This is a genomic window from Paraburkholderia sp. BR13444 (assembly GCF_040948755.1).
In the GTDB taxonomy this organism is placed as follows: domain Bacteria; phylum Pseudomonadota; class Gammaproteobacteria; order Burkholderiales; family Burkholderiaceae; genus Paraburkholderia; species Paraburkholderia youngii.
The window spans coordinates 1-46885 of sequence record NZ_JBFPKM010000028.1; the positions used below are offsets into that span (position 1 = coordinate 1).

Here is a 46885-nt window from a genome sequence, read left to right on the forward strand (position 1 = left end):
TTTGCGTCGCTGCGTCTGCAGCAGAGAAACGAGATTATGGAGAACTTTCACCGGATCGTCAACAGGTTTTTATCACTTGCTTAACCTGCCCACGCCGCTGAAGCCCTCGCCAACAAAGGCTTCCCGCTTCCCCGCGCCCCGGCGTCCGGAGCACGAAAGAGCGGAATTCTAGTCGCCGCCATCGTGACTTGCAAGCGATATTTTGACGCTCCAAGTGCAACCTGCCGCGCCCCAAAAACACCTCGACTCACGCAGTCGCATGCGCGCGCATCGCCCGTTCGACGACGGCCAAAAAGCGGTCGATCCCCGGCGTCGCGCGATCCCTCTCTTTCGCGCGATCGTCCCATCGGCGCAAACGCATCGCGTCTTCCGCGTACGGCTTCTGCGTAAATGCCTGCGCCTCTTCCCTGCTAAAGATCCCGCCCTGCAACTGCAAGCTTCGCACCGAATCGGCGGAAAGCTGGCCGAAATACGTGGCGTCGATCGCGCATAGGCAGCGCTTTGCGTCGACGTGCAGACGAATCGGCTCCAGCACCGCATCCGACAACACCGGTCGCAAAAACGGCAAGGCGAAATACTGATGCAGATCGTCGACACCCCGTTCCGTCGGCGTCTCCCCTTGCAGGTTCAGCAGATGTCCGAGGTCGTGCAAAAACGCCGCGGCGACGAGTTCGTCGCTCGCGCCTTCCGCCTCCGCCAGCGCGCCGCTCTGCAACGCGTGCTCGAGCTGCGTCACCGGCTCGCCGCTATACGCGAGGCTGCCGTGCCGCTCGAAAAGCACACGGATATCGTCGAGACTCAATGCCACGGGTCACTCCCAAGGTAATGAAAACGTCTTCAGATTGGTAAAGCTCTTCATCGCTTCCTGAACGCCTTCCTTGTAACCAAGCCCGGAATCCTTGATGCCGCCGAATGGCGTCAGCTCGATCCGGTAGCCCGGCACTTCCCACACGTTGACGGTCCCCACGCGCAGCTCGTTAATGAAACGCGTGATCGCGTCCTGCCGGTTCGTACACACGCCCGAGGACAGCCCGAACGGCGTCCCATTGCTGATGCGGATCGCGTCGTCGAGCGTGTCGAACGCGATGATCGGCGACACCGGCCCGAAGGTTTCCTCGCGCACGAGCGTCATCGACGGATCGACGTTGTCGAGCACGGTCGGCGCATACAGGGCGCCGCTGCGCTCGTTGCCAATGCGCAGGCGCGCGCCCGCGGCCACCGCCTCGTTCACGCGCGCCTCGAACAGCTGTGCGGCGGCGGCGTCGATCACGGTGCCCATCTGCTTCGACGCATCGAACGGATCACCGAAGGTCCACGCGCGCGTCTTCTCGACGACCCGCTCCGTGAACTCCGCCGCGACGCGCTGTTGCACGAGCATCCGCTTGACCGCCGTGCAGCGCTGCCCCGAGTTCTTGTACGAGCCTTGCACCGCGAGCGTCGCCGCACGCTCGAGATCGGCGTCGTCGAGCACGATCAGCGGGTCGTTGCCGCCCAGCTCCAGCACGAGGCGCCGATACCCGGCCTTCGCCGCGATGTATTTGCCGATCGCGACACCGCCGGTAAACGTAACGAGTTCGACCGACACGTGCGTAATCAACTCCTCGGCGATTTCGCGCGGATCGCCGGTCAGCACCTGCAGCATCGGCGCGGGCAGCCCCGCCTCATACAGCAGATCGGCCAGATAAAGCGCCGACAGCGGCACCTTCTCCGACGGCTTCACCACCACGCGATTATTCGTCGCGATGGCCGGCGCGACCTTGTGCGCGACCTGGTTCATCGGATGATTGAACGGCGTGATCGCGACGATCACGCCCGCGAGCGGTTCGCGCTGCGTGAACACCCGACGCTTTTTGCCATGCGGCGTCAGATCGCACGAGAAACTCTGACCGTCGTCGCGCAACGCCTCGAATGACGCAAAGCGGAACACGTCGGCGACGCGACCGATCTCGTAGCGCGAATCCTGCTTCGACAGCCCCGACTCCAGCGAGATCAGATCCGACGCCTGTTCGATGCGCTCGCGCAGCAGCACCGCCGTGCGCTCCAGAATCTGCGAACGCTCGTAGCGCGACAGCGTCGGCCGATACGCGAGCGCATAGTCGAGTGCGGCGCGCACATCGTCGATGCTGGCGAGCGGCACGGTGCCGACACGCATGCCGGTATAGGGATCGAATACGTCGAGCGTGCGGGCGCGCGTCGCGCGCTCGCCCCGCAGCCGCAGCGCTTCTACGCGGAACGCCGGATGGTCCCGCAGCACCGGGCTCATGATGTCGACACGCGATTGAGCGCGACGTCAAAGATATCGAAGTTGCGCAGCCGCTTGCCTTCGCTGCCACTGGCCGTTGGCTGAACGCGCCGGTTGAACAGCAGCGGCACTTCCTGCTCGGAAATCCCGCCATGCGAGCGCAGCGGCACGGTGAGGCCGGACAGGTCGTGCTCGTCGCGCCGCGTGCCGAGCACGACATGCTTCGTGCCGATCACGACCAGATCGCCGATGCGATCCTCGGGTAACCCGAAGCGCGCGCACGCTGCGTTGCGGTCGAGCACGACTTCGATTCCCGGCAGGCGGCCGATCCGCGCAATCACCGACGCGGCATCGAGCTCGCGCGGCAGATAGACGGTCGCGAACGAACCCAGCGCGCCGTGATGCACGACGTACGGATCGGTGATCGGCAGAATCACGCGCGTCGTCGATGCGCCGAGCCAGTCGTCGAGCAAGTCCTGCAGATAGATCACGTTCGGCTCGCCGGTTCGCGGATCATGCTTCGCGTTCATGCCGTGGTCGGCGGTAAGGCCGATCACCCAGCCGAGCGCGTCGAGCTTCGCGAGATAGCCGTCCATCATCGCGTAGAACGCGTTCGCGCCTTCGGTGCCGGGCGCGCATTTGTGCTGGATATAGTCGGTCGTCGACAGATACATCAGGTCGAGCTTGCGCGTCTGCGCGAGCCGCACGCCGGCCGCGAACACGAATTCCGACAATCCCGCGCTATACACGTCCGGCAACGGCAGACCAACCAGTCCGAGCACACCGTCGATGCCGTTTTCCTCGACCGTCACCTTGTCGGCTTTCTCCGCCGAAAAGCAGATGCCCTTCAACTGCCAGCCGAGCAGTCCGCGCAGTTTGTCCTTCGCGGTGACGACGGCGACCGCGGCGCCCGCGTCGGCGGCGGCCGCGAGCAGCGTGGGCGCGCGCAGGTAGGCGGGGTCGTTCATCATCACCGCCGCGCCCGCGCCGTTGTTCGCGTCGGTGTCCCAGAAGTAGTTGCCGCAGATGCCGTGCACGGACGGCAGCACGCCGGTCACGATCGACAGGTTGTTCGGGTTCGTGAACGACGGGATCACGCAGTCGCCGCGAAACGCCGCGCCGCCCTCGAGCATCGAGCCGATGAAAGGCGCGACACCGGCCGCGACCGCCGCGTCCAGATAAGCAAACTCGCAGCCGTCGACACAGACGACGACCGTCGGTTGCGAAGGGAGGCGATAGCTCCGGCCGTTGACTTCGATCGTGCGTTGCTCGGCGTGTGTCATCGCGTGGTCGTCCATTACAGGGGTTGTCATTGCCAAGGCCTCATCGCCCGCGCGAGCCGGCCGCGCCCGCGGTTGCCGGGATGCGCCGCTCATGCGCCGCATCACCCGCCGCGTCGCACGCCGCATGGGCGCGCTGCAAGCCGCCCTGCACATGCGCGCGCATCAATTGCGCGGCCTGCTCCGCATCGCGTGATGCGAGCGCGGTCAGAATTGCGCGGTGCTCGGCGAGCGAGCGCGCCATCGCATCGCCTTCTACGACCAGCGCCGCTCGCCGAAACAGGCTCAACTCGCTGACGAGCCTGCGATACGTGTCGTACAACTTCGTGTTACCCGCCGCCGCGACCAGCCCATCGTGAAACGCGACGTTCGCGCGCGCATACGCATCGGGATCGTGCGACGCGAGCGCGGCGCGCATCGCATCGACGCAATCGCGCAGCACCGCGAGCTTGCCCGCATCGATGCTGGCCGCGAGCATCCGGCACGCCGCCTCTTCGAGCACCGCGCGCACCGCGTAAATCTCGTCCGCTTCCGCGAGCGACACCGTCCGCACGAACACGCCGCGATTCTTCTCGGTCCGCACCAGCCCCGCCTGCTCCAGCGCGCGAAACGCCTCGCGCACCGGCCCGCGCGACACCTGCAAGCGCGCCGCCCAATCGGCTTCGTTGAGCTTATCGCCCGGCGCCAGCGTGCCGTCGACGATATACCGCTCGATCTCGTCGCGCACCAGCGTCGTCAGCGAATGGCGGCGCACGACCTCGATCGGATCGACGGAAGCAGAGTGCATATATTCGGTCATTTTGACAAATTTCGCCACATCGCATCGGATGTCCACTGTTCGGCGTGCGCGCTTCAGATCAAGGAAACCGCCCGCCGATCAGCCGGGTCAGCCCGGTCAGTCGATCCGGCGACGCGGAGCACGCGCCGCGATCAGCAGCAGCGCGACCAGCGAGACCAGCAGCAGAATCAGCGACAGCGCGGAAGCCGGCAGGTAATAGCCGCGCTCCACCTGCCCGACGACGACGATCGGCACCGTCGCGAAGCCCGGCGGATACACGGTCAGCGTCGCACCGAGTTCGCCGAGCGACAGCGCAAAACCGAGCGCGAGACTCGCGCGGATCGCCGGCACCAGTTGCGGCAACACGACACGGCGCAGCACCATCGACGGCGGCGCTCCGAGGCTCGCGGCCGCTTCGCGCAGCACGGTCAGCTCCGGACGCAGCGCGGCGGCCGCACAGCGATAGCAGAACGGCAGCACCAGCGCGAGCTGCACGAACACGACGATCGCCGCCGAGCTCGACAGATCGAGCGGCCGTTTGTGATACGCGATCAGCACCGCGAGGCCGAGCACCACACTCGGCACGCCGTTGGGCATCATCGCGATCGTGTCGACGATGGCGCCGAGGCCGCGCCGGTCGCGCCCTTCGAGCGCGAGCGCGAGCCACAAACCGAGGATCGTGCCGAGCACCGCGACGCCCATGCCGACTTCGAGGCTGGTGGTCAGCGCGTCGAAGTCGCTCGAACCGAGGCGCTCGAACCAGCGCGTGCTGAAGCCGTCGGGCAGGATCGTGCCGGACCAGTGCGACGCGACGCTCGATAGCGCGACGACCAGCACCGGCAGCACGAACAGCCAGAAGCACAACAGCGCGGCGAAACCGAGAAAGAGACCGCCGAGCAGTCGCACGACGAGGCTGTGCCGCACGGGCCGGCCCTTCTTGTGCATGACCGGCAGCACGGTCGGATCGAGTTCAACGGCCATGACCGGCTCCTTTCGCCTTGCGACTATTGACGCGCCGGTACAACGCGTACAGCGACAACGACATCAGCAGCATCACGACCGCGCCGGCGGCGGCGGTCGGCAGATCGAGATCGACGGTCGCGGCGCTATAGATCGCGACCGGCAGCGTGATCAGATGGGCGCTGCCGAGCACCAGCAGAATGCCGAACTCGTTCAACGTCAGCAGAAAACACAGGATCGTTCCCGCTGCGATACCCGGCCACGCGAGCGGCAGGATCACCTTGAACGCGACCATCAGGCCGTCCGCGCCGAGGCTGCGCGCGGCTTCGATCAGCCGCTGGTCGAGCAGCGCGAACGATGCCAGCGTCGGACGCACGACGAACGGCGTATAGAACACCACTTCCGCGAGAATTACGCCGCCGATGCCGAACAGAAAGTCGAGCGGCGGCGCCTGCAGATTGAACAGCCGCTGCAGCCCGATGCTGACCGAGCCCTGCGAGCCGTACAGAAAGATCAGCGTGAAGGCGACCAGAAACGACGGGAACGCGACGAACAGCTCGAGGAAGCGCGTGACCATGCGCGCGCCCGGAAACGGCTTGAAGAACAGCAGCGACGCGAGCGCCACGCCGAGCAGCGACGCCAGGCTCGCGCTCGCGAACAGGATGCCGAGCGTGGTGCCGATCACGCCGCGCGTTTCGGGGTTGCCGAAGAACGTCACGTACGCGTGGCCCGACAGGCCGTGCGCGCCGGTCAGACTCAGCGTCACGAGCCGCACCAGCGGATAGATGACAAGCGGTCCGAGCACCACGACCGCAATGAACAGCAGATGCCATTGCGCGAGACGCTCGCGCCGCTTCACCGCGGCCGCATGCGCCGCGGCGCTCGCCAGACGGCGTGCGGCGGCTTCGAGCTCGGCTTGCGCGGCAAGGTCGAGCGGATTGGACGTATCAGGGCTTGATAAGGACGACATCGCCAGCCTCGTAGCGCAGGGAAATACGCGCGCCCTTCTCCGGCGTCATGCCGAGGCTGCGCTGCATCGTGACGAGCACGGGATCGTTCGGCAGCGCATCGAGCACGACCGATACCGACAAGGCCGCGCCATACCACTCGACCGACGCGATCGCGCCATGCAACTGCCCCTCGCCGAGCGGCACGATGCGCAGCGCCTCCGGACGCAGACACGCGACACGTTCGCGCTCGTTGTAGCGCGCGTCGTCCATGCTGAACGCGACCTGCGGCGGCAGCAGATTAGCCGCGCCGAGGTAGCGCGCGACGAAGCCGTCGACCGGCGTGTCGTACAGCTGCTGCGGCGTGCCGAGCTGCGCGATGTGGCCGTCGCGCATCAGCAGCGTGCGGTCGGACAGCACGAGCGCGTCGTCCTGATCGTGCGTCACGCAGACGATCGTGAGATTCGGCAGGCGCTCATGCAGCGCCTTCAGTTCGGAACGCACCGACGCTCGCAGATTGGCGTCGAGCGCGGACAGCGGTTCGTCGAGCAGCAGCACGTCGGGTTCGATCACGAGCGCGCGCGCGAGCGCCACGCGCTGCTGCATGCCGCCCGACAGTTGCGCGGGCATCACGTGACCGGCGTCGCCGAGCTGCACGAGCTTCAGCGCCTCGGCGACGCGGCGCGCGACGTCGCGCGCCGGAATGCGCCGTGCGCGCAAACCGAACGCGACGTTCTCGAATACCGTCAGATGCGGAAACAGCGCGTAGCTCTGGAACAGCAGTCCGAGGTTGCGCTTGTGCGGCGGCACATGCGTCAGATCGCGGCCGGCCACTGTCAGCGTGCCGGCCAGACCGTCGGCCTCGATGAAGCCCGCGATGAAGCGCAGCAAGGTCGTCTTGCCGCAGCCGCTGCGGCCGAGCACGGTGAGCAACTCGCCGCGCTGGATGGTCAACGACAGATCGTCGAGCACCGTGCGCGCGCCGAAGCGCACCGTCAGGTGATCGATCTGCACGCCGCCCGGCGCGGCGGCGCCCGGCGCGTCCAATCGCGCGGCGTCGAGCGCATCCAGCGGCGCGCCAGGCGCGGTGGGGTGAGCGAGACTGGCCGTATTCACCGGGGTCTTCCTCCAACAGAATTAATGCTGATGCGGCGCCGCGCAGCAGCTGCGAAGCGCCGCCTGAATCGACAACGTCAAACGTTGCTTATCTGAGTCACTTACTTCGGCTTGACCACTTCGGTCTCTTTGCCCGACGAACCGATCACGTCGCTCTTCCAGCGCGCGGTCCAGTCGGCCTTCTTCGCCATCACGTGATTCCAGTCGACCGGAATCAGCTTGACGCCGCTGATCGCCTGCTTGACCGTTTCGCCGTTCTTGCCGGCGAGCGGCACGTCGCTGCGACCCGGAATGCCGAAGATGTCAGGCACCTTCGACTGCACTTCCGTCGACATCAGATAGTCGATCAGCTTCTTGCCCTTGTCCTGGTTCGGACCGTTCTTGATCAGCCCGATCGCGTACGGCAGCTGGAACGTGGTCGGCTGACCGCCGGGCGTCACGGCGAGGAACACCGGCTTCAGAGACAGGCCGCCGTTGGCCGCGTCGTCGAGATCCATCTGCAGATCGCCGTTGGCGACCGCGATCTCGTTACGCGATAGCAGCACGTCGAGATAGCCCGTGCCCTTGGTGTGGAACTTGGCGCTCTGCTCGAGCTTCTTCAGATAGTCGAACGCCTGGTCTTCGCCCATCAGCGACGAGGTCAGGATGATCACCGCCATGCCGTCGCCGGCGGTCGCCGGATTGGAATAGGCGACCTTGCCGGTGAAGTCCGGGTGCAGCAGGTCCGCGAACGTCTTTGGCTGATTTTTCGTGACTTCGGGGTTGATCGCGAACGAGAAGTAGTTGTTCACGAAGGTCGCCCATGCGCCGTTCGGCGCCTTCGCGATGGCCGGCACGTTCTTGTAGTTGGCGCTCTGGTACGCCTGCAGCAGACCGTTCTGGTCGGCCTGCTGGATGAACGGCGGCAGCGTGACGAGCACGTCGGCCTTCGGCTGGTCCTTCTCGATGGTCGCGCGGTTCACGACTTCGCCGCTGCCCGCCGTGACGATATTGACCTTCACGCCTTCCTTCTTTTCGAAGGCCGGCAGCACATCCTTGTACAGATTTTCGAGGCCGTCGGCCGTGTACAGCACGACGGCGTCGGCCGCATGAGCCTGCATCGCGGCACCGCCGAACGCTGCGGCGGCGACCAGCACCGGCAGCAGCTTGCGCGCGAGACCGGCCGCGGCGTGAAGGGAATTCGTCTTTTTCATGTCGCTCTCTCCGAAAGGCTAAAAACCAGACGGTCGGGATAACCCATACCTGTAGTGATTGAACGGCGGCACGCGCCGCTTGGCGTTGCCCGCTGCGGTTGCCGCGCCGGTCTGTCGTGGATTGCAGATTGCCGACAACTTTGCCGCTTCTCGCCCAGCCTGACTGACAGCCCGCCTCCGACACCCGCGCTGCCTGCCGCGCCTGAGCGGGCACGGGAAGAATCACAGGTTTCGATGACACGGCCGTGACGATTTTGCCGAATTCCAAAAAAAGACACAAATTGCCAATTCAAGCCAACCGATGGAATTCGTCGCGCCGCCCAAAAATGGAACTCCGCGCGCCGACCCCGTGTGGATCGTACATGGCGAAAATGACGATGTATGCACGCTGCATCGACGAAATTGCGAAGGCGCGGCGCTGCTCGCGGACGCGGCGCTCGCGCGGCGCGCTGGCCGCGTTCGCGGCGTTCGCGACAGTTGCCTCTGCTGCGGTGTACGCGGCCCTGATAACGGCGCGTATTGTGCCCGGCCCTTCCAATATCTGGAGCGAAACCCGCGGCTTTTTTTAGTTAGATTTTGGCGGGTGCGGAATGGCGTTCAGCGAATGAGCCGTCTCACGCGATCAGAATCTCCGGACCATGCGCGGTGATCGCCTTGCCCAGCGCGCGCTCGGGCGCCAGTTCGGTGACTAGATACCGCGCCGACTCGATACCGTTGATGCGCACCGGCGTCACGCGTCCGAACTTCGAATGATCGGCGACGACCACCACCAGGTCGGCCGCGGCGATCATGCGGCTGCGCACTTCGGCCGCCATGCGGCTGTAGTCGGTCAGATAGCCGTCCGGGGAGATCCCCCCCGCGCCGATGAACGCGAAATCGGCGTGGTACTGCGCGATCTGGTGGACCGTGTCGAGTCCAAAGGTCGCGTCCTCGATATCGGACAGCTCGCCGCCGAGCAGCGTCACGCGATTGTCGTTGCGTCGGCCGAGCAGCAGCGCGATGCGCCAGTCGTTGGTGTAGACCGTCAGCCGATGCCGGTCGAGCAGCGCGCGCGCGACGGCCTGCGTGGTACTGCCCGAATCGATGATCAGCGACGCGCCGTCCGGCACGAACTCGGCCGCGCGCTCGCCGATCGCACGCTTCGCGCCCGCGTTCTCGGCTTCGCGCGTATCGAGATCTGGCTCGCGCCGATCGCTCGACAGCGCGCCGCCGTGGGTCGTCACGAGCAGGCCGCGGCCGGCCAGTGCGTTGAGGTCGCGACGGATCGTTTCGCGCGATACGTTCAGTTCGCGCACCAGTTCAGCGACCGACAGCGCGCCGTTCTTTGCGACTTGCGCGAGGATGTATTGATGACGTTGTTCTGCGAGCATCTGTGCGCCGTGATTGAGGAAGGCCGCCGTATTGTATTACGCGTATTGCGCGCTGTTGGCGCGGGCGCGCAGGTTGCGCTCATGGCGGGCTCATCGCGCGCTAAGGTTGCTGCGCGCCGCCCCTTGCGCGCGAACCCGCCCGCCACCGCGCCGACCTGCTAACCTTGACGGCTGGACTCTTTGGGCCATGCGGCGAACGCCACGCCGCCGCCCGGCCGAGTCCCGCGCACAACGCCTCGCCCGTCAACCGAACCGCCGATGCCGCCACTGTTTCGCCGTCTACTGCTGCTGTTCCATGCGCTGCGTTACGGCGCGCGCCTGATCTGGCTCGCCGCCCCGCCCGACCACAAGCTGCATTGGATGATCGAACTGATCGGCCGCGTGCATGCGTCCGAGCGCAGCGGCGCGCAGTTGCATGGCCTGCTGCCGGCGCTCGGTCCGCTCGCGAGCCGCTTCGCACAGACGCTGGCCGCTCGCCCAGAGCTCGCGAGCGGCACGCTGCATGACGCGCTGGACGCCATCGATCACATGGAAGCACCACTGTCGCCGGACGACTCCGCGCTGGCCTTGACGCGCGCGTTCGGCCGGCCGCTCGGCGAGCTGTTCAGCGCGGTCGACCTCGTGCCGGTGCGCAGCGGCTTCGCCGAGCAGACGCATTTCGCGCGGCTCGCGGTGCCGCTCAAAGGTCACCACGAGGTCGCCGTCAAGCTCGTGCGCGCGCAGCAGTTGCAACAGATTGGCGATGAGCTCGCGCTGTTGCGCTGGGTCGCGCGCTGGCTCGAAAAGCTGTCGCGCGTCGCGCGCCGGCTGAAGTTGCGCTCGCTCGCGCAAACCTTCACCGACGACATCCTGCGCCGCTTCGACCTGCGCGCCGAAGCCGCGAACCTGAGCCAGACCGGCCATCATTTCGACGGCGACAAGCGCATCGTCGTGCCGGACGTGATCTGGGAGCTGTGCACCGATCACACGCTGACGATGCAGCGCATCAATACGCTGCCCGCGAGCGACCTGCCCGGCCTGCACGCGCACGGCATCAAGCTGGCGCCGCTCGCCGCGCATATCGTCGAGGTGGTCACCGAGCAGGCCTTCGAGCATGGCTTTTTCCACGCGACGCTCGATGCGCGCCGCGTGCGCGTCAGCATCGAGCCGGACACGCTCGGACGCCTCGTGCTCGCGGAGTTCTCGATCATGGCGACGCTGTCGAGCGGCGAGCGCGAGTTCTTCGTGCACGGCGCGACCGCGTTGTTCGACCAGGACTACGGGCGGCTCGCCGACATGCATCGCGAGGCCGGCCATGTGCCGGACGACACACGCCCCGAGATGCTCGAAGCCGAACTGCGCACGCGCGCTGAAGCGCACTTCGCGGCGGCGCCCGAGGATCGCTCGGCGGGTTCGCTGTTTCATCATCTGCTGCACGGCGTGCAACCGTTCGACGGTCAGGTGTCGGGCCAGCTCGCGACCGCGCAGCGCTCGTTCCAGCAGGCGGAGATGCTCGCGCGGACGCTGCATCCCGGCGTCGATACATGGAACATCGCACGCGGCGTGCTTGCCGATATCGCGCGACGCGATCTCGATCATCGCGGCTGGCTCAAGCGGCTGTCATACGAACTGCCGCATCTCGCGCATATGCTGCCGCGCGTGCCGCAACTGGCGGTGCGCTATCTGCAGCAGCACGATCGCGCGGGTACGCCGCAGCAGAACGCGCAACTGCTCGCGGATCTCGCGCGCGAATACCGGCGCACGCGTTGGCTATTGTGGGCGTGCGTGGTCTGTGGCGGCGCGCTCGGAGCGGGGATGACGCTGCTCGCGTGGTGACGGTCCCGCGCGCATTGTGCAGCTTTGAACAAGACGCGCGCCGCCCGTGCGGTCAACATGGCGGCTTTTTCGCACCCTCTGCCCCGATGCTCGCCACCTTTGCTGCCGCCGTGTTCGTCGTGCTGTGGTCGACCGGTTTCGTGGTCGCCCGCGCGATCACCCCTTACGCCGATCCCAATCTGTTTCTGCTGGCCCGTTTCGGCGGCACCGCGCTGATCTTCGCGCTGGCCGCGCTCGTCGCGCGCTCGGCCTGGCCGACCGGACGCAACTTCGGCAAGCACCTGAGCGCCGGCGCACTGCTGCAAGGGGTCTATCTCGGCGCCGGCTACTGGGCTGTCGCGCAAGGTCTGAGCGCGGGCGTGATGGCTTTGCTCGGCGCGCTGCAGCCGCTCGCGACGGCCGCCGTTGCCGCGCCGCTGTTCGGCGAGCGCTTGTCGCGGCGCGGCTGGAGCGGCATGGCGGTCGGCCTCGCCGGCGTCGTGCTGGTGCTCGCGCCGAAGCTCGCGGCCGCGACGCCGCCCACGCACGGCAACGCGCCGGCGTGGCTGGTCGTGCTGATATCGATCGTCGCGGTGGGGGCGATCACGGCGGGCACGCTGTTCCAGAAGACCTCACTCGCCAAGGCCGATATTCGCAGCGCGAGCGCGGTGCAGAACGTCGGAGCGGCTGTCGTCGCGGGGGTGCTGGCGCTCGCGCTCGGCGAGCATCGCTGGATCGCGTCGCCGACGCTGTGGGCATCGCTCGCGTGGGGCATCGTGATGCTGTCCGGCATCAGCGTCACGTTGCTCGTCTGGATGGTCCGGCGCGGGGATGCTTCGCGCGCGACCGCGCTGTTGTTTCTCGCGCCGCCGCTCGCCGCGCTCGAAGGCTATCTGGGGTTCGGCGAGACGCTGCTGCCCGTGCAGATTGCCGGGTTTGCGGTCGCCCTGGCTGGCGTGTTGTTGGCGAGGTCGTGAGGGGCGCCCCGCGCTGGTATTGCGAAAGGCCAGCGCGCCCGTCAATCGGCCGTATCCGCGTGCGCGGGCATTTTTGCGCGCGCGACCGCACCGGGCACTGGCGACCAAGCTGGCCGGCTCTTGCGCTGCGAATCGACGACGACGATAAAACGCCCCGCCCACGGCATGATCTGCCGATCGCTTTTCAGCACCCACAAAGACTGGCCGGAATCGACGAGCTGCTGGTATTCCGCGTCGAGAATCCCGTAGTGATCGAGAAACGTGTTCAGCGACGCGGGAATCCGCACGCAGCCCTTCGAATGGCGAATACCGAGCAGCGGTTCTAGCCGATCGGGGTCGGTCGCGTGCATCTGGAAACGCATCTGCGACATGCCGCCCTTGCCCCAGCCGCGTTCGCCCTGCGCCCAGCCGAGGTCGAAAATGCGCATATCGCGCCGGCCATAACCGCGAATGTGATTTTCGTTCTCCGTGCCCTCGGAGCGGAAATCCATGTTGTCGGGCGTATGTTCAAACACGCCGAGCGGCGTGATGAAGTGGTCGTACTCGCCAGGCCGTCCGGTGGATACCGGCGATGCGCCGATCATCTGCCAGTTGTCGGCGGGCGCTGGGCGGAAGTAAATCAGCAGCGCCTGCACGTTCGCATTGCGATCGACGAGCACCACATACTCGCCCGACAGATTGCCAAGCTCGTTCCCGTTGAGCGCCGTCTCCAGACGGTCGGCGTACGCACGCTGCTCCGCGACGGGCAGTCTGAGCCGGCGCGTCACGTCCTGCGCGAATACGTCGCGCAGCAGAAACGCGCGGCGCGGATCGACGATGCCGGCCGCGTCGGGCGCGGCGACGGTGGCGGCGTCGATCGTGCCCAATGGTTGGCTCGCGCCATTCCACGCTTTGGCCGAAGTGGTCGGATTCACAGTGTGCGCCGCCGATGTTGCGGATGCAGGCGACTGAGCGGTACCGGGCATCGCTGCATGAACCTGCGCCGCCATCGCGCCCGCACCTGCCGATATGACGATTGCGCACATCCACGCGCAAATCCTCAGGCGGTTAAATCCAGGCTGGCCAGGCCGATCTGGGTATCTCATCGCGTCCTGAAACAAACATGATTATTATTGATTGACACGCCGGATCCCGGTGGCGTTCGCTACAGGCGATGTTACGCAGCGAATTGACGCGTGTCGATGAATATACCCTCTAACTTAGGACCTATTCAAAAACGATTGACTATTTCCCCGCAATCGACATATCAGTGAAATGCAATTAATTCGCAATTAAGCTTGATCATCGGAAAATCAGGCCACAAAAGCGAAGGACGATTTCATTCGACGAAAGATCGCCCGAATACGGCGGCACATCCCGATACTCGAGCCCTTTCAAGCGCTTTTTCTCTCGCGAGGACAACAACGATCATGGCTCCATCCGATCCCGCCGCCCGCCAGGCCCGCATCGCGGCCGAAATGCACGTCACCGCTAAATTCGACGCAAGCCGCGAAATCGAGCGCCGGGTCGATTTTCTGGCGAACTATCTGCGCAACAGCCACCTGAGAACTTATGTGCTCGGCATTAGCGGCGGCGTCGATTCGACGACGGCCGGGCGTCTCGCCCAACTCGCGGTCGAGCGTTTGCGGACTAACCATTACGACGCGCGTTTCGTCGCCGTGCGTCTGCCTTACGGAAAACAGCGCGATGAAGCGGATGCACTGGAGGCATTACGTTTCATTCGCGCCGACGAAAATCTGACTATCGATATCAAACCCGCCGCCGATGCAATGCTCGAATCGCTCGATAAAAGCGGTGTGTCGTTCAAGGACGAATCACAGCGGGATTTCGTGCATGGCAATATCAAGGCGCGCCAGCGGATGATCGCGCAATACGCGGTGGCGGGTGCGCGCTCCGGTGTCGTGATCGGCACGGACCACGCGGCTGAATCGGTGATGGGCTTCTTTACGAAGTTCGGCGACGGCGGCGCCGACGTGCTGCCGCTCGCCGGGCTCAGCAAGCGCCGCGTGCGCGCGCTCGCGCATACGCTCGGCGCGCCCGACGCGTTGGCGCACAAGGTGCCGACCGCCGACCTCGAGATGCTGCGGCCGCTTCGTCCCGACGAAGACGCGTACGGCATCCCGTACGACGCGATCGACGATTTTCTCGAAGGCAAGCCGGTCAGCGATACCGTGCGTGACGTGGTCCTGCAGTTTTACAACGCGACGCGTCACAAGCGGGCGCTGCCGTACACCCCGTTCGACTGGCAGGCGTCACCTGATGGGCAATGACGAGGCAGCAAAGCGGCTCTCAAACGAATAAAGGCGGTGGACCTGCGCGCGACGCCGCGCAGGTCCACCGCCTTCGAAAGGAATCGACGTTACTGAGCCGCCTACACTTACGGCGCTCGCTGCTCCGGCGGCGGTTCGTCGCTGAACAGATCGGCGCTCGCTTCGAGCGGCTGGCCGCCCAGATGCTTGCCGTGAATCTGCCGCGCGATCACGTCGCCGACATACGGCACGCTCGCGTCGAGTTCCACCGTCGCGTAGGCGTTGGGCTTGCCGGCGTCCACCACCTCGACGTGTTTAGCGTAGTGGCCGAGTTCGCGCTTCAAAAAATCCCGCACGTCCTGCTCGCTGCACGATTCGGCGATATTGCGCACGGTCAGGTTCATGCGGACTACCCTCGCCGTGCCCGGCGCTCAGTCAGTCGGTCAGAGCTGGAGACACGCACCGGTCGCAGCGCGACACGCTGCTTCGTCTGAGCCGCGGCCAGTGCGCGAAGTGCGACGACGCCGGTCGCGCCGGCCAATCCCAAAGCGAGCAATGACAAAAAGAAGGCCATCGTTCCAATCTCCTGTGCAAATTTCATCCTGTTCTCAGGATAGCCCGCTTCGACAGCGAATACACTGTGACGCAGTGTCCTAGGCAACGGCGAAACACCCCCGTCGATGCACTGTACCTGAATCAGTCGCGCCAATCCTGGAAAACATCGGCTGCTTCAGCACCTTGCATGCCTGGCACGCAGACGCATCGTCAAAGGGATCCTGCGGAGGATGTGAGCAAGGCGGGCTGATCGCGCCGATCAGTTGGCCGCTTGCACGTTCGCCGCGCTCACCCACCAGGCATTTTTACCGTGCGGCAGGCGGACCAGCACCGCGGAAGGATCGTCGACGCCGTCGTCGGAGATCTGGCAAACCGGCAGGCCGTCGGGCAGACGCTTCACTTCGCCGGCGGCCTCGAACAGCGCGATTCGCCGCGCATCCAGCGGGCGCAGCTGCCGATACACGTCGAAGCTGAGCGCCGCGGGCACATCGCCGCGAATCTCGAGCTCGTTGGCGCGCGCGCAATGCGCGGGCGCGGCGGCAACCGCTGCTGCGCTGCCGCTCAGGCAGCCGATCGTCAGCGCAACGGCGGCGAGGCGGGATTGGATCATCGTGTTTCTCCGAAAAAAATGAGGGGCAGCGAACCGTGGTTCCGCGACGACTGCGGCAGCGCGCGGATGCGCTCAACGCTCGCGCTCATGCGCGTCGCCGCGCCGGTTGTCTTCGCTGTCGACGCCGTCGTCGTCGCCAGTCGAGACGTCTAGCCGGCTCACGTCGCACGACGCCTGGCCAAAGCCCGCGTACACCGCCGACCAGTTGCCGACGATCGCCGCTTGCGCCTGCGCGAGACTCAGCTTGCCTTCGCAGACGCAGCGCTTGAGCATCGCCGCCGCGCGTGCCTTGCGGCGCTCGCCCTGCGGGCCGGCCCACGGCAACAGATCGAGATTGCCCGGCGCATCGGGCGATCCGCCGAGCATGATCGGCACGTGCCGGTCGAGCGCAAACGCGGCGCTGTCATCCACATCGATGCCGCGCGCGGCAAGCATGCGGTCCTTGCGCGCCATCAGTTCGTCGAACGGCGGCGCGACGGTTTCCGCATAACCGGGGCGGCAAATCGTCCGGCCGATCGATTGCTGGGTGACGCGGTCGTCGAGGACGTCGCTCGGCTGCGCGGCGGCGTCCCCGATGCGCAGCGCGATCAGTGCGCCGACGGTTACGAACAGCGCACGATGTGTGATGTGCGCGCGCGGTCGAACCACGCTCTCGCGCCCTAGCCGCGGCGCGTTGGCCGCGTCATTGCTGCTGGTGATGTCGCGGGAAAGACCCCGCCGATGCGTGTCTGCGATGCCTGCGTTCATTCGTCTGCGCGCCGGCGGCACGCGGTAGTTCAATTCGCAAGGCAATTAAAACACATTCAATCTGGATGAGTACAAAAGCCCGACATGGCAGCGCACCGTTTGCCGGCTCGCGGCGACCGCCGCGAGCCAGAGCAGACCGGCACGACGCGACGTCGCGATGTGTCCCGACGCCCCGCCACCGCCGCTACTTCGCCACCCGCGCCTGCAATGCGCGGATCCGCCCGAGCGCCTGCGCGTCCGACACCGTCTCTTCGTACATCTTTGCGAGGTCGGCTTTCAGCGCGGTGCGCGAACCGCCGTCGAGATACACCATATGACCCGATGGATAGAACCGCGCCGACAGGTTCTGCCGCACCTGCTGACTGACCAGCGGCATCTGCTGCAGGTCGAGCACGGTTTGATAGAACGGCGTGACGAAATCGAAGAACCCGTTCGCCGACAGCACCTTCAGGTCGGGATTGAGCGCCATCACGGCCGCAAGGTCGCCGGCCGTGTACAGAATGATGTTGCCTGTCGAGTCGACGCCCTTCTGCGCGCCGGTCGGATCGATATGGCTGAAATCCCAGTACTTGAAGGCCTGATCGTTGAGGTCGGTGAACGACGAGTTCGACGTGTACTTCAACTGCTCGTTCAGATACACGTTCCACATCGTCGTGTAGACGCCGGTGACCGCGGTCATCGTCGGATCGTTGCCGCCGGAGTTCGGGTCGATCTTGCCGGCGATGCCGGTGTCGATCGCGGTCACGCGGCCGTCGTAGGCGCCGAGCGCGAGGCCTTGCGACTTCAGCAAGGTGGTCAGGAACAGCGAATTGCCGCGGCTGTCGTAGCCGGCGATGTCGAGGCTCCACGCGAGCAGTGTCGTTTTGTCGATACCGGTGTATTCGCTGAGTTTTTCGACGGTCGCGGTGTCGGTGGTCGGGAACTTGCGCAGCGCGGCCAGGTAGTCGGTGCGCGCGAACTGCGCGACCTCTTCGGCGAACGTGCCGAGATCGGTGGGCCGCGGCGCGACGCCGAGTTTCTTGTGATACCACGCGTCCGCGGCCGCCGTGGGCAGCGCGCCGACCGGGTTGCCCGACTGCGTGTAATCGAGAATCGAAGACTGCAGCGTCACCCCGTTCAGATCGACGCCATCCTCGTGCAGCCGGTACGCGAGCACGCAGCTGCGCGCCGTGCCGTAGGACTCGCCGAACAGATACTTCGGCGAATTCCAGCGGTTGTTTTTGGTCAGAAACCGCTTGATGAACTGCTTGATCGAGTCCGCGTCCTGATCGACGCCCCAGAAATCGCGATTCTTCTTCGGCGCGATCGCCGCCGAATAGCCGGTGCCGACCGGGTTGATGAATACGAGGTCGCTTTTGTCGAGCAGACTGTCCGGATTGTCTTCGAGCGAATACGGCGCGGGCGGCGTGAAGCCCGGCATCGACGTCTTGATGCGGCGCGGCGCGAACGAGCCGAGCAGCACGAATACCGACGACGATCCGGGCCCGCCGTTATAGAAGAACGTGACCGGCCGCGTCTCTTCCTTCTGGTTGTCCTGCGTGAAAGCGACGTAGAACATCCTCGCCGACGGCTGCGAGCTGCTCGGATCGACGATCACCAGGTGGCCCGCGGTCGCCGTGTAGTTGATGTTGTGCCCGCCGATGGTCACCGAATGATGCGTGATCGCGGCCGTCTCGACCGTATCGGTAACCGAATCGTCCGGGCCGTTGCCGTAGGCGACCGGGTCGAAGAACGGCTGGTCGCCGGCTTTGTGCGGGGTGCTCGTGGCGGTGGACGCGCCGGCCGAGGCCGTGGCGTGCGTGTTGTGCGGCGAATGCTGGCTACCAGAAGCCGATTCTGTATTCGTCATGATCGCTCCAAGGGTTGTTTTATTGCCGTGCGTCCTCGTTCTTACGTCTTGTTGTTGTGTGATGCGCTGTGTTGCAGACTATAGTGCGCCCGCCACCTTCCCGCCATTGGGACTGCCCAGGCCCGTGCAGGCGTCCCACCCCTTCGACGCCGCAAAGCTGCCGTTGTTGCCCTCGGTGATGTCGTTGCACACGCCCGTCGCCTTGTACAGTTTCGCGTTGACGAAGCCGACCGGTTGCCCCTTCGCCGCGTTGATGCGCGCGATCAGCGCCGCCCACAGTGGCGCTACCGCGCTGGTGCCTCCCACCACCGTTTGCGTTCCGTCGACCAGCACGTCGTAGCCGGTCAACGGGGAGGCATCGCCCGCGACGTCCGGCACGCCGCGCCCATTGAGCGGCTGGCTGCCGCCGCCCGTCGTCGCGGCCGACAAACCCTGCTGCCATGCCGGCACCGGAAACGCGGTGCTGATGCCGCCGCCGCTCGCGCCGCCCTGCGCGCCGTCGTTCCACACGACCTCGCGCGTGATCGCCGAACCGGACGCGCTCAGTTGCGTGCCGCCGCAGGCGAGCACGTACGGGCTCGACGCCGGGAAGTCGACCTGGTCGCCCCCGCCCGAGCCGTCGCTCGACCCGCTGTCGCCCGACGCCGCGCAAATCGTCACGCCGAGCGCCGCCGCCGATTGCAGCACGCTGTTGAGCGCATTCATCGACTGGCCGGTCCAGACCGACTCCGGCGCGCCCCAACTGATCGAAATGACCGACGGCTTGTGGGTCGTGTCGTGCACCGCGCGGCTCACCGCGTCGATGAAGCCGGCGTCGCTGTTCTGCGTGAAGTACACGGCGATGGTCGCGCGCGGCACGAGCGCACCGACGATCTCGATGTCGAGCGTAACCTCGCCGTCCGGCCCGTTCGGGTCGCCGCTCGGGTTGTTGCCGGCCTGATCGACACCGACCGCGGTCACGGTCGGCTCGCTGACGCCGAGGCTCGAGAAATAGGTCTTCAGGTCCGACGTGTTGTAGCCGCCGCCGAGCTCGATGATGCCGACGCACTGGCCGCCGCCGTCGCCCTGCGGAAACTGGTAGAGCGACGCGAGCTGCGGCGGCGTGAACGACTCCTGCTGCGCGCGCGCCGCGACGAACGGCGGCCGGATACGGAAGTGCGGTCGCGCCTGTGGCCGGTTGTCGAGCCCTAGCACCGCCTCGACGACGCCACGCAGATCGTCCGGCACGCTGATCGTGCCGGTGCGGCCACGGAACTGGCCAGCCGTGTGGTGCTGGTAGCGTTCGAGCTTCACCTCGAACGCGCTCTGGAATTGCGCGATCGTGCCGCTCAGCAGCACCGAGCGCGCCGCCGGGTCCTCGCGCACGACGGCGAGCCCATGCGCGGCCGCAAACGCGCGGACCTTCGCGATGTCATCGGGCGCGGCGCCGTAGTCCTGGGCGAGCGCCTCGCGCGACAACGGCTTCACGCTCGCGTCGCCGGCTTCGATGCGTTTCATCAACGCGTCGAACTGCGCCTGCTGCTGGCGGCGCAGCATCACGAAGACCTCGATCCGCTCGGCGGGATCGCATTGCCCGATGACCGTGGTGCCCTGCGCGACCTTACGCTCGCTGCCTGGCAATGGATGCTTGGTGACCATGGTGTCGACTCTCCTGTTAGCGTGGCTTCGCAGACGGTCAGCCACGCGCCTGCACGAAGCGCATCGTTTGCGCGATACGCGGCAGGGGTTGTTCAAGAACTTCGTCCAAGCGTCCGACCAAGGCATTCGAACACAGTTCCGACGCGTGCGGCAGTCGTCCGAATGGCTACTGCGCGGCGCGGATGCGACACGCTATGATGCTGGAGCGGCATTCCCGCCGTTTCAGTGCCGCGCGCGCCGCCCGCGCGCACGATCGAGAAATCAGAGGAACCCATGTCAATTTCGATGTATCAAGCATCACTGCCTGTGCTGATTCGCGGCCTCACCAACCTGCAGGCCATCCTCGGCAAGGCCGAGGCGCATGCCGCCGCGAAGCAGATCGAACCGTCGGTGTTCACCAATGCCCGGCTCGCGCCGGACATGCTGCCGCTCGTGCGCCAGGTGTATATCGCGAGCGATACCGCCAAGGGTTGCGCGGCGCGCCTCGCCGGCGTCGAGCCGCCGAAGTTCGAGGACGTCGAGCAGACTTTCGATGAACTGCGGGCCCGTATCCAGAAGACGATCGATTACCTGAAGGAATTCAACGAGGCGCAGATCGACGGCTCGGAGAGCCGCACGATCACGCTGAAATTGCGGCCGGGGCCGATCGAGTTCACGGGAGCGTCGTATCTGTTCGGTTTCGTGCTGCCGAACTTCTTTTTCCACGTGACGACCGCGTACGACATCCTGCGTCATAACGGTGTCGAGCTCGGTAAGCTCGACTATCTGGGCGGGATGCAGCAGTAATGGCAGCGGGCGGGTCGTCGAAAGCGGCGCCCCGTTCACACGTGCAGGCGCGGCTGGAATGCGATCACCGCCATGCCAGCCAGCGTCAGCGCGGCGCCTGCGGCGTCCCACAGCGTGGGCCGCACCTCGTCCACGACCCACAGCCATGCAATCGCCACCGCCACGTACACGCCGCCATAGGCCGCATACACGCGGCCCGCGGCGGTGCCATGCAGCGTCAGCAGCCAGGCGAACAGCGCGAGGCTTGCCGCGCCCGGCAGCAACAGCCACGCCGAGCCGCCCTCCTTTAGCCAACGCCAAGGCAGGTAACAGCCGAGGATCTCGGCAATAGCGGTCACGACATACAGCAGGAAAGTTTTCATCGACGCACGTGAGAAGGTGGTTGTGTCGCCGCGCGTGCGCGCGGCCGCTGCGCTATCGGCTTTATTAACACAATCACCTGGCATCGCGCGCGCTGCACGTGCGACAGTCGCGCTACTTCAACTCCAACGGCCACCGGTCATGAGCATTGCGTCACCCTGTGTCGATATCTGAGCATCGCAAGAAAATTATCGAGGACCGGCCGCGGCGCGAGCGCAAGCTGAAGAAGTGAGCGGCGGGCGGCGCCGGTCGGCCGCTCACGCAGTCTCACGCCAGCCTCGAGTTTCAATCCAGCGAAAGTCGCAGCGCGAAGCCGATCAACGCAGCCGAAAACGTCCAACGTTGCAGCGTTTGCGCGAAAGGATGGGCGCGCATCCAGTTGGCGATGCGGGCGGCGCCGATCGCATACAACGCGTCGAAGCATGCGCCGATCGCGAGCAGCACAACACCGAGTTCGATCATCTGCCACGCCACCGGCCCCGCTTCCGGCCGCACGAATTGCGGCAACAGCACCGAGCAGAACAGTAGCGCCTTCGGGTTGAGCAGATTCGTCAGCAGACCTTTGACGAACGCGGTCCGCAACGGCCGCGCGCCTCTATCCGCATCGCTCGAAGGAGTGGATTCCACTCGCGACGCGCCGGCCGCTTGCCTGTCGCGTGCACCGGCGGGCAATGCGAACCCGGGCGAGCGGAAAATCTGAATCCCGATCCACGCGAGATAGACCGCGCCGGCATAACGCACCGCGTCGTACAGCCACGGCGCGTTGCGCAGCAGCGCCGCCATGCCGCACGCCGATAGCGTCACGTGCGTCGCGCGCGACACGCCGAGCCCCGCGGCGGCAGCGAAGCCGCTGCGCACGCCGCGCGCGATGCTGGTTTGCAGGATCAGCGCCATGTCCGGCCCGGGCACCGCATAAACGACGATCAATGCCGCCACGTAGACGGCCAGCAGGTGAGCGGAAATCATCGGAGCCTCCTTGTTGTTCGAGGCTCCATCTTGCTATCGGAAGCGGAGCGTTTGCTGGCGATTTTCGGCCCAGACCAATCCGAAACTAGCGGAATACGCTAAGATTTCAAAATCTAATGGCGTCTTCCGCCAACCCGCAGCAAGCACCTTCCGATTATGTCCGCCGACGATCTCGACAAAACCGACCGCGCGATTCTCGCCGCGCTGCAAAACGACGGCCGCATGTCGATCGCGCGTCTCGCCGACATGGTCGGCCTCAGCGAAACGCCGTGCGCGCGGCGTCTGAAACGTCTGGAGAACGATGGTTACATCGACCGTTATCGCGCGGTGCTGTCGCGCGCCGGGCTCGGTCTGGGCGTGGTCGCATTCGTGCTGGTGCGCTTCGCGGTGCACGACCGCGTGGTATCGACGCGCTTCGAGCGCGAGGTGCAGGCCATCCCGCGTATCCTGTCGTGCCACAACGTGTCGGGCAGCGCCGACTACATCCTGCAGATCGTCGCGCGCGACCTCGACGACTACGGCACCTTCATGCGCGATGAACTGCGCAGCCTGCCGGGCGTGACGTCGGTGGAATCGGCCTTGTCGTTGCGCGAAGTGAAAGCGTTTGGCGGTCTGCCGCTGTCCTGAACGCGAACGTGGCATAGTCACCCCTTTAGTCCCCTTTAGGAGCGGCGCGAGCCGTCCCGACGCAACCCGACGACCCCGGAGTTCTCATGGATCACGACAAGGCGCGAGCCGAAGAAACCGCCGCAATGGAACGCGTGGTGACCGCCACCAAGCGTGTGCAGACGGCGTTCGCGTCGCTGCAATCGCAATTCCCGCCCGCCGGCAGCGGCAAACCCTCGCAATTTGCGTTGCAGACTTTCGACGCCGCGCTGCAGGAACTCGAAGACGCGCAAGCCGCGTTCGACGAACTGCTCGGCGATCTGCTCGACGGCAATCGTTGAGTGTTAGCGAGCGGCTGGCCGGCGCCCCGCCCGGCGGCTCGCATGCCTGGCGCCGCCGCCCGCGCCTCAACGCGCTTCCGTCTCCACGACCGCCTCGCAGAGAATCGGAAAGTTGATCGAGTTCGCGATGTAGCACTTCTGATGCGCGACGTGATGCAGATGCATGGCCTGCTCGACGTCGCCGCCCGCGCGGATCGTCACGCGCGGGCGCAGCACGATCTGCGAAAAGCGGCCTTCGTGACCGGAATCGAGCATCGTGCCTTCGGCGTCGTCGCGATAGTCGAGCACCACGATGCCCGCGTCCGAGCACAGATGCAGGTACCACAGCTTGTGACACGCGCTCGCCGACGCGACCAGCAGGTCTTCGGGATTCCAGCGCGTCGCGTCGCCGAGAAACGCCGGGTCCGACGAGCCCGGAATGTCGGGCTTGCCGCTGGAAGAAATCACGTGGTCGCGGCCGTAGTCGCGGTAGCCGGAGGTGCCGCTGCCGCGGTTGCCGGTCCATTGCACCGATACGCGGTACTTGTGCTCGCCGTGTGCCATTCCCTTCCCCTGTGGTCGGATCGGATCTGCATTCTATCCGCCGCCCTAGCGCGGCGGCGCCGCGCGCCCGGTCACGTTCGGCGCGCGCGGGTCGGGACTCATGTAGAGCGCCGTGCCGTTCGCGCGCATGTTGTTGAGTGCGCCGCCCGAGCCGGTCGCGCCACCGGCGCCGAGCCCATACGAGCCACCCGCCGACATGCCCGGCCCCGGCATCGCACTCGGACTGACGCCGGTACCGATGCCCATTGCGCCGCCGGCAGCCGCATTGCCGCTGTCCGCGCTGGTGCCCGCGCCGGCGCCCGCACGAGTTCCGGCCTGGCTGCCGCCAGGACTGCCCAGTTGCTGAGCCTCGACCGTCCCCGTGCCCCCCACCGTCAACAGCGTCACGAGCAACGCCGACCATACGATCCCACCGGTTGCTGTCTTCATAGCTCCCCCAAGCGCACCGATCCGCCGAGCCACGATATCTATTCTGAGCCGATCGCCCGACCGCTGCAGAAGCGCCGCCCCCGCCCGCGCCCACCGTTTGCCCGTGCGCGTTATGATCGATCGTCACGCCCGAGAACCGCCGATCGCGCACGATGGAGCACGCCTACAGCCACCTTTTGCATCTGCTCGCCGGCCACTCTACGTGGATGCTCGCGGTCGTGTTTCTCGCCGCATTTTTCGAATCCATCGCGGTCATCGGCACCTTCGTTCCCGGCAGCACCGCGATGTTCCTCGCCGGCGCGCTGACCGGCACCGGCTCGCTGAGTCTTGCCTGGGTTTTCGTGTGGGCGATTGTCGGCGCGGTCGCCGGCGACGGCGCCAGCTTCTGGCTCGGCGATCGCTACAAGGAGCGCATCGTCACGCTGTGGCCGTTCCGCGCACACCCCGGCGTACTCGACGCGGGCCAGCGCTTCTTTCTAAAGCATGGCGCGAAGAGCGTCGTGCTCGCCCGCTTCATCGGCCCATTGCGGGCGATCGTGCCGGTCGTCGCGGGCATGATGGGCATGCGGCCGCTGCGCTTCCTCGCGATCAACGTGCTGTCCGCGCTGTTGTGGGCGCCCGCGCATATCCTGCCCGGTGTCGTGTTCGGCGCATCGGTGCTGCTCGCGGGCGCGGTGTCGTTCCGGCTCGTCGTGATCATCGCGATGCTGGTGTGCATCGTGTGGCTGAGCTTTCGCGGCGCGGAGTTCCTCGTATCGCACGCGAACGCGTGGTCGAGCGCGGCGGGCCGTCATCTCGGCAGCTGGGCCTGCCGACATCCGGGTCCGCTCGGCCGCATCGCGCGCCGCATGCTCGACCCCGACACGCCCGATGCGACCCATCTGCTCGCGACGTCGCTGATCGTGCTGGTGGCCGGCGCGCTTTTCTTCGGGGTCCTTGAAGACGTCGTCAGCGGCGATCCGTTGACCACCATCGATCTGTCCGTCTATCACTTCCTGCAATCGGTGCGCACGCCGTGGAGCGACACGGTACTCGCGGCGCTCGGGACGCTCGGCAGCGGCATCACGCTGCTCGCGCTGGTCGTCACGGTTGCGCTGTGGATGGTATGGGAGCGGCGCTGGCGCACGATCACCTACTGGCTCGCCGCGGTCGTGTTTTCGCAGCTGCTGATTCTCGGCCTGCAACTCGCGATGCGCCGCGAGCCGCCCAATGAGTTGATGACAGGCCACTTCGTGTTTCCGAGCAATCACGTCGCCGCGACGGTGATCGTCTACGGCTTTCTCGCGTTTCTGCTCGCGCGTCGGGTCGACAAGCTCGAAGGCGTGCTGGTTGCCGGAGCGAGCATCATCGTCGTGATCGTGGTGGCGCTCGCGGGCGTGTACTTCGGCCGCTACTGGGTGTCCGACGCGATCGGCGGCGCTGCGCTCGCATATGTGTGGGTCGCGCTGATTGCGCTGACGGCGATCTGGCGGCATCCGCGGCCGCCGCCGCCGCGCCGTTTCATGCCGCTCGTGGTGCTCGCGGTGGTCGTGCTCAGCGTCGGGCTGCAGCTCGGCGTCGCCATGCCGGCGCCGCCGAACAGCGCGCCGCAACCACCACCCGTGCAGTTCACGCAGGCACAGTGGAAACACTCCGAGTGGCAGCGGCTGCCGTGCTATCGCTCCGACATGGGCGGCGATCGCAAGGAGCCGCTGACACTGCAATGGGTCTCCGAACCCGCTTCGATCCGCGAGCTACTGCGCGCGCGGGGCTGGATCGAGGGCACCGACGTGTCCGCGCACAGCCTGCTGTCGCTCGCTTCGCCCGACGTCGCGGCGGTGTCGCTGCCGGTGCTGCCGAAGCTGAACAATGGCGTGCCGTCGTCGCTGGTCTTCGTGCGGCCGGGCGAATCGCGCGAGGAACGTTACGTGCTTCGTTTCTGGCCGAGCGCCTACGCGGTCGGCAACGGCACCGCCGCGGCGCCGCTGTGGGTCGGCGCGTTTGCGCACGAGAGGCTGACGCGGCCGTCGTGGCCGCTGAACATTCTGCGCATCGACCGCAATGGAACTCCGATCGACGCGCGCACCAGCTTGGGCGAAGAACTCGGCGCGACGGTCCTCGCGGAAGTCGATTGTCACGGCGTGCCGGTGTCGCTGCTGGTCTCGCCGATGGAATGAGCGTCACATGCAGGCTAGTTAGGCAAGCCCCGACTCAACGACTCGATAAAGGAGACAACCGTGGGCCGCTTTTCGACCGAACAACTCGATGATTGCGCAGCGACGTTCGAACGCGACGGCATGGTCGTTCTGCGCCAGCACTTCCCGAAGGCGACGCTGCTCGCATGGCGCGACGCGTTCGCGCCATTGCTGCAACAGCAGATCGCCGCGCCGGCGACCGCCGTGCGCGGCGAAAACCGGCACTACGTCACGCTGCCGTTCACGGGGGTCTTCGCCGATCAGTCGATCTTCTGTGATCCGGACGTGCTCGGCATCGTCGAGCGCGTGGCCGGCGACGATCCCGTGATGTGCCAGCTGGCCACCGACACGCCGTTGAATGGCTCGACGTATCAGGAGATTCATCGCGACACACCCGCGCTGTTCGACGGCGAAGCGGAAACCCCGTCGTTCCAGCTCGCGGTCAACTTTCCGTTATGTGACGTCACGCTCGAGAACGGCCCATTCGAAACGACGCTCGGCACGCATCGGATGCGCTCCGACGACGCGCTGAACGCGTGGCGCGACGGCCGCCTGCCGTTGCATGCGATCACGATGGAACTCGGCGACGTGATGATTCGCGACGTGCGCGCGCTCCATCGCGGCACGCCGAACCGGACCGACCTGCCGCGTCCGATGGTCGTGATCGGCTATAGCCGCAGCTGGTATTTCCGACCGGAAGTCCGCATCGACGTACCCGAAGCCGTCGATGCGCAATTGACGTCACGCGCGAATCGACTACTGCGCCATATGCCGCGCGTGAGCGAACTCGACAAGGCGGGCGCGCCGGAGCAATACCGGAAATTCGCCTATTAAAGCGGGCTTTCAACTGTCGCATTGATTGGGCAACGATTTGCCGGGCAATCGAATCGCGAATCGCCACGCAATGGTCATAAGCGAAAAGTGCGCCCCGCCCAACGGATATATCAACGCGCGAATCACCCGCGATTTAACATTTAAAACTCCGTTGCGCAAATGCAACGACACGACGCTATTCCGACCTTATTCCGACGCTGTTCCCGTCGCTATTCGCATCGATAGCGCGGCAGGTCTTTTTCCACTCGCGCAATTCCTAATAGCACTGGCAAAATGAGCGAAAAAACGGATAGCGGGAACCGGCGTGGATGGCGGTTTCGGCAATCAAAACTCGGACCCTGATTTTCTATCGAACTGCATGCTTTGACGCTATCGTCTCATTGCGACCTGAACTCGTAGACCAATAGGAGCTCCGCGTGCGGAATCGATTGATGTCTCGCGTGAAGAAAAACCGCCAGTCTGGCGTTCGCAGCCATCGCTCGCGCGTTTTCCGATTGTCGTCGAGTCCGCTTTCCGGCTCATTTTCCAAACTGCTCCCCAGCCTATCGGTTTGCATCAGTGCGCTGGTGCTCGGCAGCTACTCTGCGTATAGCGTCGCCGGGGTTTCCATATTGCGTCCGCCGCGCGAAGCGAGGTCCGACGAACCGCTTGTCGTGACGATCGTCTACACCGGCGACGCACCCTCCGGCACGTCGGTCGACGTGCCTCGCACCTTGAGCGTCACGCTGACCAACGGCGAGGCCCTGCCAAGGGCCGTACTGCTCACCCGCGCATCCGGCGCACCCGAGCATGTCCGGCTAGCGGCCGGCGAGATGAAGGCGGTCAGCTATAGCGCGCCATGGCCCGATTGGGCGCGCGGTGCGCTTCGCATCGACGTGCCTGGCGTCGACGTATCACCTTCGGTGGTCCTGCTCACGCGCATGCCTCGCAACGCGGCGACGGCCAGCGCCGCAACAGCGGCGCCCGCGTCTGCGGCGGCGGTTGCGTCCGCATCCGCACCGGTCGTGATCGCGCCAGCCGAAGGGCCGATGGCCGGCAACGAGTCGATCGCCGCGCAAGTGCCACCTTCGACCGTGAAGCCCTCGAATTCCTTGGTGCCGGACCTCGGCACCTTTCTCGTAGGGCGATTTTCGTTCTACCAGCCCACCTACTTCGCCGACGGCTGGGACTCGTCGGAAAACGGTCTCGCCAAATTCCAGGTCAGCTTCAAATTCCGCTTCGTACTGCCCGATGATCCGCGTTCACGCGGTTTTCTCGACAACCTTTACTTCGCCTACACGCAGACTTCTCTGTGGGATATCCGCGGGCATATGAACCCGTTCTACGATACGAGCTACATGCCCGCTCTTTTCTACTACCTGGAGGACACCGGGTGGAGGACCAGCTGGTTCACCCGGATGGGCATCGAGTCGGGCTACGAGCACGAGTCGAACGGGACCGCCGGTCCCGGGTCGCGGGGCATCGACTATGTCTACATCAAGCCGATCTGGGATTTTGGCGACCTCAACGCCAACCACCTGACCATCGAGCCGAAAATCTACGCCTACACGCACAAACAGGACACGAATTCGGATATAGCCAACTATCGCGGCTATGTCGACCTGCTCGTCAAATACGGCAGCCCGGATGGCTGGCAGCTCGCGACCACGTTGAGAAAGGGCACGAAATCGACCTATGGAAGCGTCGACGTACAATTTACCTACCCGCTTGCCAAGATGTTCGGCAGTGCATGGGGCGGGTATCTGTTTCTAAACTATTTCAACGGCTACGCGGAAGATCTTCTCTCTTACAACCAGCACCGCTGGGCCGCGCGCATTGGCTTCGCCGTGTCGCGCTGACACATGACGTTGTCCTCTGTAGGCACCGGGCCAGATGTACTCGGCGCCTTTGCGCGACACGGGTTATATGCAGGACAGCGGTTACGTATGGCTCGGCTTCTTTAGCGGTTATGGCGAGAACATTCTCGACTACAACCAGCATCGCTGGATTACGCGAATCGGCTATAGCATCACACGCTAATCCGGTATTCGCCGGAGATGCAAGCAAAGGGCCGCCGAGCGGCCCTTTTGCCATTCGAGGACGGCGCACGACGTGCCGTAATACATCGAAAGTCCTGCCGTAATTTTTTCAAAAGATTGCCCAAAGCCGATTCCCACCCGGCGGGCAACCCGTCTTGAACCCGCTCGTGAATGCTGTGTGCACGAACAGACGGGCATATCGGTGCGGATTTCTCTAGAGTTGAAGGGTCGCCGGTCCAACCGGCTGGCCACGCCGCGCGCTGACTTTTCCAGCGTCTAATCAAAACCAAGGAAAAACCAATGAAGACCGCTCTCCTTAAAGACCTGTCAACCGTTTCAAACGAGCCAACCGGACTTCTTTTGCATCGGAATAGTGCACCGCTTGCGCTCAAGCACGAAATTCACCCGGAACAGATCCGCGATAGCCTGCCGGCACGTCAGGGGGGAGTCGGCTTTCTGTTTCACGCGACCGATTGGGAGACCCTTTCATTTTCTTTTCACAACGTTCGCGAACGCAGCGAGTCGTTCGAAGAAGAGTTGTGGAAGACCAAGCCTTTCATCGCATCGCCGATCTATTCGGGCTCGCAGGTGATCGGCGCGAATATCGCCTGCCCGGTGCCGCTCGAAATGTGGCTCGGCAGCCCGCGCGGCATCAAGCGCTTTCGGGCGACGCAATTCTTTCCGGCGCTGGAGCTCGCCAGAAAGGCGGGCTTGAACATGGTCGCGATGGGCGCGTCGACGCCGTACGCATGCAACTACGGGGCGCTGCCCCGGCCTGTCAAGCCGCCTCACATCACGACCGGCCACGCGGCGACCGCGGCGATGCTGAAGGACTGGGCGATGCATTGCTGCGAACAGCTCGGCCTCGAATTCGGCAACACGAAGCTCGCGCTGTTCGGCGCGGCCGGCCGGCTCGGCACGACGGTCGCGAAGTATCTGTTGTACAAGGATGCGCCGAAGGAACTGGTGCTGATCGATCTGCCGGACAAGATCAACCTGCTGACCGATCAGGCGAACGAGCTGCTCGCGTCGGACCTGCTCGGCAAATCGAAAGTCTCGGTGCATACGTTCAGCCCGGACACGCCGCTCCCTGACTTCGACGGCGCGATCCTCGCGAGCAGCACGAGCGTGCCCTACCTGAGCGCCGCGGATCTCAAACGCGCGCAATTCTGGATCGACGATTCGCATCCGCGCGCGGCCAGCGTCGAAGCGGAACTCGCTTCTCGCGGTCATACGCTCTATATTGAATGCTTCGCGCGTGGGCCCGCTGGACTCGACACCGCTTTCCCGTTCAGGCTGCCGTCCACCCGCGACTGCTATACCTGCTTTGCCGAAGGTTATTCCGCGTGGCAAGAAGGCATCGCATCCGATTTCATCATCGGTAGCCCGCCCGTGTGGTCGGTCTCTTATACTCATGGTCTTCTGAAGAGGTACGGCTTTTCGGTCGGACCGTTTCACGGCAAGAACGGCGATTCGCTCGCCGAAGGCGTCGAAGCACAGCAATTCAATACGCATGAAATGATGGGTTCCTGATGAACTCGGAGGCCTGATGGCGAGACCGCGCGAAAGCATGCGGGATATGCTGGAAAGAAGCAGGTTCGCGATTCGATGGGGAGGCGCACTCGGCCTCCTGTGTCACCCCATCTATTACATCGTCTGGACCTACCTCCTTCCGCAGCCTTACGACAACCTGCTGCTGCGGCTCAGCGCGGCGGCCGTCTGCGTCCCGCTGCTGTTCCAGGCGCGCTGGCCGAGGCGCTACAACCCCGCTCTGCTGATCTACTGGCATTGCTGCCTGATTTACGTGCTGCCGTTCGTCTGCACGTTCCTGACCGTCAGAAACGGCTTCTCCACGATGTGGATGATGACCGAGGTCATGATGATCTTCATTCTGGCGCTGTGTATCGACAACCCGCTGCTGCTGATAACGTGCATCGGTATCGGCGTGTTTTCCGGCGGCCTTGCCGGCGTGTTGAGCTCGCCGACGCCGATCGTTCTCAGCGCCGACGACAAGTCCAATCTCGCGCTGCTGCCGGTGGTCGTGCTGTGCAGCATGGCGTTCAGCCACGCGATCAGCAAGGGACGCATCTTCGTCGAAAAGAACCGCGCGTTGCAGGCGCTCGCGGGTTCCATCGCGCACGAGATGCGCAATCCGCTGAGCCAGTTGCGGCACGTGCTCGACCGCGTCGAGGAAGCGTTGCCCTCGGCGAACAAGGCGGGCGCGGCGCCGACGCTCACCGACGGCACGGCCTCGCTGATGTACAACCATCTCGCGCAGGGCCAATTGTCGATCGAGCGCGGCCTGCGCATCATCGCGATGACGCTCGACGAAGTCGCCGCGAAATCGATCCGCCCGGATAGTCTCAGCTACCTGCATGCCGGCGCGACCACGCGCAAGGCGCTCGCCGAATATGGCTTCGACAACGACAAGGAACGCGCGAAGGTGAGCGTCGTCGTCAACCGCGACTTCGTGTTCAAGGTCGACGAGACGGTCTATCTGTTCACGCTGTTCAACCTGATCAAGAACGCGCTGCATCACATCGTCGCGTATCCGCAGGCGACGCTGACATTGACCGTCGATAGCGACTCGGTGATCGTGCGCGACACCGGCCCCGGCATCGCGGCGGAGATCCTGCAGCATCTGTTCGAGCCGTTTCGCACGGCCGGCAACTCGGGCGGCACCGGGCTCGGGCTCGCGTACTGCCAGCGCGCGATGCGCGCGTTCGGCGGCAGCATCGACTGCGAATCGGAACTCGGCAAGTTCACCGCATTCACGCTGCGCTTTCCGCCGGTGGCGGCCGACGAGGTCGCCGAGCACGAGCGGCGCCTGTTCGAACGCGCGATGCCGGCGTTCAAGGGCAAGCGCGTGCTCGTCGTCGACGACGACGCTACGCTGCGCGCCCGCACCCGCCGCGTGTTGACGAAGGCAGGCGCCTATGTCAGCGAGGCGTCGGGCGGCGAGCTTGCGCTCGCCACGCTGCGGCGCGCGCCGCTCTACGACCTCGTGCTGATGGACATCAGCATGCCCGATCTGGACGGCTATGCGACGACCGAGCGCATCCGGGCCGACCGGGACTGCCCGAACCGCAACGTGCTGATCGCCGCCTACACCGCCGAACCGGGCAACGCGGTGCGGCTGCGCGCGCGGCGCGCCGGCATGGACGAGATCATCGGCAAGACGTCGAGTGTGCAGGAGCTGATCACCGCGGTGCAGGCCCTGTTCGACAACGGCGTGCGGCATCAGCCGGGCGAGCTGCCCGACGGCTTCGCCGGCAGAACCTTCGTGATCGCCGACGACGACACCTACAGCCGGCTCGTCGCAAAGGCTTATCTGGAGCGCTGCGGCGCGAGCGTCATCGAGGCCGATCACGGTCAGGCGGTGCTGACCAACCTGCACGAAGACGGCTTCATCGACGCGATCCTGATGGACGTGAACATGCCGGGCATGAACGGCATCGAGACGACGAAGTCGATTCGCGCGCGCACCGATGCGTACGCGACGCTGCCTGTCATCGCGCTCACCAGTCACACCGATCCCGCAGCGGTGCAGGCCTGCCTTGCCGCCGGGATGAACGAGGTGTTGATCAAGCCGGTGCAAGCCGGCTCGCTGTACGCATGTCTCGCACGGCAGTTCGGCACACGCGGCGCGCCGATTGCGGACGCTCCGTCTTCACAACGAATCACGAAAACCGCGGGCGAAAGCGCGCAAACGGATTTTGCGGCGACGCCGGTGGCTTTGGCCCCCACTGCGAGCGCGCACGCGGCCACCCCTATCGCTGAAGAAAGCCTGCTTGACGAACCGCACCTGGAAGAACTGGTCTCGCTCGATCTGCTCGACGAATCGTTCCTGAACGGCATCGAACAGATCCGCTCGCTCGTCGCGCGGCTCGCGGCAAACAGCGCGGCTGTCGATATCAAGGCGACGCACGCGAGCTTGCATGCGCTGCTTGGCGTAAGCGGCAACATCGGCGCGAAGGCACTGCATCGCTACGCACGACATATCTATCCACGCGTGATCGGCGGTGAGTGGCCGGTGGAAACCGACTGGCTCGTCCAGGTCCGCACGCTGGGCGCGCGCTCGACCGACGCGTTGCAGCGATATTACGCGTCGGCGAAAGGCCCGCGCGATCATCGCGATGCACTGAGCGATTGAGCGCGCGCGCCGCCGCCGTCAGAACTTGTGCAGCACGCCGATCGCAACCGCCAGCTGGTTCGCGCCGGTCTTCACGGTCGTCGTCGCGACCGAAGTCGCCCATCCGGTCGCACTCAGCGCGGCCTTCGAGCTGTTGATCACATAGGTGATGTCGGTGTACAGCGCCGTGCGCTTCGACAGCCAGTAGTCCGCGTTGACGCCGGTGCTCAATGCGTGCGCGTCGACGTGGCGATAAGCGTGGTAGTAAGTCGCGGCTGCGAGGTCCAGCGCCGGCGTCGCCTTGTAGCGCACGCCCGCGAACGCCATCGACTGCGGCGGCGATGCGGTGAGCGTCGACGGGACATCGTTCAGCAGCAATTCGTAGCCGCCGTACAGCGTCGCCTTGCCGATCGCATACGAACCGCCGGCCACGTAGCGCCGCTCGCTATCGCCCGATGTCGCGATCACCGAGCCTTGGCGCTGCTCGTACACGAACGTCAGATTGAGCGGCCCCTGCACGTAGCGTCCACCGATGTCGTACTGCTTGCCGACGCGGAACGAGCCCGCCGCCGGCACGTTGGAGGCGACTGCGTCATAGCCGAAGCTGTAGAGCGCGTTCAGCTCGAACGGTCCCACATGGCCGAGATACGACACCGCGTTATCCGCGCGACCGACGAACTGCGCGTCCTGCGCGGAAAGGCCGTAACTGGAATAACCGAGCGGGTCGAGCGCGAGGAAGTAGCGGTACATCGGCGTCATCTGCCGGCCGAGCATCATCGCGCCGTAGCGGTCTGATTCGAGTCCGACGAACGCTTGCCGGCCGAACAGCCGCCCGCCTTGCTGCAGCGCGCCGGTGTTCATCGCCATGCCCGATTCGAGCGTGAAAATCGCCCGCAGTCCGTTGCCGAGATCTTCCTTGCCGGTGAAACCCCAACGCGAATTCTGCCGGTTGCCGGTGCCGAGCGCGACCTGGGTGCCAGACGATCCCTGCGGCGTGACAGCGTGAGTCACGTAAGTCACCCCCGAGTCGACGATGCCGTACAGCGTGACCGACGACTGCGCATGCGCCGCGCCGCTGATGCCGATACCAATACCACATGCAAAAAGGACCTTCGACGGCCTGGCGAGAGGCTTGTGCTTCACCATGTGTCTCCTGCTGGAAATTGAGTTGTTTTGTGCTGCGAAAGCGTGATTGTTCGATCTGTGTGGTCGCGGTAGCCGGCGCGTGGCCGCGGCGGCTACCGGAGAGAGTCGGTCATTCGCGTGCGATGTGCGGATTGACGAAGAACATCGCGACCACCGCGATAGCGGGTCCGATCGCGAGCGTGATGAGCGCGAGCATGAATGAATGACTCGCGCCATACAGCGAGCCGACCACCATCGGCGACACCGCGCTGCCGGACTGCCAGATCGCATTGGTCCAGCCGGCGCTCGCGCCGGCGAGGCGCTTGCCGGATGCGTCGCTCACCTGTGCCATCAGCACCGGCAGATAGCCGAACGAGAACGCCCCGAGGATCGGCGCGACCAGATAAAACTGATGCGCGGTCGAGCAGTAGCCGAATACCAGCAGCGCGATCGTGAACGCGATCAGGCAGCCGATCGACATCATCCGCCGCGACACGCCGGGCAGATCGGAGATCCAGCCGAGCGTCGGCTTCGCGATCACCGCGCCGATGCCGAACGACGCGACGATCGATCCGGCGACGATCGGCGCAATGCCGTATTGGCGCGTCATCAGCGCGTTGCCCCATGCAGCGAAGCCGACGGTCGCCCATAAGCCGCCGCAGCCCGCGATCGACAGCGCGATCAGGTTCCGGTTGCGCAACAGGCCGAGCATGTCCTGCAGGCTGTTGCGCGCGGGCTTCGCTTCGTTCGACGGCCGGTTCTTCAGCAGCAGCAACGTGACGATGCCCCACGCGAACGTGACGATGCCGAGCATATGAAATGCGTTCGACCAGCCGTGCCGCGCTGAGAACGACGGCACGACCGCGTTCGCGATCACGACGGCGAGCGACGTCGCGGTCGTGTAGAGGCCCATTGCGCGGCCCCGGTCGCGCGTGAACCATGCGGGAATGATCTTCATGCCGGCCGAGTAGTCGGCGCCCGCCGCGAAACCCATCGCCGCCTGAATCACGATGCCGAAGGCGAGCGAATGCGTATAGCCGAACGTGAAGGTGAGCACGCCGAGCGGCAGCAGCGCGAGCGTGAGCATCGCGCGACCGCCGAGCAGATCGGTCAACATGCCGCCGACCACGTTCGCAAGCACATAGCCCGCGTAGAACGCGGTCACGAACGCACCGAGCATCGACACGCTGATGCCGAGCGACGCGCCGACCGGCGCGGCCACCGTGCTCCACGCCACACGGACCACATAGCTGAGCAGAAATGCGGCCCAGACGATGAACAGCGCGACCCAGCGATACGGGTTCGTGTCGGCGCTGCTCGCCTCCCGTGCGCCGTTCGTGGGCCAGACGTTCGCGGACAGGCCCTCCGAAGACGCCAGATTCTTCTCCATGACTCCTCCAATGCCGGGCGTGCCAGCGGCCGCCCGTTTTCTTTCTGATGGATAGGGCGCCGGCCGCCTGCTGTGACCGACGCCGGCGATTGCCGTTACAGATCGAGCACCAGCACCCTCGACTTCGCACGTGAACAGCACGGCAGGAAGTGATCGTTGCGGGCCTGCTCCTCGGGCGACAGGTACAGATCCCGGTGGTCGGGTTCGCCTTCGAGCACCCGCGTGATGCAGGTGCCGCAGATGCCCTGCTCGCACGACACCGGCACGTCGACGCCCGCCGCCGCGAGCGCCTGCGTGACCGTGCAATCAGCCGCAATCGGCACGACGCGGCCCGAGCGCGCGAGCCGCACGTCGAACGAGCCGCCGTCGCCGGCAGGCGGCGCTGCCGCGAAGTATTCGTAATGCAGACGATCGTCGCTCCAGCCGAGCGAGCGCGCCGTATCGAGCACCGCGTTCATGAAGCCCTGCGGACCACACACGTACAGATGCCGCCGGTCCGCGTCGCCCGTCAGCAGTGCTTTCAGATCGAGCATGCCGTGCTCGTCGTCGAAGTGGTATTGCACGTTGTCCGCCCACCACGACGCGGCGATTCGCTCGACGAACGCCGCACGGCTCTTCGAGCGCGCGCAGTAATGCATGTCGAACGCCGCGCCCATCGCTGCCAACTGCTCCGCCATGCAGAGAATCGGCGTGACGCCGATGCCGCCCGCGAGCAATAGTGGCTTCGCGTCATGGCGGGCGAGCGGGAAATGATTGCGCGGTACGCCGATGCGGAGCGCGTCGCCTTCGTTCACCGCGTCGTGCATGCGCAGCGAGCCGCCGCGCGAATCGGCGTCGCGCAACACCGCGATCTGATACCGGTGACGCTCGTGAGGAGCGTTGCACAGCGAGTACTGCCGCACCGGCCCGCCGGGCACGTAGACGTCGATGTGCGCGCCCGCCTCGAACGGCGGCAGCTCGCGGCCGTCGACATCGACGAACTCGAAGCCGGCGATCCCGTCGGCTTCGTCGCGCCGTGCGGCGACCCGCACCATCAGCGTGGAATCGGTCATGTTCATGCCACCTCTCCTCCGCTCACATCGCCGACAGGCCGCCGTCGACCATCAGCGTCGTGCCGGTGATGTACGACGCCTCGTCGCTCGCGAACCACAGGATCGGCCACGCGATCTCTTCGGGCGACGCCCAGCGGCCGATCAGCGACGTGTCCTGGCGCTGCGTCTTCAGCACTTCGACGCTCTTGCCCGCTGCAATGGCGCGGTTCACGTGGAATCCGGTCAGCGTCGAACCGGGGCATATCGCGTTCACGCGCACGCCGTTCGCGGTCTCCTCGAACGCGAGCGTGCGGGTCATCGCCAGCATGCCGGCCTTGGTCGCGTCGTACAGGCCCATGCCCTTGCGGCCGGTCACCGCATAGCACGACGATACGTTGACGATACTCGCGCGGCCCGCGCGACGCAGGAACGGCAGCGCCGCCCTGCAATAATTCGACGTACCGACCAGATTGACCGACACCATCGCCTGCCACTCGGCCGGCGTCGCGTCGGCGAGCGCGCTGTAGTTGCGCATCGCCGCGTTGTTCACCAGCACGTCGAGCCGGCCGAACGAAGCGGCGGCGAACTGCACCGCGCGCACCGCATCGGCGTCATCCGACACGTCGGCAGGGAACGTCTCGACACGCGCCGACGTGTCAGCCTCCTTCAGTTCTTCAGCGACGCGCGCGAGCGCCTCCGGATTCGCGTCGACGAGCACTACCGCAGCGCCCTGGGCGCAGAACACGCGCGCGGTCGCGGCGCCGATGCCGCCTCCGCCACCAGTGATCAGCGCGACCTTGTCTTCGAGTCTTTTACGTTGCTGCATTGCTTGCCGGCGCGCAGCCGGCCTCCTTTTGCGGAATGGGCAGAAGGTCCAGTCGGACCAGACGACGACACGCGGGGGCGGAGAGAAGCCCGGCCCCGCCGTGCATCAGATCGTGTAGATCGGTTGGTCCTTGCCGTCGTGCAGATGGATCACCGCCCATTCCTGTGGCTTCTGATCGCGCGGCAGCAAGACGCCGGCAGCGCGCACGCGCTGCTGGTCGGCGTCGATCGCGGGCGGATCGGTGTCGGGCACCAGCGCCGTGGCCGCCTCGTACATCATGCGGCGCGCCATCACGATCGCGCGGTCGGTCGGCAACAGCTTTTCCTTGCTGTGGTCCTGGATCGGACCCATGCTTTCCTGCAGCGACGCGTCCTGCATCGCGAAGCCGAACACGCCCGAGTACGCGCGCTTCTCCTTCTGCGCCTTGCGGTCGATCAGGTAGTCGTTGTCCTTGTTCGCCTTCGGACGGAACGAGCCACCCTCCTCGTACTCGCAGTGAATGCCCTTGCCGGCGTTCAGGTCGGCGAGTTCCTGCTCGTCGAGCGGACGGTCGGGGCGGAAGTTGATGCTCCACGCCCAGCAGTTGTGATCGTCGATCGGCACCCACACGTGGCCCGCGAGCGAGTGGTCACCGAACGGCGGGATCAGCGTGTACCACGGGAACAGCCACTGCGTGACGCGCCAGTAGTACGAATCCGGCTCGCCGTTGCGGCGGCCGAACAGCGTGAGGCCGAACGGCTGCTTCTCGATCTCGAAGATCACGTTGCCGTCCGCCTTGATGTAGTCGAGCGCCTTCGTGCCCTGGTGCATCGGGTCATCGTCGACTTCGTAGCGGTGCACATACGACACGTGGCTCGTGTCGATGCCGCCTTCCATCGCCTGCAGGTAGTTCGATTCCTGCAGCCGCTTCGACACGAACACGTGGCTGTCCGGCAGGTTGCACCACTCGAGATCCGGCGGCGCCGGCTGACGGTCCTTCGGCCCCATGTACGCCCACACGATGCCCGCGCGTTCGATGCACGGATACGCGGTGATGCCCATGTGCTTGCACGCCTGCGGTGCGGACGGCACCTCGACGCAGTTGCCGTTGCGGTCGAATTTGAGGCCGTGATACGAGCAGCGAATGCCGTTCTCTTCATTGCGGCCGAAGTACAGCGACACGCCGCGGTGCGAGCAGAACTCGTCGATCAGCGCGGGCTGGCCTTCGGAATCGCGAAAGGCCAGCAGCTTTTCGCCGAGGATCTGCACGCGCACCGGCGGGCAATCGGGCTCCGCGATTTCGCTCGCGAGCAGCACCGGCACCCAGTAGCGGCGCATCAGATTGCCCATCGCCGTGCCCGGGCCAGTGCGAACCAGCGTCTCCGACATGTTCTTGTCCATAATTCCTCCGAATCCGGTTGTCCGTTGTGTGAGAATGTGGTCTCATTGTACGGACAGATTGATGTGAGTCAAGTTCGTGCCGATAGGGACTTTCACTACAATGTGCAATCGACGCGGACCGTCGCGGAAAGGAAATTTCAAATGGAAGAAAAAAAGCCGCACGAAAATGTGCGCGCAGTCGAACGAGCGCTAGAAATTCTTCTGGCGTTCCGACCCGGGGACAAGGAATTGACCGTCGCGGAGTTGCTGACCCGCGTGGACCTGAGCCGACCGACGCTGTACCGGCTGCTGAATACGCTCGAACAGAACGGCTTTCTCGCGTCGTCGGGCGAGCCGCAGCGCTTCAGGCTCGGCAGTTCGGTCGCGCAAGTCGCGCACGCGTGGATGGCGAACAATACGATCGCGCAGCTCGCGCAGCCGATGCTGCGCGAGCTTTGGGAAGCGACCTCGGAGACGGTCGCGTTGTTCGTGCCGGAGGGGACCTACCGGATTTGCGTGGCCGAACTGGAAAGTCCGCAGCCGCTCAGTTTCCGGCGCGGAGTCGGCTATCGCGAGAAGCTCGTGCTCGGCGCGAGCGGCCGCACGATTCTTTCGCAGATGCCGCTGTCAGAGGACGATCTGCGGCGCTATCTGACCGATCCGAATCAGGACGTCGCGGCGCTCGCCGCCGATCTCGATGCGGTCCGCGCAAAGGGCTTCGGCACCAGCCATCACGAGCTGATCGCCGGCGCAGTAGCGGTGGCCGCGCCGTTCTTCAACGGTGCGAACCAGGTGGCGGGTTCGGTGTGCATCTTCGGGCCGAGCGTGCGCGTAACCGACGAGCGCGTCGAGCACTTCGCGGCGTTGCTCAAGCGAGAGGTGGGCAATCTGTCGCGCGCGCTGGGGCATCAAGGGGAAATGGGACGGGTGCCGAGTGTGGCGCGTCGGTGAAATCGGCATCGAAGATGCTGGCCGACGTCGGGAGTGGCGGCGGAGAAGTCGACGCTCTGTTCAGCCGCCGGCTGACTCAGCGCTGACGCCGAAACTCATGCGTCCGACTGCACGCCAATGACGCGCCGCGCGAGCGCCGAATATGCAAGTGGCTCGAAACGTTCGAGCCCATCCTTGACGGCAGCGATGTCGTTATTTCTGGCTTGCTGCTCCATCTGTGCGCAAGCAGTCGCTACTTCGGTTTCCTGAATCATCGCGAAAGATCCGCGTACCGCATGAAGCTGGGCGAGCACCGTTTTCATATCCCCAAGCTCAATGGCGGCATGCAATTCCCGAAGCGAATCCTTCAGCGCCTGAGTCATCGCGGCGTGGATGTGCTCGGGCAATGGCCCTTGCGAGATATCGCGCCTCGCCACGGTGTCGTTCGCGGGACGCCTGGCTGCCTCGTTGACCAGCCGCCGCACCGTCGCTTCCATCGTGTCGAGCAGGACAGGTTTGAGCAGGACCTCGTCGATTCCCGCTTGCGTGCATTGCGCGCGCACTTCTGCCGCGACGTGCGCAGTAATCGCGATGATCGGCACCGGCGCGCTTTGGGCACGAAGGCAGCGCGCGAGCGCGTACCCGTCCATCCCCGGCATATTGATGTCGGTCATTACCAGATCGTAGTGGCGCTCGTTGAAGCGCCGCAATGCCGCCCCGCCACTTTCGGCCATATCGGCCTCGTATCCCAGAGTGGCAAGTTGAGCGACGAGCAACTCCCGGTTGGCGAGTTGATCGTCGACGACGAGGATGTGAATGGCGTGTGTGTCGATCTCGGTGGATTTCGGTTCGGCTTTGGTATGCGCTGGGGCGCTGACCGGGGTGGCTGCACTCACCGGAATGGGCAAGGTCACGACAAAGGTGCTTCCGGCATTCAACTCGCTCTTCACCCGAATCGTGCCATGCATCAATTCAGTCAGGCGCAGACAGAGCGCGAGTCCGAGGCCTGTTCCGCCGTAGCGCCTCGCAATCGACGAATCGGCCTGTGTAAAAGCATGAAATAACGTCTCCTGCTGTTGCGGAGTCATGCCGATGCCGGTGTCGCTGACACCGATCACGATCGGAGAATCGGCGGCCGTGTCGTCCTTGAGGTAGACCTCCAGTAGGACATCGCCCGTGGCGGTGAATTTGATCGCGTTGCTGACCAGGTTGATCGCGATCTGCCGGATTCTCGTGGGGTCACCGAGATAGTGCGGCGCGAGCGCATCGTCTATCACGCAGTCGAACTCGAGTCCCTTCGCCTGCGCGACGGGTTCGAACATCGCGGCCACCTCACGAATCACCTGACCGAGATCGAAGCTGATCGACTCGAGCGTCATCTGCCCCGACTCTACCTTCGAAAAATCGAGGATGTCGTTGATGATGCCGAGCAGCGCAGTGGACGACGACGTGACAACCCCTACGCGCTCTTCCTGCAATGGCGACAGCGGCGAGCGTCCGAGCAGCTCGAGGTTGCCGAGAATGGCATTGAGCGGCGTGCGTATTTCGTGACTCATCATCGCGAGAAACGCCGACTTCGCCTCGTTGGCGGCGTCCGCCGCGGCACGCGCCTCGTCCAGCTTGCGCTCGGTGTTCTTCAGCGTCGTGATGTCGGAAAAACTGCATAGCAACACGTCTTTCCCGCGATATTTGGTGCGCACCATGCTCACCAGCAGGTCGTCCACCCGGCCATCGGCGAGCCTGAGCGGCATCTCCAGATCGGACTGCCACGCGGGAGCGCCGGGGCTGTGGTCGTAGAGAGCGAGCAAACGTTCGTGCAAGCGTGGTTCGTCCGGATGCGTGTTCAGTTCGTAGCTACGCATCAGGTTGCTCTGCAACAGAATTTCGCCCTGTTCAAAAGACAGCAGCGCGAACCCGGACGGCGCGGCGGCAACCATCGCGCGATTCAAGGCTTCACTTTCGAATACTCGTTGCGAACGTTCGTAGTCGGGCTTGAACAGCTTGTGATCGAGCATCAACAGAAGCAGCCACATGAATCCCAGGACCAGCAGCATCACTGCAATGTAAGCAGCGAGGCGCGGCCCCAAGTCGCGCAGAATCGTGCGCCACGTGAACGCGTAAACGATGGTCCAACCAGAATTCGTTACTTCCGCACTGGCCGTGAAAAGTCGATTGCGATAGCGACGGCTTTCCCCGGTTCGCTCCGCCGCTTGCGAACGAGACTCGAGAATCCGTTGCGTCAGCGTACCGTCGGTACCCGGCGTGGCTGTACTGAGGATCACGTTGCCGGCGGAATCCAGCAGCAGCGATTCTTCATCGTAGCGCCCGCCGGCAAGTATTTCGATTATGGAACTCAAGTAAATCTTTCGGACAGCCACGAGGAAAATCTTGCCCTCGCTAAAAGCCGGCATGACGAACCGGATTGCGGGTTGGTCGCCGAATGGATCTGTGACTGGCGGAAACCAGATCGCACCCTCGCCCTCTCGCAACCGCGAGATCACCGTTGGGTCTGTCAGATCGCCGAGGTCCGGTGCAATGCGGTCGAGAAGCTCGTGAACGTTTTTCGTGCCGCTTTGCTTGACCGGGTTGCCCGATGCCGGTGCAGGAAGAATTCCGACGAAGCGCCGGTCCGGCGAATAGAAATAGCCTGACACCGCATTGGTCTGCACCTTGGCCCAAGGTCCAACACGATAATGGAAATCGACGCCGAGCGCGAGATACGGTGCAAAATCCGATGCGTGGTGCGACGGACCAACATCGCCGAGCATCATCACCGGGTCAAAATTCGCGTGTCTCTGCAGAATGACTTCTCCATGCTGCGCGGCAAATTCGTCGATGAGGGCCGCGGGTGGAAGTGGTCGCGTGCCCCACCCCGATTCTTCATGCAGGATCGCGGCTCGCAAGGTTCTTTCGCGCTCGAGGAACTCCAGTTGCAGGCGAGTTTGGCGTAGAGAGAAGTCTCTGTAGCGATCCTCTATGTATTCCGCGACCGCCGAGTGCAGCACAACGCCGGTCAACAGCACCAGCACAAACGAGATGGCGATGCCCGCCCCCATGACCAGCGCCCGCTGATATCGGTTTAGCCTGCTCGGCTCATCAATGTGTGCATCGCCATTGGGTGCGTAAGTCACACGCTCATGTCCAGTGGAATCTGTGCTCTTTGATGGCATGGCGGACCCGGATCCGGGACCTTGGAGATGATTTCAGCATCATACGGCCAATCTGAGGCGTTGCGCGTTTGAAGTCATTCGAGCCGCGTTCAGGCAGGGACCGACGAGCACAGGTCCGCACGAGAAGTCTCATGGAAAAAAAATAAATGCCGTTCAGTTACTTCACTGAACGGCATTACGGCGACGGCGGAGTATCAACTGAACGGGACGATCAGGAGATGACTCCAGACGCTACGACGCGCACTTCCACGCGGCGATTGAGCGCGCGCCCTTCAGCCGTCGCATTCGAGGCGACCGGATCATCCGCAGCCGCGCCCTCGGCGACGAAACTCTGGGCCATCAACCCGCGGTTACGCAGGTATTGCAGGACCGACTGGGCACGCGCTTCCGACAATTTCTGGTTGTGGGCTCGTGTGCCGGTCGAATCCGTGTAACCGATTATCGTCACACGTCGGAAGTTGATGCCCTCATTCACGCGCAAGAAATTATCGAGACTCGCCTTTGCCGCACTACTCAATACTGCGCTATCCGTGGCGAAATTCGCGTCGCCCTGCAGCAGGACCTGGCGGCGCTCCTGAGACTGGGGTTGAGGTCGAGGTTCGGGTTTCGGTTGAGATGGAGGTTGGGGAACCGGGGCGGGGACAGCTTGCGCCTCAACCGGTTTACCGCACATGAAGGTAACCTCGCGCGGATCTTTCGTATTGACACCGGACCTGACTCCATCAACGGCCTGCACCAGCGTGACAGGCTTGTCCTTGCAGATCTCGGCCGCCACCTTGAAACAGGTTTGCGAACTTTCGAGCAGACCACCGCACTCGACGCGATAAGTCGGCGCTTTCTGGTCCGGAGCAACGATTGCATGTGCGTTGTAGGTCGGGCCCGATTGCGTCGTACATGCCGCCACAAGCCCCAATACTGAGCCCAGCAATGCCAGGCGTGGATAAACTGAAAAGTGCTTTTTCATGTTTTGTAGATTCGCTTGAAGCGAAAGAAGAAAAAATTTGTTTGATTCGAAGCGGAGGAAAGAGGGGGCGCGCCCCCTCTTACTAAACGCTTACCACTGGTACGAGGCGCCCACCCCGACAGTCGTTCCACCGCTGGACAAGCCAACACCCGCTTTCATCTTGATGTTTTGCGTGATCCGCGCCGTACCACCGATCGCGACAGCCTGATAGCCCTTATAGGTCCCGCCACCAATACCGATCGACAGCGTCTTGTCCTTATCGACGTCCGGAATCATCGTCAGCGCAGTGGCCGCGGCGATACCCGAGTAAGCGCCCCTAGCCAGATCGTTGATCGCCTGATCTGCAGCGTTCATGCGGTCGTCGAGGCCTGACAGCGCATCACCCACGTTCGAGTACGTGCCACCTGACAGCTGATACGACGGTCCAGTCACCGCACCGGTCGTCGGATCGATGCTAGCGCCGCCGCCCAGCCCATCAACCACGGTCGTCAGCTGCGAGACGTTGACGGCATCGGTTGCTTGTGAGCCAGCCGCGACGTTGGTGACCTGACGCTGTCTCCCAGCGGAGCCCACAGAGACCGTGTTCTCCCGATCAGCAACCGAATCCTGACCCAAGGCAACCGAGCTGGAAGCCGTGGCTTGCGCACCCTGACCGACTGCAACCGCACCAGAGGATGCCGCGGCGCCTGAGCCTATTGCCACTGCACTGTCCGAGGCGTTGGAGTTCGAACCGACTGCTGTACCGTTGTCACCCGTAGCCACCGCACCGGAACCAGCCGTGGTGCTGCCCGCACCCGTACCCGGCGCCGCAACGTTGACAACGGCACTGTCATCCGACGAGGTATCCGTTGCGTTGAAGTACGGGTTGCTGCCCGATCCACCGTTGCCTCCCCAGCCACCGTTGTTCTCAATGTTGGTGACCCGGCTGTTGACATTGGTCACCTCGTTCTGCAGCGCTTGCAGCTGACCGTAGTTCACAGCATCGTACGTTGACGATCCAGCGGCAACGTTGGTCAGCACCACGGGACCCGACGACCGGCCGCCACCCAGCGTCACGCTGTTGTAGTTCACCGTGCCATCGACGATGTCGTACTTGACCGCGCCTTGATCCAGGTTGGTGATATTGCTACCGATCTGGTCCAGTGCCTGATTCGTTGCATACAACTGCGAGCCGTTCACCGCGTCCGTGCTCGTCGCGCTCAGGCGACCGGCGGCCACGTTCGTGACCGTGCGCTCGCTACCCTCGCTGCCCACGCTCACCGTGCTCGTCGGGTTGGCACCGGCGAACGCATACGCCGTCCCGCCGATGGTCGCGCCGCTCGTGCCCACCGCGGCAGACGTCGTCGAACCTGCGCCCAGCGCCACATCATTCGCATTGTTCGACACCGCACCCATACCGATTGCCACCGAATCCTCACCCAGCGCCGACGAATCCGCACCCGTCGAGTTTGCATGGAAGTACTTCGTGCCGCTCTCGTACACGTTCGTCAACTGGTCACCCAGGTTGGTGATCGACTTCGTGTTCTGGTCCACCTGCTGATTCGTGGCGTGCAGCTGCGAGCCATTCACCGCGTCCGTGCTCCTCGACGACAGCTCGCCTTCGGCCACGTTCGTGACCTTCGTGCCATGGATGCCGTCGCCCAGCGTGATCGCGCCCTTCGACGAGTCGTCGTAATGCACCGCCAGCGGATCCGTCCCGCTGCCCGCACCATTCCTGATGTCCTCGCTCAGCTGGTCCACCTGCTGGTTCGTCGCGTACAGCTGCGAGCCGTTCACCGCGTCCGTGCTCGTCGCGCTCAGGCGACCGGCGGCCACGTTCGTGATCGTGCGCTCGTTACCCACGCTGCCCACGCTCACCGTGCTCGTCGGGTTGGCACCGGCGAACGCATATGCCGTCCCGCCGATGGTCGCTCCAGCCGTACCCACCGCCGCTGCCGTCATCGAGCCTGCGCCCAGCGCCACATCGTTCGCGTTGTTCGACACCGCACCCATACCGATTGCCACCGAATCCTCACCCAGCGCCGACGAATCTGCACCCGTCGAGTTCGCGTGGAAGTACTTCGTGCCCTTCTCGTACACGTTCGTCACCTGCTCGCCGATGCTCGTCACCTGGTCGCCGATGGTCGTCACCTGGTCGCCCAGGTTCGTCACGTTCGTGTTGGTCTCGGTCAGCTGCGCCATGTTGACCGCATCGCCCGGGTTCACACCTTCCGCCACGTTCGTGATGGTCTTGCCGCCCGCGTCGATGCCGCCCGTGGTGATGCTCGGGCCGTTCTTGATGGTCAGGCCGTCGTTGTTCACCACCGTGTCACCCATCGTCACGCTGTCGACCTTCAGGTCGCGTGCCAGATCGAAGTTCACGTCGTTGCCGGCCGTGCTCTTGCTCACCGCGAGGTTGCCATCGGTGTTCTTCAGGTCGACCGTGCCGCCCGGCGCCACGTTCGTCGCATTCTGGCCCTGCGCGCTCACGTTCCAGCCTGCGCTGGCCGTCTTGCCGACCTCGTCGAGCTGCTCCTTGTTCACCGCGTCGCCAGCGTCGACACCCGCCGCCACGTTGATGATCTTGCTGCCACCCGCGTCGATGCCGCCCGTGGTG

General features: G+C 64.7%; 41 protein-coding genes. 14 read left to right on the forward strand and 27 right to left on the reverse strand.

The features are described 5' to 3' along the window. Positions 1–247: 247 nt before the first annotated feature. The 8 genes from AB3X95_RS38010 to phnS form a co-directional block, all read right to left on the reverse strand. Positions 248–808, reverse strand: a complete 561-nt coding sequence (locus AB3X95_RS38010) for a phosphonate degradation HD-domain oxygenase (RefSeq protein WP_184228353.1) — start codon at positions 806–808, stop codon at positions 248–250. A gap of 3 nt (positions 809–811) precedes the next feature. Beyond that, positions 812–2263 carry a phosphonoacetaldehyde dehydrogenase gene (phnY, locus tag AB3X95_RS38015; protein ID WP_368623929.1) on the reverse strand — a complete coding sequence of 484 codons (1452 nt, stop codon included), beginning with the start codon at positions 2261–2263 and terminating at the stop codon, positions 812–814. Next, positions 2260–3540, reverse strand: a complete 1281-nt coding sequence (phnA, locus tag AB3X95_RS38020) for a phosphonoacetate hydrolase (protein ID WP_368623951.1) — start codon at positions 3538–3540, stop codon at positions 2260–2262. Before phnA ends, phnY begins: the two co-directional genes overlap by 4 nt. 25 nt (positions 3541–3565) lie before the next feature. Continuing rightward, complete coding sequence (locus tag AB3X95_RS38025; RefSeq protein WP_176369247.1) at positions 3566–4321, reverse strand: phosphonate utilization associated transcriptional regulator; 756 nt, start codon at positions 4319–4321, stop codon at positions 3566–3568. A gap of 96 nt (positions 4322–4417) precedes the next feature. Beyond that, complete coding sequence (phnV, locus tag AB3X95_RS38030; RefSeq protein ID WP_176126077.1) at positions 4418–5281, reverse strand: 2-aminoethylphosphonate ABC transport system, membrane component PhnV; 864 nt, start codon at positions 5279–5281, stop codon at positions 4418–4420. After that, positions 5271–6230: a 2-aminoethylphosphonate ABC transporter permease subunit gene (locus AB3X95_RS38035; protein ID WP_368623930.1), complete on the reverse strand. Its 960-nt coding sequence runs from the start codon at positions 6228–6230 to the stop codon at positions 5271–5273. The genes phnV and AB3X95_RS38035 overlap by 11 nt, the downstream gene beginning before the upstream one ends. Then, on the reverse strand, positions 6208–7323 hold the full coding sequence (gene phnT, locus AB3X95_RS38040; protein ID WP_368623931.1) for a 2-aminoethylphosphonate ABC transport system ATP-binding subunit PhnT: 1116 nt from the start codon (positions 7321–7323) through the stop codon (positions 6208–6210). Before phnT ends, AB3X95_RS38035 begins: the two co-directional genes overlap by 23 nt. 101 nt (positions 7324–7424) lie before the next feature. Next, positions 7425–8516 (reverse strand): 2-aminoethylphosphonate ABC transporter substrate-binding protein, encoded by a 1092-nt coding sequence (phnS, locus tag AB3X95_RS38045; RefSeq protein ID WP_176369245.1) that lies wholly within the window; start codon positions 8514–8516, stop codon positions 7425–7427. A gap of 362 nt (positions 8517–8878) precedes the next feature. Here phnS and AB3X95_RS38050 point away from each other — a divergent pair, with 362 nt between their 5' ends. Next, positions 8879–9085, forward strand: coding sequence for a hypothetical protein (locus tag AB3X95_RS38050; RefSeq protein WP_368623932.1), 207 nt, complete (start codon positions 8879–8881; stop codon positions 9083–9085). A 45-nt stretch (positions 9086–9130) separates the two neighbouring features. Here AB3X95_RS38050 and AB3X95_RS38055 read toward each other — a convergent pair whose 3' ends face one another. Then, positions 9131–9886: a DeoR/GlpR family DNA-binding transcription regulator gene (locus AB3X95_RS38055; RefSeq protein ID WP_176126073.1), complete on the reverse strand. Its 756-nt coding sequence runs from the start codon at positions 9884–9886 to the stop codon at positions 9131–9133. A gap of 258 nt (positions 9887–10144) precedes the next feature. Here AB3X95_RS38055 and AB3X95_RS38060 point away from each other — a divergent pair, with 258 nt between their 5' ends. Together AB3X95_RS38060 and AB3X95_RS38065 are read left to right on the forward strand one after the other, a co-directional pair. Next, complete coding sequence (locus AB3X95_RS38060) at positions 10145–11701, forward strand: AarF/ABC1/UbiB kinase family protein (protein WP_176126072.1); 1557 nt, start codon at positions 10145–10147, stop codon at positions 11699–11701. 86 nt (positions 11702–11787) lie between these two features. Then, a complete protein-coding gene (locus AB3X95_RS38065; protein WP_176105639.1) occupies positions 11788–12657 on the forward strand; it encodes a DMT family transporter in 870 nt (289 codons plus the stop codon). A gap of 41 nt (positions 12658–12698) precedes the next feature. Here AB3X95_RS38065 and AB3X95_RS38070 read toward each other — a convergent pair whose 3' ends face one another. Next, on the reverse strand, positions 12699–13682 hold the full coding sequence (locus AB3X95_RS38070; RefSeq protein ID WP_368623933.1) for a L,D-transpeptidase: 984 nt from the start codon (positions 13680–13682) through the stop codon (positions 12699–12701). A 384-nt stretch (positions 13683–14066) separates the two neighbouring features. On the opposite strand from AB3X95_RS38070, the gene nadE reads away from it, so the two are divergent. Beyond that, entirely contained in the window at positions 14067–14927 is an 861-nt protein-coding gene (gene nadE / locus AB3X95_RS38075; RefSeq protein WP_176126070.1) for an ammonia-dependent NAD(+) synthetase, read from the forward strand. A 107-nt stretch (positions 14928–15034) separates the two neighbouring features. Here nadE and AB3X95_RS38080 read toward each other — a convergent pair whose 3' ends face one another. The 5 genes from AB3X95_RS38080 to AB3X95_RS38100 all read right to left on the reverse strand — a co-directional run bounded on the left by AB3X95_RS38080 (position 15035) and on the right by AB3X95_RS38100 (position 20305). Next, the gene (locus AB3X95_RS38080) at positions 15035–15310 is read right to left on the reverse strand and encodes an RNA-binding protein (RefSeq protein ID WP_176105636.1); all 276 of its coding nucleotides are present in this window, start codon (positions 15308–15310) and stop codon (positions 15035–15037) included. Positions 15311–15720: 410 nt separating this feature from the next. Further along, the gene (locus tag AB3X95_RS38085; RefSeq protein WP_368623934.1) at positions 15721–16071 is read right to left on the reverse strand and encodes a hypothetical protein; all 351 of its coding nucleotides are present in this window, start codon (positions 16069–16071) and stop codon (positions 15721–15723) included. Positions 16072–16143: 72 nt separating this feature from the next. Continuing rightward, the gene (locus AB3X95_RS38090; protein WP_368623935.1) at positions 16144–16818 is read right to left on the reverse strand and encodes a hypothetical protein; all 675 of its coding nucleotides are present in this window, start codon (positions 16816–16818) and stop codon (positions 16144–16146) included. Between the two features lie 184 nt (positions 16819–17002). Then, positions 17003–18667, reverse strand: coding sequence for a S10 family peptidase (locus AB3X95_RS38095; protein ID WP_176126066.1), 1665 nt, complete (start codon positions 18665–18667; stop codon positions 17003–17005). A 78-nt stretch (positions 18668–18745) separates the two neighbouring features. Next, a complete protein-coding gene (locus AB3X95_RS38100; RefSeq protein ID WP_176369239.1) occupies positions 18746–20305 on the reverse strand; it encodes a protease pro-enzyme activation domain-containing protein in 1560 nt (519 codons plus the stop codon). A gap of 273 nt (positions 20306–20578) precedes the next feature. Here AB3X95_RS38100 and AB3X95_RS38105 point away from each other — a divergent pair, with 273 nt between their 5' ends. Continuing rightward, positions 20579–21091, forward strand: coding sequence for a DUF1993 family protein (locus AB3X95_RS38105; protein ID WP_176126064.1), 513 nt, complete (start codon positions 20579–20581; stop codon positions 21089–21091). Positions 21092–21126: 35 nt separating this feature from the next. Here the strand turns inward: AB3X95_RS38105 and AB3X95_RS38110 are convergent, their stop codons facing one another. Both AB3X95_RS38110 and AB3X95_RS38115 read right to left on the reverse strand, forming a co-directional pair. Next, a complete protein-coding gene (locus AB3X95_RS38110) occupies positions 21127–21453 on the reverse strand; it encodes a YnfA family protein (RefSeq protein WP_176126063.1) in 327 nt (108 codons plus the stop codon). A gap of 283 nt (positions 21454–21736) precedes the next feature. Beyond that, positions 21737–22417 carry a LysE family translocator gene (locus AB3X95_RS38115; RefSeq protein ID WP_176126062.1) on the reverse strand — a complete coding sequence of 227 codons (681 nt, stop codon included), beginning with the start codon at positions 22415–22417 and terminating at the stop codon, positions 21737–21739. Positions 22418–22573: 156 nt separating this feature from the next. Here AB3X95_RS38115 and AB3X95_RS38120 point away from each other — a divergent pair, with 156 nt between their 5' ends. Together AB3X95_RS38120 and AB3X95_RS38125 are read left to right on the forward strand one after the other, a co-directional pair. After that, complete coding sequence (locus AB3X95_RS38120; RefSeq protein ID WP_176105629.1) at positions 22574–23044, forward strand: Lrp/AsnC family transcriptional regulator; 471 nt, start codon at positions 22574–22576, stop codon at positions 23042–23044. An 86-nt stretch (positions 23045–23130) separates the two neighbouring features. Continuing rightward, entirely contained in the window at positions 23131–23364 is a 234-nt protein-coding gene (locus tag AB3X95_RS38125) for a hypothetical protein (RefSeq protein ID WP_368623936.1), read from the forward strand. Between the two features lie 66 nt (positions 23365–23430). Here AB3X95_RS38125 and AB3X95_RS38130 read toward each other — a convergent pair whose 3' ends face one another. Next, positions 23431–23907: an OsmC family protein gene (locus tag AB3X95_RS38130; protein ID WP_368623937.1), complete on the reverse strand. Its 477-nt coding sequence runs from the start codon at positions 23905–23907 to the stop codon at positions 23431–23433. A gap of 45 nt (positions 23908–23952) precedes the next feature. Continuing rightward, positions 23953–24336, reverse strand: a complete 384-nt coding sequence (locus AB3X95_RS38135; RefSeq protein ID WP_368623938.1) for a hypothetical protein — start codon at positions 24334–24336, stop codon at positions 23953–23955. Positions 24337–24488: 152 nt separating this feature from the next. Here AB3X95_RS38135 and AB3X95_RS38140 point away from each other — a divergent pair, with 152 nt between their 5' ends. The 6 genes from AB3X95_RS38140 to AB3X95_RS38165 all read left to right on the forward strand — a co-directional run bounded on the left by AB3X95_RS38140 (position 24489) and on the right by AB3X95_RS38165 (position 33515). Beyond that, positions 24489–26492, forward strand: a complete 2004-nt coding sequence (locus tag AB3X95_RS38140) for a VTT domain-containing protein (protein ID WP_368623939.1) — start codon at positions 24489–24491, stop codon at positions 26490–26492. Between the two features lie 60 nt (positions 26493–26552). Beyond that, entirely contained in the window at positions 26553–27344 is a 792-nt protein-coding gene (locus AB3X95_RS38145; protein ID WP_368623940.1) for a phytanoyl-CoA dioxygenase family protein, read from the forward strand. A 653-nt stretch (positions 27345–27997) separates the two neighbouring features. Then, positions 27998–29182 carry a phospholipase A gene (locus tag AB3X95_RS38150; protein ID WP_368623941.1) on the forward strand — a complete coding sequence of 395 codons (1185 nt, stop codon included), beginning with the start codon at positions 27998–28000 and terminating at the stop codon, positions 29180–29182. 34 nt (positions 29183–29216) lie between these two features. Next, complete coding sequence (locus AB3X95_RS38155) at positions 29217–29363, forward strand: hypothetical protein (RefSeq protein WP_368623942.1); 147 nt, start codon at positions 29217–29219, stop codon at positions 29361–29363. 299 nt (positions 29364–29662) lie between these two features. Continuing rightward, the gene (locus AB3X95_RS38160; protein ID WP_368623943.1) at positions 29663–30895 is read left to right on the forward strand and encodes a hypothetical protein; all 1233 of its coding nucleotides are present in this window, start codon (positions 29663–29665) and stop codon (positions 30893–30895) included. A gap of 16 nt (positions 30896–30911) precedes the next feature. After that, positions 30912–33515 carry a response regulator gene (locus tag AB3X95_RS38165; RefSeq protein WP_368623944.1) on the forward strand — a complete coding sequence of 868 codons (2604 nt, stop codon included), beginning with the start codon at positions 30912–30914 and terminating at the stop codon, positions 33513–33515. A gap of 18 nt (positions 33516–33533) precedes the next feature. Here AB3X95_RS38165 and AB3X95_RS38170 read toward each other — a convergent pair whose 3' ends face one another. From AB3X95_RS38170 to AB3X95_RS38190, 5 genes are all read right to left on the reverse strand, one after another. Continuing rightward, positions 33534–34640 carry a porin gene (locus AB3X95_RS38170; RefSeq protein WP_368623945.1) on the reverse strand — a complete coding sequence of 369 codons (1107 nt, stop codon included), beginning with the start codon at positions 34638–34640 and terminating at the stop codon, positions 33534–33536. A gap of 109 nt (positions 34641–34749) precedes the next feature. Continuing rightward, positions 34750–36009: a nitrate/nitrite transporter gene (locus AB3X95_RS38175; RefSeq protein ID WP_368623946.1), complete on the reverse strand. Its 1260-nt coding sequence runs from the start codon at positions 36007–36009 to the stop codon at positions 34750–34752. Positions 36010–36104: 95 nt separating this feature from the next. Further along, positions 36105–37067: a 2Fe-2S iron-sulfur cluster-binding protein gene (locus tag AB3X95_RS38180; protein ID WP_368623947.1), complete on the reverse strand. Its 963-nt coding sequence runs from the start codon at positions 37065–37067 to the stop codon at positions 36105–36107. Between the two features lie 16 nt (positions 37068–37083). Beyond that, on the reverse strand, positions 37084–37866 hold the full coding sequence (locus tag AB3X95_RS38185) for an SDR family NAD(P)-dependent oxidoreductase (RefSeq protein WP_176126051.1): 783 nt from the start codon (positions 37864–37866) through the stop codon (positions 37084–37086). A gap of 105 nt (positions 37867–37971) precedes the next feature. Then, on the reverse strand, positions 37972–39246 hold the full coding sequence (locus AB3X95_RS38190; protein ID WP_176385139.1) for an aromatic ring-hydroxylating dioxygenase subunit alpha: 1275 nt from the start codon (positions 39244–39246) through the stop codon (positions 37972–37974). 141 nt (positions 39247–39387) lie between these two features. On the opposite strand from AB3X95_RS38190, the gene AB3X95_RS38195 reads away from it, so the two are divergent. Continuing rightward, positions 39388–40176 carry an IclR family transcriptional regulator gene (locus AB3X95_RS38195; protein WP_368623948.1) on the forward strand — a complete coding sequence of 263 codons (789 nt, stop codon included), beginning with the start codon at positions 39388–39390 and terminating at the stop codon, positions 40174–40176. Between the two features lie 95 nt (positions 40177–40271). Here AB3X95_RS38195 and AB3X95_RS38200 read toward each other — a convergent pair whose 3' ends face one another. The 3 genes from AB3X95_RS38200 to AB3X95_RS38210 form a co-directional block, all read right to left on the reverse strand. After that, positions 40272–43286 carry a response regulator gene (locus tag AB3X95_RS38200; protein WP_368623949.1) on the reverse strand — a complete coding sequence of 1005 codons (3015 nt, stop codon included), beginning with the start codon at positions 43284–43286 and terminating at the stop codon, positions 40272–40274. Positions 43287–43536: 250 nt separating this feature from the next. Continuing rightward, complete coding sequence (locus AB3X95_RS38205; protein WP_176105615.1) at positions 43537–44289, reverse strand: OmpA family protein; 753 nt, start codon at positions 44287–44289, stop codon at positions 43537–43539. A gap of 90 nt (positions 44290–44379) precedes the next feature. Next, the coding region (locus AB3X95_RS38210) for a YadA family autotransporter adhesin (RefSeq protein WP_368623950.1) at positions 44380–46885 on the reverse strand (2506 nt) is incomplete at its 5' end.

What these genes read in the sequence shown, in the direction of transcription:
- phnY (WP_368623929.1), bottom strand. Translation starts at nt 2,263, where the DNA reads ATGAGCCCGGTGCTGCGGGACCATCCGGCGTTCCGCGTAGAAGCGCTG.
- phnA (WP_368623951.1), bottom strand. Translation starts at nt 3,540, where the DNA reads ATGGACGACCACGCGATGACACACGCCGAGCAACGCACGATCGAAGTC.
- AB3X95_RS38025 (WP_176369247.1), bottom strand. Translation starts at nt 4,321, where the DNA reads ATGACCGAATATATGCACTCTGCTTCCGTCGATCCGATCGAGGTCGTG.
- phnV (WP_176126077.1), bottom strand. Translation starts at nt 5,281, where the DNA reads ATGGCCGTTGAACTCGATCCGACCGTGCTGCCGGTCATGCACAAGAAG.
- AB3X95_RS38035 (WP_368623930.1), bottom strand. Translation starts at nt 6,230, where the DNA reads ATGTCGTCCTTATCAAGCCCTGATACGTCCAATCCGCTCGACCTTGCC.
- phnS (WP_176369245.1), bottom strand. Translation starts at nt 8,516, where the DNA reads ATGAAAAAGACGAATTCCCTTCACGCCGCGGCCGGTCTCGCGCGCAAG.
- AB3X95_RS38050 (WP_368623932.1), top strand. Translation starts at nt 8,879, where the DNA reads ATGGCGAAAATGACGATGTATGCACGCTGCATCGACGAAATTGCGAAG.
- AB3X95_RS38055 (WP_176126073.1), bottom strand. Translation starts at nt 9,886, where the DNA reads ATGCTCGCAGAACAACGTCATCAATACATCCTCGCGCAAGTCGCAAAG.
- AB3X95_RS38060 (WP_176126072.1), top strand. Translation starts at nt 10,145, where the DNA reads ATGCCGCCACTGTTTCGCCGTCTACTGCTGCTGTTCCATGCGCTGCGT.
- AB3X95_RS38065 (WP_176105639.1), top strand. Translation starts at nt 11,788, where the DNA reads ATGCTCGCCACCTTTGCTGCCGCCGTGTTCGTCGTGCTGTGGTCGACC.
- AB3X95_RS38070 (WP_368623933.1), bottom strand. Translation starts at nt 13,682, where the DNA reads ATGTGCGCAATCGTCATATCGGCAGGTGCGGGCGCGATGGCGGCGCAG.
- nadE (WP_176126070.1), top strand. Translation starts at nt 14,067, where the DNA reads ATGGCTCCATCCGATCCCGCCGCCCGCCAGGCCCGCATCGCGGCCGAA.
- AB3X95_RS38080 (WP_176105636.1), bottom strand. Translation starts at nt 15,310, where the DNA reads ATGAACCTGACCGTGCGCAATATCGCCGAATCGTGCAGCGAGCAGGAC.
- AB3X95_RS38085 (WP_368623934.1), bottom strand. Translation starts at nt 16,071, where the DNA reads ATGATCCAATCCCGCCTCGCCGCCGTTGCGCTGACGATCGGCTGCCTG.
- AB3X95_RS38090 (WP_368623935.1), bottom strand. Translation starts at nt 16,818, where the DNA reads ATGAACGCAGGCATCGCAGACACGCATCGGCGGGGTCTTTCCCGCGAC.
- AB3X95_RS38095 (WP_176126066.1), bottom strand. Translation starts at nt 18,667, where the DNA reads ATGACGAATACAGAATCGGCTTCTGGTAGCCAGCATTCGCCGCACAAC.
- AB3X95_RS38100 (WP_176369239.1), bottom strand. Translation starts at nt 20,305, where the DNA reads ATGGTCACCAAGCATCCATTGCCAGGCAGCGAGCGTAAGGTCGCGCAG.
- AB3X95_RS38105 (WP_176126064.1), top strand. Translation starts at nt 20,579, where the DNA reads ATGTCAATTTCGATGTATCAAGCATCACTGCCTGTGCTGATTCGCGGC.
- AB3X95_RS38110 (WP_176126063.1), bottom strand. Translation starts at nt 21,453, where the DNA reads ATGAAAACTTTCCTGCTGTATGTCGTGACCGCTATTGCCGAGATCCTC.
- AB3X95_RS38115 (WP_176126062.1), bottom strand. Translation starts at nt 22,417, where the DNA reads ATGATTTCCGCTCACCTGCTGGCCGTCTACGTGGCGGCATTGATCGTC.
- AB3X95_RS38120 (WP_176105629.1), top strand. Translation starts at nt 22,574, where the DNA reads ATGTCCGCCGACGATCTCGACAAAACCGACCGCGCGATTCTCGCCGCG.
- AB3X95_RS38125 (WP_368623936.1), top strand. Translation starts at nt 23,131, where the DNA reads ATGGATCACGACAAGGCGCGAGCCGAAGAAACCGCCGCAATGGAACGC.
- AB3X95_RS38130 (WP_368623937.1), bottom strand. Translation starts at nt 23,907, where the DNA reads ATGGCACACGGCGAGCACAAGTACCGCGTATCGGTGCAATGGACCGGC.
- AB3X95_RS38135 (WP_368623938.1), bottom strand. Translation starts at nt 24,336, where the DNA reads ATGAAGACAGCAACCGGTGGGATCGTATGGTCGGCGTTGCTCGTGACG.
- AB3X95_RS38140 (WP_368623939.1), top strand. Translation starts at nt 24,489, where the DNA reads ATGGAGCACGCCTACAGCCACCTTTTGCATCTGCTCGCCGGCCACTCT.
- AB3X95_RS38155 (WP_368623942.1), top strand. Translation starts at nt 29,217, where the DNA reads ATGTACTCGGCGCCTTTGCGCGACACGGGTTATATGCAGGACAGCGGT.
- AB3X95_RS38160 (WP_368623943.1), top strand. Translation starts at nt 29,663, where the DNA reads ATGAAGACCGCTCTCCTTAAAGACCTGTCAACCGTTTCAAACGAGCCA.
- AB3X95_RS38165 (WP_368623944.1), top strand. Translation starts at nt 30,912, where the DNA reads ATGGCGAGACCGCGCGAAAGCATGCGGGATATGCTGGAAAGAAGCAGG.
- AB3X95_RS38170 (WP_368623945.1), bottom strand. Translation starts at nt 34,640, where the DNA reads ATGGTGAAGCACAAGCCTCTCGCCAGGCCGTCGAAGGTCCTTTTTGCA.
- AB3X95_RS38175 (WP_368623946.1), bottom strand. Translation starts at nt 36,009, where the DNA reads ATGGAGAAGAATCTGGCGTCTTCGGAGGGCCTGTCCGCGAACGTCTGG.
- AB3X95_RS38180 (WP_368623947.1), bottom strand. Translation starts at nt 37,067, where the DNA reads ATGAACATGACCGATTCCACGCTGATGGTGCGGGTCGCCGCACGGCGC.
- AB3X95_RS38185 (WP_176126051.1), bottom strand. Translation starts at nt 37,866, where the DNA reads ATGCAGCAACGTAAAAGACTCGAAGACAAGGTCGCGCTGATCACTGGT.
- AB3X95_RS38190 (WP_176385139.1), bottom strand. Translation starts at nt 39,246, where the DNA reads ATGGACAAGAACATGTCGGAGACGCTGGTTCGCACTGGCCCGGGCACG.
- AB3X95_RS38195 (WP_368623948.1), top strand. Translation starts at nt 39,388, where the DNA reads ATGGAAGAAAAAAAGCCGCACGAAAATGTGCGCGCAGTCGAACGAGCG.
- AB3X95_RS38205 (WP_176105615.1), bottom strand. Translation starts at nt 44,289, where the DNA reads ATGAAAAAGCACTTTTCAGTTTATCCACGCCTGGCATTGCTGGGCTCA.